The 57,671-nt window shown below is 40.5% G+C and carries 45 protein-coding genes and 2 tRNA genes (1 of these 47 cut by a window edge); 23 read left to right on the top strand and 24 right to left on the bottom strand.

Going from position 1 to position 57,671, the window contains the following annotated elements:
* Positions 1 to 298: 298 nt before the first annotated feature.
* A complete protein-coding gene (locus tag EZJ28_RS03140; protein ID WP_131394810.1) occupies positions 299 to 673 on the top strand; it encodes a group III truncated hemoglobin in 375 nt (124 codons plus the stop codon).
* Between the two features lie 9 nt (positions 674 to 682).
* Entirely contained in the window at positions 683 to 1,183 is a 501-nt protein-coding gene (locus EZJ28_RS03135) for a RidA family protein (protein WP_131394808.1), read from the top strand.
* 39 nt (positions 1,184 to 1,222) lie between these two features.
* On the opposite strand, the gene EZJ28_RS03130 is transcribed toward EZJ28_RS03135, so the two are convergent.
* The 7 genes from EZJ28_RS03130 to EZJ28_RS03100 all read right to left on the bottom strand — a co-directional run bounded on the left by EZJ28_RS03130 (position 1,223) and on the right by EZJ28_RS03100 (position 6,897).
* Complete coding sequence (locus EZJ28_RS03130) at positions 1,223 to 2,716, bottom strand: sulfatase (RefSeq protein ID WP_131394806.1); 1,494 nt, start codon at positions 2,714 to 2,716, stop codon at positions 1,223 to 1,225.
* A 286-nt stretch (positions 2,717 to 3,002) separates the two neighbouring features.
* Positions 3,003 to 3,076 (bottom strand) — tRNA-Arg (locus EZJ28_RS03125).
* A gap of 88 nt (positions 3,077 to 3,164) precedes the next feature.
* The gene (locus EZJ28_RS03120; protein WP_131394804.1) at positions 3,165 to 3,440 is read right to left on the bottom strand and encodes an ATP-dependent Clp protease adaptor ClpS; all 276 of its coding nucleotides are present in this window, start codon (positions 3,438 to 3,440) and stop codon (positions 3,165 to 3,167) included.
* A 54-nt stretch (positions 3,441 to 3,494) separates the two neighbouring features.
* On the bottom strand, positions 3,495 to 4,328 hold the full coding sequence (gene prmA / locus EZJ28_RS03115; RefSeq protein WP_131394802.1) for a 50S ribosomal protein L11 methyltransferase: 834 nt from the start codon (positions 4,326 to 4,328) through the stop codon (positions 3,495 to 3,497).
* 1 nt (position 4,329) lies between these two features.
* The gene (gene tpiA, locus EZJ28_RS03110; protein ID WP_131394800.1) at positions 4,330 to 5,082 is read right to left on the bottom strand and encodes a triose-phosphate isomerase; all 753 of its coding nucleotides are present in this window, start codon (positions 5,080 to 5,082) and stop codon (positions 4,330 to 4,332) included.
* Between the two features lie 145 nt (positions 5,083 to 5,227).
* The gene (locus EZJ28_RS03105; protein WP_131394798.1) at positions 5,228 to 6,322 is read right to left on the bottom strand and encodes a BT_3928 family protein; all 1,095 of its coding nucleotides are present in this window, start codon (positions 6,320 to 6,322) and stop codon (positions 5,228 to 5,230) included.
* 17 nt (positions 6,323 to 6,339) lie between these two features.
* Positions 6,340 to 6,897 carry a DUF1599 domain-containing protein gene (locus EZJ28_RS03100; protein WP_131394796.1) on the bottom strand — a complete coding sequence of 186 codons (558 nt, stop codon included), beginning with the start codon at positions 6,895 to 6,897 and terminating at the stop codon, positions 6,340 to 6,342.
* Positions 6,898 to 6,984: 87 nt separating this feature from the next.
* Here EZJ28_RS03100 and folP point away from each other — a divergent pair, with 87 nt between their 5' ends.
* Together folP and cdaA are read left to right on the top strand one after the other, a co-directional pair.
* Positions 6,985 to 7,809, top strand: a complete 825-nt coding sequence (folP, locus tag EZJ28_RS03095) for a dihydropteroate synthase (protein ID WP_131394794.1) — start codon at positions 6,985 to 6,987, stop codon at positions 7,807 to 7,809.
* Between the two features lie 37 nt (positions 7,810 to 7,846).
* Positions 7,847 to 8,620: a diadenylate cyclase CdaA gene (gene cdaA, locus EZJ28_RS03090; protein ID WP_131394792.1), complete on the top strand. Its 774-nt coding sequence runs from the start codon at positions 7,847 to 7,849 to the stop codon at positions 8,618 to 8,620.
* Between the two features lies 1 nt (position 8,621).
* On the opposite strand, the gene EZJ28_RS03085 is transcribed toward cdaA, so the two are convergent.
* Both EZJ28_RS03085 and truA read right to left on the bottom strand, forming a co-directional pair.
* Positions 8,622 to 10,388, bottom strand: coding sequence for an ABC transporter ATP-binding protein (locus EZJ28_RS03085; protein WP_131394790.1), 1,767 nt, complete (start codon positions 10,386 to 10,388; stop codon positions 8,622 to 8,624).
* On the bottom strand, positions 10,389 to 11,135 hold the full coding sequence (truA, locus tag EZJ28_RS03080) for a tRNA pseudouridine(38-40) synthase TruA (RefSeq protein ID WP_131394788.1): 747 nt from the start codon (positions 11,133 to 11,135) through the stop codon (positions 10,389 to 10,391).
* A gap of 108 nt (positions 11,136 to 11,243) precedes the next feature.
* Between truA and EZJ28_RS03075 the strand changes: the two genes are divergently transcribed.
* A complete protein-coding gene (locus tag EZJ28_RS03075; protein ID WP_131394786.1) occupies positions 11,244 to 11,732 on the top strand; it encodes a metallophosphoesterase in 489 nt (162 codons plus the stop codon).
* 88 nt (positions 11,733 to 11,820) lie between these two features.
* Here the strand turns inward: EZJ28_RS03075 and EZJ28_RS03070 are convergent, their stop codons facing one another.
* Positions 11,821 to 12,231, bottom strand: a complete 411-nt coding sequence (locus tag EZJ28_RS03070) for a DUF4293 domain-containing protein (protein WP_131394784.1) — start codon at positions 12,229 to 12,231, stop codon at positions 11,821 to 11,823.
* 195 nt (positions 12,232 to 12,426) lie between these two features.
* Between EZJ28_RS03070 and rho the strand changes: the two genes are divergently transcribed.
* Positions 12,427 to 14,040 (top strand): transcription termination factor Rho, encoded by a 1,614-nt coding sequence (gene rho, locus EZJ28_RS03065; protein WP_131394782.1) that lies wholly within the window; start codon positions 12,427 to 12,429, stop codon positions 14,038 to 14,040.
* Between the two features lie 177 nt (positions 14,041 to 14,217).
* Here the strand turns inward: rho and EZJ28_RS03060 are convergent.
* Positions 14,218 to 14,290 (bottom strand) — tRNA-Gly (locus tag EZJ28_RS03060).
* 223 nt (positions 14,291 to 14,513) lie between these two features.
* On the opposite strand from EZJ28_RS03060, the gene EZJ28_RS03055 reads away from it, so the two are divergent.
* Genes EZJ28_RS03055 through EZJ28_RS03045 form a run of 3 tightly spaced genes read left to right on the top strand, consistent with a single transcriptional unit; the run spans position 14,514 to position 17,012 of the window.
* Entirely contained in the window at positions 14,514 to 15,068 is a 555-nt protein-coding gene (locus EZJ28_RS03055) for a ClpP family protease (protein ID WP_131394780.1), read from the top strand.
* Positions 15,068 to 15,352, top strand: a complete 285-nt coding sequence (locus tag EZJ28_RS03050) for a GNAT family N-acetyltransferase (protein ID WP_131394778.1) — start codon at positions 15,068 to 15,070, stop codon at positions 15,350 to 15,352. The genes EZJ28_RS03055 and EZJ28_RS03050 overlap by 1 nt, the downstream gene beginning before the upstream one ends.
* A gap of 34 nt (positions 15,353 to 15,386) precedes the next feature.
* Complete coding sequence (locus tag EZJ28_RS03045) at positions 15,387 to 17,012, top strand: murein L,D-transpeptidase (RefSeq protein WP_131394776.1); 1,626 nt, start codon at positions 15,387 to 15,389, stop codon at positions 17,010 to 17,012.
* Here the strand turns inward: EZJ28_RS03045 and EZJ28_RS03040 are convergent, their stop codons facing one another.
* Positions 17,013 to 17,750: a murein L,D-transpeptidase catalytic domain family protein gene (locus tag EZJ28_RS03040; RefSeq protein WP_131394774.1), complete on the bottom strand. Its 738-nt coding sequence runs from the start codon at positions 17,748 to 17,750 to the stop codon at positions 17,013 to 17,015.
* Positions 17,751 to 17,978: 228 nt separating this feature from the next.
* Between EZJ28_RS03040 and EZJ28_RS03035 the strand changes: the two genes are divergently transcribed.
* From EZJ28_RS03035 to EZJ28_RS03005, 7 genes are all read left to right on the top strand, one after another.
* The gene (locus tag EZJ28_RS03035; RefSeq protein WP_131394772.1) at positions 17,979 to 18,749 is read left to right on the top strand and encodes a M48 family metalloprotease; all 771 of its coding nucleotides are present in this window, start codon (positions 17,979 to 17,981) and stop codon (positions 18,747 to 18,749) included.
* Positions 18,750 to 18,831: 82 nt separating this feature from the next.
* Complete coding sequence (gpmI, locus tag EZJ28_RS03030) at positions 18,832 to 20,349, top strand: 2,3-bisphosphoglycerate-independent phosphoglycerate mutase (RefSeq protein ID WP_131394770.1); 1,518 nt, start codon at positions 18,832 to 18,834, stop codon at positions 20,347 to 20,349.
* A 4-nt stretch (positions 20,350 to 20,353) separates the two neighbouring features.
* Entirely contained in the window at positions 20,354 to 20,911 is a 558-nt protein-coding gene (locus EZJ28_RS03025) for a thioredoxin family protein (protein ID WP_131394768.1), read from the top strand.
* 50 nt (positions 20,912 to 20,961) lie between these two features.
* The gene (locus tag EZJ28_RS03020; protein ID WP_131394766.1) at positions 20,962 to 21,366 is read left to right on the top strand and encodes a BT0820 family HAD-type phosphatase; all 405 of its coding nucleotides are present in this window, start codon (positions 20,962 to 20,964) and stop codon (positions 21,364 to 21,366) included.
* Positions 21,367 to 21,377: 11 nt separating this feature from the next.
* The gene (gene map, locus EZJ28_RS03015; protein ID WP_131394764.1) at positions 21,378 to 22,193 is read left to right on the top strand and encodes a type I methionyl aminopeptidase; all 816 of its coding nucleotides are present in this window, start codon (positions 21,378 to 21,380) and stop codon (positions 22,191 to 22,193) included.
* Positions 22,186 to 22,749: an HNH endonuclease gene (locus EZJ28_RS03010; protein WP_131394762.1), complete on the top strand. Its 564-nt coding sequence runs from the start codon at positions 22,186 to 22,188 to the stop codon at positions 22,747 to 22,749. Before map ends, EZJ28_RS03010 begins: the two co-directional genes overlap by 8 nt.
* A gap of 1 nt (position 22,750) precedes the next feature.
* On the top strand, positions 22,751 to 23,518 hold the full coding sequence (locus tag EZJ28_RS03005; RefSeq protein ID WP_131394760.1) for a class I SAM-dependent methyltransferase: 768 nt from the start codon (positions 22,751 to 22,753) through the stop codon (positions 23,516 to 23,518).
* 1 nt (position 23,519) lies between these two features.
* Here EZJ28_RS03005 and EZJ28_RS03000 read toward each other — a convergent pair whose 3' ends face one another.
* The 8 genes from EZJ28_RS03000 to EZJ28_RS02965 all read right to left on the bottom strand — a co-directional run bounded on the left by EZJ28_RS03000 (position 23,520) and on the right by EZJ28_RS02965 (position 31,046).
* Positions 23,520 to 24,530, bottom strand: coding sequence for an FAD:protein FMN transferase (locus EZJ28_RS03000; protein ID WP_131394758.1), 1,011 nt, complete (start codon positions 24,528 to 24,530; stop codon positions 23,520 to 23,522).
* Positions 24,531 to 24,532: 2 nt separating this feature from the next.
* On the bottom strand, positions 24,533 to 24,889 hold the full coding sequence (locus EZJ28_RS02995) for a Na(+)-translocating NADH-quinone reductase subunit F (protein WP_131394757.1): 357 nt from the start codon (positions 24,887 to 24,889) through the stop codon (positions 24,533 to 24,535).
* 176 nt (positions 24,890 to 25,065) lie between these two features.
* Positions 25,066 to 26,352 carry an NADH:ubiquinone reductase (Na(+)-transporting) subunit F gene (gene nqrF, locus EZJ28_RS02990; protein WP_131394755.1) on the bottom strand — a complete coding sequence of 429 codons (1,287 nt, stop codon included), beginning with the start codon at positions 26,350 to 26,352 and terminating at the stop codon, positions 25,066 to 25,068.
* A gap of 15 nt (positions 26,353 to 26,367) precedes the next feature.
* Positions 26,368 to 26,982, bottom strand: a complete 615-nt coding sequence (gene nqrE, locus EZJ28_RS02985) for an NADH:ubiquinone reductase (Na(+)-transporting) subunit E (RefSeq protein ID WP_131394753.1) — start codon at positions 26,980 to 26,982, stop codon at positions 26,368 to 26,370.
* Between the two features lie 29 nt (positions 26,983 to 27,011).
* On the bottom strand, positions 27,012 to 27,758 hold the full coding sequence (locus EZJ28_RS02980) for an NADH:ubiquinone reductase (Na(+)-transporting) subunit D (RefSeq protein WP_131394751.1): 747 nt from the start codon (positions 27,756 to 27,758) through the stop codon (positions 27,012 to 27,014).
* Between the two features lie 2 nt (positions 27,759 to 27,760).
* A complete protein-coding gene (locus EZJ28_RS02975) occupies positions 27,761 to 28,504 on the bottom strand; it encodes a Na(+)-translocating NADH-quinone reductase subunit C (RefSeq protein WP_131394749.1) in 744 nt (247 codons plus the stop codon).
* 2 nt (positions 28,505 to 28,506) lie between these two features.
* Positions 28,507 to 29,688 (bottom strand): NADH:ubiquinone reductase (Na(+)-transporting) subunit B, encoded by a 1,182-nt coding sequence (locus EZJ28_RS02970; RefSeq protein ID WP_131394748.1) that lies wholly within the window; start codon positions 29,686 to 29,688, stop codon positions 28,507 to 28,509.
* 14 nt (positions 29,689 to 29,702) lie between these two features.
* Positions 29,703 to 31,046 (bottom strand): Na(+)-translocating NADH-quinone reductase subunit A, encoded by a 1,344-nt coding sequence (locus tag EZJ28_RS02965; protein WP_131394746.1) that lies wholly within the window; start codon positions 31,044 to 31,046, stop codon positions 29,703 to 29,705.
* 159 nt (positions 31,047 to 31,205) lie between these two features.
* Between EZJ28_RS02965 and EZJ28_RS02960 the strand changes: the two genes are divergently transcribed.
* Genes EZJ28_RS02960 through apaG form a run of 3 tightly spaced genes read left to right on the top strand, consistent with a single transcriptional unit; the run spans position 31,206 to position 33,951 of the window.
* Positions 31,206 to 32,459, top strand: a complete 1,254-nt coding sequence (locus EZJ28_RS02960; protein WP_131394744.1) for a DUF5103 domain-containing protein — start codon at positions 31,206 to 31,208, stop codon at positions 32,457 to 32,459.
* 36 nt (positions 32,460 to 32,495) lie between these two features.
* Positions 32,496 to 33,563 carry a DUF3667 domain-containing protein gene (locus EZJ28_RS02955; protein ID WP_242670054.1) on the top strand — a complete coding sequence of 356 codons (1,068 nt, stop codon included), beginning with the start codon at positions 32,496 to 32,498 and terminating at the stop codon, positions 33,561 to 33,563.
* Between the two features lies 1 nt (position 33,564).
* On the top strand, positions 33,565 to 33,951 hold the full coding sequence (apaG, locus tag EZJ28_RS02950; protein ID WP_131394740.1) for a Co2+/Mg2+ efflux protein ApaG: 387 nt from the start codon (positions 33,565 to 33,567) through the stop codon (positions 33,949 to 33,951).
* On the opposite strand, the gene EZJ28_RS02945 is transcribed toward apaG, so the two are convergent.
* Entirely contained in the window at positions 33,936 to 34,655 is a 720-nt protein-coding gene (locus tag EZJ28_RS02945) for an NRDE family protein (RefSeq protein WP_131394738.1), read from the bottom strand. The two genes, apaG and EZJ28_RS02945, sit on opposite strands and share 16 nt — an antisense overlap.
* Positions 34,656 to 34,793: 138 nt before the next feature.
* Between EZJ28_RS02945 and pruA the strand changes: the two genes are divergently transcribed.
* From pruA to EZJ28_RS02930, 3 genes are all read left to right on the top strand, one after another.
* A complete protein-coding gene (gene pruA / locus EZJ28_RS02940) occupies positions 34,794 to 36,437 on the top strand; it encodes an L-glutamate gamma-semialdehyde dehydrogenase (protein ID WP_131394736.1) in 1,644 nt (547 codons plus the stop codon).
* A 289-nt stretch (positions 36,438 to 36,726) separates the two neighbouring features.
* Positions 36,727 to 45,762, top strand: a complete 9,036-nt coding sequence (locus EZJ28_RS02935) for a LamG-like jellyroll fold domain-containing protein (RefSeq protein ID WP_131394734.1) — start codon at positions 36,727 to 36,729, stop codon at positions 45,760 to 45,762.
* A 158-nt stretch (positions 45,763 to 45,920) separates the two neighbouring features.
* Positions 45,921 to 54,125, top strand: coding sequence for a LamG-like jellyroll fold domain-containing protein (locus tag EZJ28_RS02930; RefSeq protein WP_131394731.1), 8,205 nt, complete (start codon positions 45,921 to 45,923; stop codon positions 54,123 to 54,125).
* A gap of 2 nt (positions 54,126 to 54,127) precedes the next feature.
* Here the strand turns inward: EZJ28_RS02930 and rsmG are convergent, their stop codons facing one another.
* Positions 54,128 to 54,757 carry a 16S rRNA (guanine(527)-N(7))-methyltransferase RsmG gene (rsmG, locus tag EZJ28_RS02925; RefSeq protein ID WP_131394729.1) on the bottom strand — a complete coding sequence of 210 codons (630 nt, stop codon included), beginning with the start codon at positions 54,755 to 54,757 and terminating at the stop codon, positions 54,128 to 54,130.
* A 161-nt stretch (positions 54,758 to 54,918) separates the two neighbouring features.
* On the opposite strand from rsmG, the gene EZJ28_RS02920 reads away from it, so the two are divergent.
* Positions 54,919 to 56,109, top strand: a complete 1,191-nt coding sequence (locus EZJ28_RS02920) for a pyridoxal phosphate-dependent aminotransferase (RefSeq protein WP_131394727.1) — start codon at positions 54,919 to 54,921, stop codon at positions 56,107 to 56,109.
* A 56-nt stretch (positions 56,110 to 56,165) separates the two neighbouring features.
* Here the strand turns inward: EZJ28_RS02920 and EZJ28_RS02915 are convergent, their stop codons facing one another.
* The gene (locus EZJ28_RS02915) at positions 56,166 to 57,662 is read right to left on the bottom strand and encodes a TrkH family potassium uptake protein (RefSeq protein ID WP_131394723.1); all 1,497 of its coding nucleotides are present in this window, start codon (positions 57,660 to 57,662) and stop codon (positions 56,166 to 56,168) included.
* Positions 57,662 to 57,671, bottom strand: the end of a protein-coding gene (gene trkA, locus EZJ28_RS02910) for a Trk system potassium transporter TrkA (protein ID WP_131394721.1). The gene runs 1,340 nt beyond the window's last position; the window shows 10 of its 1,350 coding nt (coding positions 1,341-1,350); the start codon falls outside the window, past its right edge; the stop codon is at positions 57,662 to 57,664. Before trkA ends, EZJ28_RS02915 begins: the two co-directional genes overlap by 1 nt.

Below are 57,671 nucleotides of genomic sequence, written 5' to 3'. Positions count from 1 at the left end.
TTTGATTCAAATATATAAGAGACCTTTAGCTCAGAGGTAATTAAGATTCAAACCGCTAGAAGTTTGCTCCAAAGGGTATTAAAATGATTTAAGGATTCCTGGATTTAACCAGTGAAAGTGAGATATTGTGATAATCCTGCATGAACCTTAGCATATTTGATGCTTCTATTAACGCCTCAATTAATACGCCTGCACTCCGTAATCCCAGACTTTTATGCTAATTCATTACGGTCAGAATGATATGAAAACCTACATTAATAATCCAGGAAAAATTAAATTTGCTAAAAACATTTAAAGTTTGAAAGATATTCAGAATAGAAAGGACATCGAATTACTTGTAGATGAGTTCTATAAACTAGTCATTAAGGATGAAAAAATTGGCCATTTTTTCACCCGAGTAGTAAAATTAGACTGGGACCACCATATCCCGGTAATGTATGATTTCTGGGAATCCAGTCTTTTAGGAAAAATGAAGTACAAAGGAAATCCTATGATCAAACATATTGAGCTAAGCAAGAAGGAAACGCTGAAGGAAGAACATTTTAACAGGTGGCTTAATTTATGGGAGAAGACCATCAGAAAACATTTTGAAGGTAAAAAGGCAGAAACAGCCATACAACGAGGCCGACAGATAGCTGAACTCATGAAATTCAAAATTGAAAGATATACTTAAACCCATAGCATGAAAAATCACTTACTCATTATCTTATCACTATTCTTTTCCTTTACGTTATGTGCTCAGACTCCGGAAGATAAAATCGAAGAACTTGGGTTCGTTCTGCCTGAAGTGACCGCACCTTCGGCCAACTTTGTTAAATGGAGGAAAGTGGGTAACCTGCTCTTCCTGGCTGGAGACGGAAGTGAAATGAAAGGGAAACTGGGTAAAGACCTTACCGTAGAAGACGGCTATGCCGCAGCACGCCAGACGGGTGTGGATATTCTTTCAACATTGAAAGCCGCCTGTGGCGACCTCAGCAAAATAAAGCAATTTGTAAAAGTACGTGGAATGGTTAATTCTGCTCCGGATTTTTATGACCAGCCCAAAGTAATAAATGGGTTTTCAGATTTGATGGTGGAGGTTTTCGGCGAAAAAGGAAAGCACGCCAGGGCCGCGGTTGGGCACTGTTCCCTGCCTTCAAACATCGCTGTGGAGATTGAAGTGGTAGTGGAATTAGAGGAATAAAAATACTACACGCCAGATGTTAGACTTATTTTTAGATTCTTAATCTTTTGTCTTACCTGGCTCTCTATTCTCTGATCCTGTGGTTTCGGTCATCCTATCACCTAATTTTTTACGAACCTCCTCACCTCGTTGAAGCAATTCTTCTGCAATTTCAGGATATTCTTCAATTACATTTTTGGTCTCATAAAGATCATTCTCCAAATTATACAATTCAGGAGTTTCAAGTGTTTGATGACTATAAGGTCCTGGAAAGCCATCCATTCCGGGTTCAACATCTTTATAAGACCGGTAGGTATGCGGAAAATAAAGTTTCCAGTTATCTTTTCTGATAAAAATCAGACTTCCCCCATAATACCCCCAGAACTCATGACGCAGGTTTACATCCTTTCCCTCCATTACAGGTAGCATGGCTATCCCGTCAATCTTCCGATCGGGTAGGTTTCCATCAATGATTTCAGTAATTGTAGGGAGAATATCCACATTTAACATCAGTGCATCGCTCTCCTGTCCTGGTGGAATACCGGCCGGCCATTTCATTAAAGCAGGCACCCTTGTTCCACCTTCCCACATATTTCCTTTTCCCTCTCTTAAGCCTCCGGTTGTTCCAGCATGGTTACCATAATTTAACCACGGCCCGTTATCACTGGTAAAGACCACGAGCGTATTTTGCTCAATTCCGTTCTCCTTCAAAGCCTTCATAACCTCACCAACAGACCAGTCCAGTTCCATCATTACATCTCCATACATTCCCTGTTCGCTTTTACCTTTAAATTTATCTGAAACACCAAGGGGGACATGAGGCATCGAATGAGCCAGGTATAGAAAAAATGGTTTTTCCTTGTTTTTGTTAATGAATTTTACCGCACGCTCGGTATACATTGTTGTGATCTTATCCTGATCTTCCAGATCCTGGATTTCCATTATTTTCTCATTCCCCTCAATTACGGGCAATTCCTGAATACTTAGCTTCCAAAGTAACCCCTTATTTTTGGTAGAGTCCGGCCTACTTCCATCATAATGTATAGGCCACATATCATTTGAATAAGGGATACCGAAATATTCATCAAAACCCTGTGCCAAAGGCATCATTTCTTTGGCATCACCCAAATGCCATTTTCCTACCATCCCCGTCACATAACCCTGTTCTTTGGCTATTTCAGCGATTGTTTTTTCATCCGGATTAAGGCCTTCCCTGGAATTTGGAAAATAAGCCCCACGAACACTTACCCTATCCGGGTAACTTCCGGTTAATAAGGCAGCTCTGGAAGCACTGCAAACCGCTGTGGTTGCATGAAAATTGGTGAATCTAATACCTTCCGAAGCCATCCTGTCAAGATTTGGAGTTTCCCAGCCTTTGGCTCCATACACACCAACATCTCCGTAACCCATATCGTCAACATATATAAGGACAATGTTTGGATTTCGTTTTTCTGAACTGTGTTTCGTCTGACTTGGGTTTCCTTTACAGGAGAATATCAGACCAATAAAAATCACAAAACAAACTGGAGAAATAAGGGTAGACTTACCTATCATGATGTTTAAAAAAATTAAGGTTTATTAAAAATTAGGCGAAAAATATTACCAAACTTTTATTAAATATAAGCATCTTTTGTAGTTATAGGCGAACCCGTATAATTTGGTTAGGAGTAAAAAATGTATTTTCTATAGAATGGGGCTCTTTATAGATTTCAAGGAAATAGGATAAATAAAAATCAAATTCTGCTGCCTGACTGTTTCTAAACTCCCTACATTTAACTCATTAGAAAAACAAAACCCCTTGATTTCTCAAGGGGTTTAAGCATGTATGCGATTTTTAAAGTGACCTCGGCAGGATTCAAACCTGCAACCTTCTGAGCCGTAATCAGATGCGCTATTCAGTTGCGCCACGAGGCCTTTTCATTGCTGCTCTGCAATCTTGCAAAGCGGGTGCAAATATATCGTTTATTTTAAAAACTGAAAATGTTTAAAAAGATTTTTTTGACTAAATGATCTCCGCACTTAACCCGGCATCCAGTAATTTTGAACATCGAGGCTTAAGATCTTCATAAGGTCCGGTCTTTACAGTACATTTGCCCTTGTAATGAACCAGGATTGAACATTGCTCGGCCTGCTCAGGAGTGTGGTCACAGGCGTAGATAAGGGTTTCTATTACATGATCAAAAGTATTGTAATCATCATTATACAATACGATCTCATTTTGCTTCTTCTTTTTGGTCTTTACTTCAAGCTTCTCTAATAATTCTTCTTTCGTGCTCATCTTCAAAATTTTCTCATGCAACATTGGTCAAAGATACAAATTATGATAAAAATCTCAGCGTGAAAACTTTGCAGCTATCCAATCGTTCCTTTCAAAATTTTCCACAAAATACAAGCCAAGTTCTTTACACGCCTTTTCGATCACTGGAAGATCTCCACTGTAAAAGCCACTTAGAAATAAGCTACCATCCGGGTTAAGACTTTTTTCATATACCGGCAGGTCCTCTAAAAGAATGTTCCGATTAATATTGGCCAGAATCATATCATAACTTCTACCTTCAAGTAACTCTGCCCCACCTTCTTCAACATTTATATGTTCACAATCATTTTTTGTAATATTTTCAAGCGTATTAACATAGCACCAGTTATCGATATCTATTGCATCAATTTTTGATGCCCCTTTCATGGCCGTGAGAATTGCAAGAACACCTGTACCGCAGCCCATATCCAGAACCGATTTACCTTCCCAATCGTTCTTCAAAATGTGCTGGATCATCATATGAGTGGTGGCATGATGCCCTGTTCCAAAAGACATCTTTGGTTCTATTACTATATCGAATTCGGCATCGGTCTTTGGATGAAAAGGAGCTCTTACACTGCAATGTTCATCAACCAGAATGGGAGTGAAATTCTTTTCCCATTCTTCATTCCAGTTAACACGCTCAATTTCCTTAAAATCATAATTGATGGTAAATTCTTCAGACTGGAGAATATGAACATTTGCCAGCAGGTCTTCTTCATACTCCTCTACCGGAATATAAGCGGTTATACCATCATCGTTCTCCACAAAACTTTCAAATCCCAGATAGCCCAATTCAGCGACAAGGATTTCAGAAGCCGGCTGTACCGGCTCTATTTTGAACTGAAACTCCAGGTAATTCCCACCCATTTTAGAATGAATTTACGATCTCTACAAAATCCACTGCATTAAGGCTCGCACCTCCAATAAGTCCGCCATCCACATCTTCTTTTGCGAAGATCTCTCTGGCATTATTCGGTTTTACACTCCCACCGTATAGGATAGATGTATTTTCGGCTACCTCAGCGCCTACATTCTTTTCCAATAGCTGTCTTATATGTTTATGCATTTCCTGAGCCTGCTCCGGACTCGCTGTTTCTCCTGTACCTATAGCCCAAACCGGTTCATAGGCCAGAATAATATTATTCCATGCGCTTTTAGGAAGCTGAAAAAGGCTTTCTTTTAACTGGGTTTCAACCAGATCAAAATGCTGATCCTTCTTCCTGTCTTCAAGCTCCTCTCCAAAACAAAAGATCACCGTCATCTCATTATCTATAGCTGCCTTCACTTTCTTCTCAAGCACCTCATTGGTCTCATTGAAATAAGCGCGGCGTTCGCTATGCCCCAGGATTACCGTAGTAACACCAACACTTTTAAGCATAGAAGCTGAAACCTCCCCGGTAAAAGCACCCTTCTCACTTTCGTGCATATTCTGGGCAGCTACAATTATTGGGGTTTCCCTCAACGCCTGAAAGGTTGGGTAAAGATTTGTAAAAGATGGTGCCACCATTACTGTAGCCTCAGGATCTTTCACCATTTGCAGCTTTAAATGGCTAATTAGCTCTTCAGTTTCGGCAAGATCGTTATTCATTTTCCAGTTTCCGGCTACGATGTTTTTTCTCATAATATCAATTTTGGTTGTAAGTTCTCAGGCCAAAAAATTTCTTTCCGGCCATCACTACAAATATAAGTAAAGGAGTGTTGAATGTGTCTTAAACCAGAGCCAAAGCTTCAGATTTTAGGAATTTTCAAAGACTGGTCTTATTTTTTTACAATTCGATATCGTCTGCGTCAAACCAGTGCTTTTTCTGTGTAATTGTACCCTGTTCCAGCGTTAAAAACCCCGGGTTTGACCGCACGATCGTCTTCAAAGCGGTTTCATCGGTTTGATAGAAATCAAAGTTAAGATCATACTTCTTCTTCAAGGTGTTCTGAAGTTGCTCTCCCGATGCTGTAAGACCGATAACGCGATAACCCTTTTTAAGTGCTTCCTCGCTAAGTGATTTTACAGCTTTATATCCGTCATGCTCGGTAGATCTTATGTTATAAGCCACTATCATAAAAACTTTGTCTTCAGCTAAAATCTCCTGGGTGATATCTCCTTCCTCAGTCTCTATCACAAAATCATGGATGGGAGGCACATAACCTTCTTCCACTTGCGTGGTCTCCACTCCGATGAATTCACCTTCCACCTGCGGATAAGCTCCATTATTCACAATGATCTTCTCTTCCCCATTGTGGTTGAACTTCCATTCATATTCAAAAACAGCCTCAGGAGCATCCTCCGGCACACTCATTTTCTCAGCGATATTATTTCCGATCTTATAAGGTCTGAAATCGAACACCGGCAAGTGCATCAATACATGATAACAAAATGCGAAACAGGCTATAAATGAAACAAAGATCACCCATTTATGATATTTAGGATTGAAGATCGGATTGATAAGTTTCTGATTAAAAAAGAGGATAAGAATCAGGACAAAAAGTATCACGTCCTTATAGAAAGATTCCCAGGGCGTTAATGGTATCGCGTCACCGAAACACCCGCAATCCGTAACTTTATTATAGTAAGCGGAATAAAAGGTGAGAAACGTAAAGAAAATGATCATGAGCAGCAGACTCCAGCTCGTGAACTTCCTGGCATAACCTATTAAAAGCATGATCCCCAGCACAAGTTCAAAGATCACGATCACAATGGCAATTATAAGCGCGAAAGGAATCAGAAAGGGAATATTCAGAACCGGTTCGCTAAAATATTCCTGAAGTTTATAAGAAAATCCAACCGGATCATTCAGCTTAATGAATCCTGAAAAAATAAAAAGAACTCCTACCAGAATCCTGGCAATACTTACAATCGCTTTCATGCTTTATTATGAATTAATTAGGTGGCTGTCTTCTCTTCAGCCTCCATAAAATGTATCATCGCGAAGACCGAATAATTTATCATATCCTGGTAATTGGCATCAATCCCTTCACTCACCAGGGTTTTACCTTTATTATCCTCTATCTGTTTTACCCGTAACAATTTCTGAATGATGAGATCTGTTAAAGAACTAATACGCATATCACGCCAGGCCTCACCATAATCATGATTCTTGTTCATCATTAGCTCCTTGGTCTCCGAAATATTTTCGTCATACAGGGCAATTGCTTCTTCAGGGTTAAGGTCCGGCTGATCTGCAATACCTCTTTTCAACTGTATAAGAGCCATCACCGAATAGTTGATGATCCCTATAAATTCTGATTTCTCGTCTTCCTCAATTTTGCGGACCTCACTTTCCTGAAGCTGGCGTATACGCTGGGCCTTTATAAAGATCTGATCGGTAAGGGACGGCAGCCTTAAAATTCTCCAGGCGCAGCCGTAATCTTTCATTTTATTTAGAAACAAACTGCGGCAAACATCAATCACCGCGTCGTATTGTTTTGAGGTATCCTGCATGAAGTAGTTCTAATTTGCGTAAATTTCGGGCAAATATTTCAGATAGTCAAAGTTATTTCTGTGCCTGTCTAAAACCCGAAAATCAATATGTTCATCAATTGCAAAGGAAATCTTATCGATCTCTCCACACCCAAAGTCATGGGGATAATCAATATAACACCCGATTCCTTTTTTAGCGGAAGCCGTTCAACTTCGGAAAAGGAAATTCTTCAAAATGCTGAAAGCATGCTGAATGAAGGAGCTGATTTTCTCGATCTTGGCGCCTACAGTTCCAGGCCGGGAGCTGATGATATTCCGGTTGAAGAAGAATTGAACCGAATGCTTCCCGCAGTGGAACTTATCCTGAAAAATTTTCCCGACGCACTACTGTCCATTGACACGTTTCGTTCTGAAGTTGCTGCAAAAAGTATTGATTCCGGGGCTGCCATGATCAATGACATTTCAGCCGGAAAACTCGATGAAAATATGCTGTCTGTAATTGCCAAATATCAGGTTCCATATATTATGATGCACATGAAAGGCACGCCGCAAAACATGCAGAGTCTTAATCAGTATGAAGATCTGGTAGCCGAAATTCTTCTGTATTTTTCCGAACGGATAAAAGCAGCACGGGATATTGGGATCAACGATATAATTATCGATCCGGGATTCGGGTTTGCAAAAAATATTGAACAGAATTATGAGCTTTTTTCAAAACTGGAACTTTTAAAAACCATTGAATTGCCCCTGTTGATTGGCATTTCAAGAAAAAGCATGATCTGGAAAAAACTTGGAATATCGGCAAATGAAGCCTTGAATGGAACTACGGCCTTAAATGCCATAGCGCTGATGAAAGGCGCAAAAATATTAAGGGTGCATGATGTAAAAGAGGCAGTAGAATGCATCAAAATAACAGCTGAATTGACAAACTAATTTTAGATTTTCTATTTTTACATAAAACCCCAGCAATTTGGACATCATAGATCTTCGAATTCTCGATATCCTCGACATTGTTTTCGTAGCCCTGCTTTTATACTATGTGTATAAACTGGTGCGCGGTACGGCAGCCGTAAACATCTTCATTGGTATCGTTGTTATTTACCTGGCCTGGCTGCTTACCAGACTTCTCCAAATGGAATTATTAAGCAGCGTTCTTGGTGAATTTATCGGGGTTGGAGTATTCGCTCTTATCGTGGTCTTCCAGCAGGAGATCAGAAAATTCCTTTTGATGATCGGGTCTACCAATTTCACCCAGAAAGGAAGATTCTTCAAAAGTTTTAAGTTCAATCGGGATGATTTCGATTCTAAAACCAATGTGGAAGCCATAGTGAATGCGTGTGAAAGTATGGGAAAAACCTACACCGGTGCGCTAATGGTGATCCAAAAAAGCAGCAAGCTGGATTTCGTCAAGAATACCGGAGATAAAATGAAGATAGAACTTAACCAGCCTATTATCGAATCCATATTCTTTAAGAATAGCCCCCTTCACGATGGTGCCATGATCATTGAAGAAAATAAGATTACAGCTACAAGGGTTATTCTGCCTGTATCCAATGACAGGTCGATTCCGCTAAGATTTGGTCTCCGCCATCGGGCCGCCGTTGGTATCACTGAAAAGACAGATGCCCTGGCTTTAGTGGTAAGTGAAGAAACCGGTCAGACCTCTTATGTAAAGGACGGACAGTTTATCATGTTTGAAAGCATGGAAGAGTTAAAAGAAAAACTCAGAGAAGATGTTTCCTAAATTATAAAGCTTCCTCAGCCTTGAACTGGACTTCGTATAACTTTCTGTAATATCCTTCAGGCTTTTTAAGAAGTTCCTTGTGACTTCCAATCTCTACGATCTTTCCCTGATCCATTACGATTATCTTATCGGCTTTTTTAATGGTAGCCAGGCGGTGAGCTATCACAATTGAAGTACGCCCTTCTGTAATCTTATCGGTAGCTTCCTGAATTAGCTGCTCGCTGTATGAATCTACCGATGAAGTGGCTTCATCCAGAACAAGTATACTCGGATTGCTAACATACGCCCTAAGAAATGAAATGAGCTGTCTTTGCCCTGAAGATAACATGGCTCCTCTTTCCTTAACATTATAATGATAGCCATTAGGCAGCGTATTGATAAACTCATGGATCCCGATCTGCTTAGCTGCTTTTATAACATCCTCTTCGGAAATATCGGGTTTATCAAGATTGATATTGTTCAGGATCGTATCGGCAAAGAGAAAGACATTTTGCAGCACTACCGCGATCTGACTTCTTAAAGAGCTCAATTTCATCTCCTTAATATCGATCCCGTCCACCAGAATAGAACCACTGTTGATCTCATAAAATCGGCTAAGCAGATTGATAATGGTTGATTTACCTGCACCTGTGGCTCCAACGATCGCAATGGTCTCTCCCGGATTCACTTTAAATGACACTCCCTTAAGCACCTCTTCATCTTCCACATAGCTAAAGTGTACGTCTCTGAATTCAATTTCTCCATTAAGTTTATCCACTTCAAGGGTTCCCCGGTCTTCAATACTAGCTTTGGTATCCAGGATACCAAATACCCTATTGGCCGCCACCATTCCCATTTGCAGGGTATTGAATTTATCAGCGATCTGGCGCAATGGTCTGAACAGCATCTGTGCGAGTTCGGTAAAAGCGATAATAACCCCCAAAGTAAGTTCTTCTCCCGCCACAACGCGGAGTCCTCCAAACCATACTATAAGACCTATGGTTATGGAAGATGACATTTCAGCGATAGGAAAGAATATGGAGTTATACCATACTGTCTTCACCCATGCCTTTCGGTGTTTATCATTTATTTCCTGGAAATTGGCATATTCGGTCTTCTCCCGGGTAAAAAGCTGAACGATCTTCATTCCGGTTATACGCTCCTGAACAAAGGTATTGAGATCGGCCACCTGGGTTCTTACCTCTTCAAAAGCCAGTTTCATTTTTTTCTGAAAAACCCTGGTCGCATACAGAATAAAAGGAAGAACAGTTAATACCAGAAGTGTAAGCTCCCAGCTTTTATAGAACATCACCCCAAGAACCGCCAGCATTTTGAGCAGATCACTTATGATCATAAAAAGTCCCTGGCTAAAGATACTGGCAATGGTTTCGATATCGCTCACTGCCCGGGTAACAAGTCGGCCTACAGCAGATTTGTCATAATATTTCATCTTAAAGCCAAGCATATGCTTAAAAAGCTTTACCCGAATATCACGAACCACCTCCTGCCCCAGCCAGTTAGCGTAATAGATAAAGCAGAACTGAAAGAGAACTTCCAGCATCAGAACGCCAATCATCAGGCTTACATAATAGACAAGGCTGTTATAATCTGCAGGCATCAGTGCTTCATCTATAGCCTGTTGAAGAAGTATGGGCCTTAAAACGGCAAAAAGAGAGACCAGTATTGCAGCGACTCCCACGAAATAGAAAATTCGCTTATAAGGATTGGTATATTTAAGCAATCGCTTAAACAGATCCATATCGAACGCATTTCCGGTTTTTGAAGCCATTTAGTCTATTCTTATGTTAGCGGGATACTCGATCCTGGTTAAATATAGGCCATGGGCCGGCACAGATGCTCCTGCCTCTCCTCTGTCCTCACTTTGGATGATCTCATGCATTTGCGAAACAGGAAACTTATGCTGGCCAATAGCGATAAGGGTTCCCACGATCGCTCTCACCATATTTCTTAGAAATCTGTCGGCCGTGATATGAAAAACCAACTCATTACCTTCCTTTTTCCATTCAGCATCATCAATCCTACAATTATAGGTCTTTACATCGGTACGGCTTCTAGAAAAACACTTAAAGTTAGTATAAGCTTTCAATATTTGAGCAGCTTCATTCATTCGATCTACATCAATTTTATGCTTCAGCAGCCATGCCAGATCCTTTTTAAAAGCATCTTTTTCCTGAACAATGTGATACTCATAACTACGGGACACAGCATCGAACCTCGCATGAGCCTCATCATTCACTTTAAAGATACAGGCTATTGCAATATCTTTGGGAAGCATTGAATTCAGCTTATACTTTAACAACCCGGTGTCTATGTCTTCGTTATGATCAAAATGCGCAAACATTTGCTTTGCATGTACACCGGCATCGGTTCTCCCAGCACCTACTATTGCAATATCTGACCGTAAAACCATGCCTAATTTCTCTTCAAGAACCTCCTGAACGCTAATCGAATCCGGCTGATTCTGCCAGCCGTGATAAGCTTTTCCAAAATATGAGAGTTCTATAAAATACCTCAAGCCCGCTTTATTTTTATATTAGCGAAATGCAAAGATAAGGCAATTATAACAAGGAAAAAGGCTTTAGATACGATCCTGTGTTAAGTGAAATTAAAATAAACCCGAGATTTGAAAAAGATACTTTTATTAAGTGATACTCACGGACATATAGACGATCGGATACTTCATTATGCCGGTGAAGCTGATGAGATATGGCACGCCGGTGATATTGGAAGCCTTAGTGTTACTGATAAGCTGAAGGCTTTAAAACCTTTAAGAGGAGTCTATGGAAATATCGATAATGCCACCATCAGAAAGGAATTCCCTTTGAACAACAGATTTCTGTGCGAAGAAGTTGATGTCTGGATCACACATATTGGTGGTTACCCTGGAAGGTATTCGCCAGCCGTTAAGGAAGATATAAGAAAAAATCCACCTAAGATCTTTATTTCCGGGCATTCCCATATCTTAAAGGTTATGAACGACAAAAACCTTAATCTGCTACATATGAATCCCGGGGCAGCAGGCAAGCAGGGATTTCATAAAAAACGAACTATGCTTAGATTTAAAATAGACGGAAAGGAAATTAAGGACCTTGAAGTCATTGAACTGGGATAAAATTATTTGGTAAGATTACATTTATAATAAAAAAACCCGAAGCAAAACTTCGGGTTTTTCACGCACTAATACTACTAAGATGATAGGCTTATCGTAATCGATCTACAGATTTTACGAGATCTTCGTCCCTTTTGATGGCCTTATTGGCCAGAACAAGAAAAACGATAGAAACAACTGGAATGAACATCCCAATACCCTTCTCCGAAATATCCATTTCTCCAGGTAAAGTTAGAGACCAATAAACAAACACTCCTAGTAAAAAAAGGTTCAATATTATATTTAGTCGCCCCAGTACGAACTGGAGTTTTCTATTCTTAAACATAAAAATGCTCACTAAAGAGATCGCAGCAGAAGCGAGAAACATTCCGAACGCTATAAGTTGGTCCTGAGCATAAACCGGCTCTCCCGCAGAATTCTCCCAAAGCGAAAATACAAATATTAATCCTGCACTCGTTATGATACTTAAAAGCAAGTAAACTGTTTGTATTCTTTGAAGCATAGTTTTTACTGTTGCGGCACAAAAATAACAGATTCTTTTTAGATTTCCTGCGTAAAAGTTTAAAATAAAGTTGTATTATTGCAAGAACATTTCGTAACCCATTCAATGTTGGTTACTTAAGTCTCCAAAACTTTTTATTCTTCTTCGAGAAGTTTTAAAATCAACCCAAACGAAAAAAATTATTGTAACGAATTCATGTTTGAAATTTCAGAACTAAAAGCTAAAAAGCTTCCTGAACTTAAGGAAATTGCTGAAACGCTTAACGTCCCCAAGTACAAGACTTTAAAAAAATTAGATTTGGTGTATCAGATTCTGGACTACCAGGCATCAAATCCTAAAAAAGTGAAAGAAGTACTTACCGAAGATAAAGAGGAACAGACTCAGGAAAAGCCTCAAAAGCCGCCAAAAGCTAAAATAGGCAGCGATAAAAGACCTTCTAAATCGTCTAATCCTTCCAAATCCTCACAAGCAAAGCCTTCAGGAAAAGACACCTCTCATCCTGCGCACAAGGAAGACAACAGGCCTTCAGGCAAAAGTAGCCGTGACAGAAATCAGTCAGGTAAAAAAGATAATCGCGGGCGTAGCGACAACAGAAATGAAAATCGTAGCGACAATCGCAATGACAACCGCAGCGACAAAAAAAATAACGGAAACCGTGATAACAGAAATCGTTACAGGGAACCCGATTATGAATTCGACGCCATTATAGAAAGCGAAGGAGTACTGGACATCATGCAGGACAATTATGGTTTCCTGAGAAGTTCAGACTATAACTACCTTACCTCTCCAGATGACATCTATGTTTCACAGTCGCAAATCAGATTATTTGGGCTTAAGACAGGTGATACCGTTCAGGGGCAGATAAGACCACCAAAAGAAGGAGAAAAATATTTCCCGCTTATCAAGATCAATAAGATCAATGGGCTGGATCCTCAGGTAGTAAGAGACCGCGTTTCTTTTGAGCACCTTACTCCATTATTTCCTAAAGAGAAATTCAATATTGCCGAGAAGCAAAGCTCAATTTCAACAAGAGTTATGGACCTCTTCGCTCCTATTGGAAAAGGGCAGCGTGGAATGATCGTGTCTCAGCCTAAGACAGGAAAGACAATGTTGCTTAAGGATATTGCAAACGCGATTGCGGCAAATCATCCTGAAGTATACCAGATCGTTCTTCTTATAGATGAAAGACCAGAAGAGGTAACCGATATGCAGCGAAATGTAAAAGGCGAAGTGGTAGCTTCAACCTTCGACAAAGAAGCTCATGAGCATGTTCGTGTTGCCAACATTGTACTTGAAAAAGCAAAAAGACTGGTTGAGTGTGGCCATGATGTGGTAATCCTTCTTGATTCGATTACACGTCTTGCCCGCGCCTATAATACAGTTCAACCTGCCAGTGGTAAGGTACTGAGTGGTGGTGTTGATGCCAACGCACTTCATAAACCTAAAAGATTCTTTGGTGCTGCTCGTAATATCGAGAACGGTGGTTCTTTATCTATCATAGCGACCGCACTTACAGAGACTGGTTCCAAAATGGACGAAGTTATCTTTGAAGAATTCAAAGGAACAGGTAACATGGAACTTCAGTTAGACAGAAGAATATCCAACAGAAGAATCTTCCCTGCTATTGACCTTGTTTCGTCGAGCACACGTAGAGATGATCTTCTTTTAGATGATAATACAATTCAACGCATGTGGGTGCTTAGAAAATATCTTGCTGATATGAATCCTGTAGAAGCTATGGAATTCATTAATGATAAGATTAAAAGTACTCGAAACAATGAAGAGTTCCTAATCTCCATGAACGGTTAGATATACTGTTAAACCCTACTTTAGCAGCCGGAATGTTTAAAAAACTTCCGGCTTTTTTATTTCCAGAACCCAGGAATATTATCCTGAAAATCAGAACCTGTCTTCAGGAAGTCGGAGCCCTGCACGATCAAAATTTCAAACATAAAAAAAGACCTCATTTTGCAATGAAGTCTTTAGAGCGGGAGACCGGGTTCGAACCGGCGACATTCAGCTTGGAAGGCTGACGCTCTACCAACTGAGCTACTCCCGCCTGTGCCTGCAAATATAATCTGAAACTTTTTCAAAATCCAAAAAAATTTCGAGCTTTTTTAAAATTAAATCTACCCCTAAATTAAACCCAGGAGCCTCAGCTTTTAAGGATGATCTTATCATTTAAAATCTTGTTAAATGCCGGCAATTCCATTCCGTTTTCTAACAAAATAGTCCTATTTTTAGCTACGACTTCTAAAACTAAAAAAGTATAAATGGACTTCATGAAAAATAAAACCGGTAAGATTCAGGATTTAATAGACAATAAATTATTAGAGAAAAGAAAGATTTATATGTGGGGTGAGGTTAATGACAAAACAGCAAAATATGTTATAGACCGCCTTGAATATCTGGATCTGGAAGGAGATGATGAGATTCAGCTTTTTATAAATAGCCCGGGAGGTTATGTTACAGATGGATTCGCTATTTATGACACAATTATGAGTATGGAATCACCTGTATCTACCATTTGTACGGGACTGGCAGCTTCCATGGGGTCTATTTTACTTTCTGCAGGAAAAAAAGGAAGAAGGTTCATTCAGCCTCACGCCAAAGTGATGATACACCAACCAAGTGGCGGAGCAAGAGGTCAGGCTTCAAATATTGAGATCGCGGCCAATGAGATCCTGAAAACGAAACACCTGAGCGCAAAGATTCTGGCTGAGAATTGCGGTCAAAGCGTAGAAAAAGTACTTAAGGATTTTAATCGAGATTACTGGATGGATGCTGAGGAGTCAATGGATTATGGAATCGTAGATGGAATTTTTAAGAAAGGATAATGAAAATAAAACATAAAGAGAACAATCGCCGTGGAATGTTCTATATAGAAAGCGAAAAAGGACTGATCGCAGAACTCACTTATTATAAGAACGCTAACAATGTTCTCACCATAGACCACACCGAGGTTAAAAGAGAACTTGAGAATCAAGGTATAGGTTCCAGCCTCATAGAAAAGAGTGTGGAATTTGCCAGGGAACACAATCTAAAAATAGAGCCCCTATGTCCTTTTGCAGAGGTTAAATTTGATGAAAATGAATCTTACCAGGACGTAAGAGCTTCTTAGTGAGGTTTTTCAATCAAGTATCAATATTTCTACTATGAAAGCCTCCTATCTGTACCTTATTATAATCCTGCTTCTTTATTCCGGATGTAAAGATAAAACTGATACGCCGGGCATTGAGGAAAGGAACGATGTGGAAGAAATAAGCTATCTCACCAAAGCTGGTAGAGTTGAGGATTTTTTAGAGGAGTTGGAGGGGGAAACTCAACTTTATAATATCCAGGCAGTTTCAGAATTTTATGAAGACAAAGATTACGAACCCATTTGGAATAGCAGGAAATTAAGAGAGGATTTCTACAGGACAATAGAGAACATTGAGGATGAAGGCCTGTTCTTTGAAGACTACCATGGAGATAAATTAAAAACACTATTGAGTTCTCTCGATTCAAATTCGCGGGACGAAAACACTCTTCTTGAAATTCTTTTAACCGATTCATTTTTACGGGTTTCGGGAGACCTCGCCACAGGAAAGCTTAACCCTACTCAATTGTATACGATATGGGGTACACCTCTTAATGAGATCGACTCAAAAGCCTTACTTAATAAGGCGATCACTCAGGAAGATATTACACAGGCTATAGATTCGGTCACACCACAGCACATTGTATACAAAGGTCTAAAAAAAGCATTGAAGCAGTTTAAAAGAACCGGGATACAAGAAGATTCGGCTACTCAAATTCCATCGGGACGGCTTATCAGACCCGGAGAATCCGATGAAAGAATTAAAGTGGTTACCCAGCGTTTAAAGGAATTAGGATATTACAATAAAGTTCCCGATTCATTAAACACAAACTACAATAAGGAGCTTCAGGAGGCCGTCAAAAATTTTCAAATGGACCACGGGATACAGGTAGACGCCTTACTGGGAAAAACAACTGTAAACAATCTTAATCTTACCAAAAGGGACAGATATCATCAGATCCTTGTAAATCTTGAGCGATGGCGCTGGTATCCCAGGGATCTGGGATCACATTATATTATCGTAAATATTCCTGATTACAGATTGAGCGTGGTAAAAAATGGTGACACCATCAGATCTCACAGGACTATGGTTGGTACTGAAGTAAGAAAAACACCGATCTTCTCGGACGAGATAGGTTATATTGTATACAATCCAACATGGACCATCCCTCCTACCATCAAGAAGAATGATGTGATCCCCGGTGTAAAAAAAGACCCTAACTATTTAAGAAAAAAAGGTCTTCGGGTACTGGATTCAAGAGGCAATAGTGTAGACCCATCCACTGTGGACTGGTCTTCTTCTGAAGCGCTTGGATATACCTACCGTCAGCAGCCGGGCGCCTCAAATCCGCTGGGAGTGGTCAAGATCATTTATCCCAATGAATATATGATCTACCTGCATGACACACCTTCAAAAGATCTTTTTGAGAAAAATGCGCGTGCTCAGAGCTCGGGTTGCGTGAGAGTGGAAAATGCACTGGACCTGGCCCGCTACCTCCTAAGCGATCAGGATAAATATGATGACGAGCATATTGATAAAATCCTGAGATCAGGAAGAACCACAGAGATCCCAGTCACTCAGGAAGTCAAGGTCCACCACTTTTACTGGACAGCTGTAAATGAAAAAGATACCACCAGATTTATTGATGATATCTATAATCTTGATAAAGATCTTTGGGAAAAGCTTAAGCCGGCAGGCTAATTAGCTATTTACATATTTTGAAACAGCCTGATAATTCTTATCATTCTTGTGGATATATACTACCGATCTTCCTTTGATCTTATTTATAAGGTTTTTTGCAAGCTTATTTGGAACTGCCGGACAACCATAACTCCTTCCAAGTCTCCCAACTCTGTTGATGAATTCCGGTTCTGCATAATCGGCTCCATGTATCACTACATAACGCTTACGTGCATTAGAATTAAAGTTCTTCTCCATCCCGTCGATAAAAAGAGATAGGCCGTTCTTCCCGTAGTAGGTTTCACCGGTTACATAAAACCCCAGAGAGCTTTGATGAGAATTCACTTTGTTCGAGAATTTGTTCGCGAATTCCCCACCTGTATTCTTTCCATGAGCCACAAAGGTATTGAATATCACCTCCTGGGTATCCATATTAAGAATCCACATTCTCTTTTGTTTCGATGAGAGATCAAAATCTATAATAGTAAGTAAAGGATTTGAAACCTTCCCGGCTTCATTAAGTTTAGAATAACCGTTCATTGCTTTCTCAAAAACCGTAAGCTTAGGCATCGTTGCGCTGTTCAGGGTAAAAGTCTGATACAGATCGGCTACTTTCTCTTTAAAAGTCTTTTTAGTTGTGGTTTCAACAGAGATCTCTGCTGTGACCTCGGAATTGTTGGAATACTTGATTTCATCGGTACTGCTAAATGCGAATGAGAAAATTAACACTCCAATAACAGTAAGGATTCGGTACTTCATATATTTCAGCTTTTTCTAATTTTTTGTTAATAAAAACCAAAAGTCCTGCCAACATACAAAATTTCAGTAAAAATTTCGAAAATTCCGGTATTTTAACAATTAAGACTTTTATAACGCTTATTATAAGCTACCTAACTGGAAATTTGGTATATTCATACAACGCATTAAGTCATATGATATTTTAATTTTCGAAGATTATAAGTGTTAAAATTTTAAGCTGATTATCAAATGAGATTTGGGAAAAATTTGTTAAGACTGGGAATAGGCGCAGTTATAGTGATCTTTGGGATCGTGAAATTTTGTTCTTCAGCTGAAGAAAATCCTTATACCGGCGAAACTCAATATGTAGATCTTTCTGCAGAAGAAGAGATTGCCCTGGGGGCTCAAAGCACCCCCATTATGCTGGAAGAATACGGCGGATTGCATCCCGATACCAGGGCTCAGAGGAATGTGAGAGCTGTCGGCCAGCGACTGGTAGAGAACAGCATTGCCTCCAGCGCCCCGTACGAGTTCAAATTCTACCTGCTGGCAGATCCAAATACGATCAATGCATTTGCACTACCCGGCGGTCCTGTTTTTATAACCTATGCGCTTTACTCAAGACTTCAGAATGAAGAACAACTGGCAGGCGTTTTGGCTCACGAGATAGGGCATGTGATTGGTCGGCATTCAGCAGAAAGAATAGCCCAGCAGGGTTTCACCAACACTGTACTTACAGGAGTTGCCGTGGGTTCAGATAGTTATGAAGCAACACAGGCAGCCGCGGTTTTTGCAAATCTCGTGAATATGAAATACGGCCGTGGCGATGAACTTGAAAGTGACAACCTGGGAGTAAAGATCATGATAGATTCAGGTTACGAACCTGAGGCTTTAATTGGAGTAATGGAAATCCTCAAGGATGCTGCCGGTACCAATCGTGTTCCGGAATTTCAAAGTACTCATCCCGACCCTGAGAACCGCATCGAAAAGATTAGGGAAGCAATAGAAGAATACAGGTAGTTTTAATAAAATATTATCGCATCCAGCTCAGGCATTGCGACGAAATGTTTTTATCTTTAACGCCCAAAATTATTTTAGCTAAATGAAAAAGAAAGTCCTTTTAATGATATTGGATGGCTGGGGAATTACTCAAAATGAAGAGGTTTCAGCCATTGCCAAGGCCAATACACCTTTCATGGATTCCCTTCCGGGAAAATTTCCACATGCCACCTTAAGAACTGACGGGATGAACGTTGGTCTTCCTGAAGGCCAGATGGGTAACAGTGAAGTTGGTCACATGAATCTGGGAGCAGGCCGTGTGGTATATCAGGACCTGGTGAAGATAAACATGGCGGTGGAAAAAGATACACTAAAAGACGAACCCGTACTTGAAGAAGCTTTCAATTATGCGGTTAAAAATAATAAACCCGTCCATTTTATGGGACTTGTAAGTGACGGGGGAGTACATTCTCATATAAATCACCTGAAAGGCCTGTTATCTGCGGCTGAAAAATTAGGAGTTAAGGAAAAGTACGTACATGCCTTTACTGACGGGCGTGACGTAGACCCGCATTCGGGCAAAGGTTTTATTGAAGAACTACAGGTACACCTGGGAAAGACCAATTCCAAACTTGCATCAATTATTGGAAGATATTATTCCATGGATCGGGACAAAAGATGGGAACGCGTGAAGCAGGCCTACGACCTTATTGTTCATGGAAAAGGAAAGAAAACAACCGATCCTCTGACTGCGATCCAGGAAAGCTATGATGATAACGTAAGCGATGAATTCATTAAGCCAATAGTACTGACTGATGATAATGGAGAACCTGTGGCTAAATTAAGCGAAAAAGATGTGGTGATCTATTTCAATTTCAGAACAGACAGGGGAAGACAGCTTACCCAGGCTCTATCACAGGATGATTTCCCGGAATACGAAATGAAGAAGCTGCCATTATACTATGTGACCATGACCAAGTATGATGACACTTTCCAGAACATAAATATCATCTTCAAGAAGTCTAATATTAAAGCTACACTGGGTGAAGTACTGGAGTATGAAGGAAAGAAACAGATACGCATCGCCGAAACCGAAAAATATCCTCATGTCACCTTTTTCTTTTCAGGCGGACGGGAAGAACCATTCAAAGGTGAAAAGAGGATCATGTGTAATTCACCAAAAGTGGCTACGTATGATCTTCAACCAGAAATGAGCGCTGCGGAGATCAAAGACAAGATAATTCCTGAAATAGAAAAGGAGTCGGCCGATTTCATCTGCCTTAATTTCGCAAACCCGGACATGGTAGGCCATACAGGGGATTTCGATGCTGCTGTAAAAGCCTGCGAAACCGTTGATGCCTACGCAAAAGAAGTTGGCGAAACAGCCTTTGAAAAAGGATATGCGGTTATTATTATTGCAGACCACGGAAACAGTGAGGTGATGAAAAACCCTGATGGAAGTCCCAATACGGCTCACACTACCAATCCTGTACCACTTATTTTAATGGACAGTGATATAAAGAGCATCAGGGATGGGAAATTAGGAAATATTGCCCCTACAGTTTTAAAACTTATGGGAATAGCGCAACCAGATCTTATGACCGAAGACCCGTTAATCTAAATTTATGAAGAAGAAGTTTTTAATCCTGCTGGCTGTGATGGCCATTAGCTGTGGAAATACAATTAACAAAAACCTGAACGAAGAGGAAATGGTGGAAATCGAAACAGACGACTTCCAAAAAGACATTCTTCTAGGAGAATTTAAAAAGGAAGATCTTCAGCAAAAGCCTTTTTCCACCTGGTTTGAACCGGAATATGAAGAATTCCAGCCTCAGGAAAAGGCAATGAAAGACATTCATGAAAATATTGGGGATTATGAGATTAAGTTGCTGATGGGTACCTGGTGTGGAGATAGCAGAAGAGAGGTTCCTAAATTCCTCAAATTGCTGGATAAGTCAAATTACGATTATGATAAACTTGAAATGGTAGCGGTAGATCATAACAAATCTACTCCTTCTCAGATTGAAAAGGAACTGGACGTGCATCATGTGCCAACCATTATTTTCTATAAAGATGGCGTTGAAGTGAACCGGTTTGTTGAGTATCCACAGGAGGAAAGCATTGAAGAAGACATCGCTAAAATAGTGAGCGGAAAAGAATATAAAGACTCTTACGCTGAATAAGTTATGGTAAGCTTAAGATTAAATTAGAAAATATTGATTAATTTCGTATTATGCCTACTTCTCTTACGATAGCAGTTGATTTTGACGGGACTATAGTAGAGAACAGATTCCCCGAAATTGGCAAACCTATACTTTTTGCCTTCGAATCCTTAAAAAAATTACAGGATGAAGGGCACCGTCTTATCTTATGGACCTACCGTCATGGTGAACGGCTAAATGAAGCCGTGGAGTTCTGTAAAAAAAATGGACTGGAATTCTATGCGGTAAATAAAAGCTATCCGGAAGAAGAGTATGACGATACGATTAGCAGAAAAATCCTTGCAGATATATTTATTGATGACCGTAATCTTGGCGGTTTAAAAGGCTGGGGAGAGATATACCAGAGTTTAACGAATAATAAACCGGGAATGAATAATAAGAAGAAAAAGAGGTCCGGTTTGTTTGGAAGATTTTAGATAAAAAGAATATGATTATACCAAAATCCAGAGAAGAAATAGAATTAATACGCGAAAGCGCACTAATTGTTTCCAAAACACTTGGAATGCTGGCTCCCGAGATAAAACCGGGCGTAACTACTCTGGAACTTGATAAACTGGCCGAAGAATTCATTCGAGACCATGGTGCCGAACCTGGCTTTTTAGGACTTTACGATTTCCCCAACTCACTTTGTATGAGTCCTAATGCACAGGTGGTACATGGTATCCCTAATAACACCCCGTTAAAGGAAGGAGATATCATTTCCATTGACTGTGGTGCCAAAAAGAATGGTTTCTACGGCGATCACGCCTATACCTTTGAAGTGGGCGAGGTAGACCCGGAAGTAAAAAAACTTCTTGAAGTTACCAAAGAATCTCTTTATATTGGGATTCGAGAGTTCAAAGCAGGAAACCGTGTTGGTGATGTGGGCTATGCCATACAGAAATACACAGAAGACCATGGGTATGGTGTGGTTAGAGAGCTTGTAGGCCACGGCCTTGGTCGAACCATGCACGAGGATCCTGAAATGCCTAACTACGGGAGACGTGGTAGAGGCAAAAAATTTGTCGAAGGGATGGTTGTTGCCATAGAACCCATGATCAACATGGGGACAAAGCGCATAAAGCAATTACCCGACGGCTGGACAATACTAACCGCCGATAATAAGCCAAGTGCTCATTTTGAGCACAATGTGGCTCTTGTAGACGGCAAACCCGAATTACTATCTACATTTAAGTACATTTATGAATCATTAAAAATTAAAACCAAAGAAGAAGACGAATTTAGAGCAAAAGTTTATGATTAAAAGTTACAGACAGGAAATCTGGAAGACCCTACACAAAGATTCCTGGGAAGACCGCTTTATCTACAAAGTCTCAAATTTCGGAAGGATGATCAGTTATCTGAAAAACCCGGAAGGAGACTTGATGAAAGGCGGAAAAGTAGGTGGATATTTAAACTTCGCGGTTAAATTGAAGAATGGAAAACACAAAACGTATTACATTCATCGTGTCATCGCAGAGATGTTTTTAGAGAAGAAAGAAGGCGATCAGTACGTAATTCACAAAAACTTCGTGAAAAACGACAATCGCGTATCTAATTTGGCATGGGCCACCAAAGACGAATGGGTCCAACATCAGTACAACAGTCCTAAAGTAAAGGAGAACAAAAGGAAAAGAAAACTTAGAAAAGTTACTTCATATTCCAAGTTAACCTATGCTCAGGCCGTGATCCTAAAGAAAAAACTTTTAGATCCCGACAGAAAAACCCGTATCAGAGTGCTCGCCAAACAGTTTGGCGTCTCCGAGATGCAATTATACCGCATCAAATCGGGTGAAAACTGGGGAGATATCGAAGTCTAGAATGAGCAATCTTTTTAAACTGGCCTTAAATAGCATACCCAGGCCATTTCTTATTAGAATTAGTTACCTGGTAAGGCCGTTTTTAAAGATTTATCTTAAAGGCAACCGATATACCGATCCTATTGACGGAAGCGGTTTCAGGAAGTTTTTACCTTATGGTTACGGAGAACAGAGGGAAAATGTACTTTCCCCTTCTACCCTTTCCCTGGAAAGGCATAGACTCCTATGGCTTTATCTGAAAAATGAAACCGCTTTTTTCAATAGCGATCTAAAGGTTCTGCACTTTGCGCCCGAACAGGCTTTTTATAAGCGTTTCCGGAAACTTAAAAACCTTCACTATACCACCACAGATCTTAATTCCCCCCTTGCCGATGTAAAGGCTGATATCTGTGATCTCCCTTTTGAAACAGAGAGTTTTGATTTTATTTTATGCAATCACGTTCTGGAACATATACCTGATGATCGAAAGGCCATGAAAGAACTCTACCGTATTTTAAAACCGGGAGGAACGGCAATATTGCAGATTCCTCAGGACCTTACCAGGGAAAATACATTCCAGGATGATTCCATTACAGATCCTAAAGAACGTGCCAGGATCTTTGGACAGTATGACCACGTTAGGGTCTACGGAAGAGACTATTTTGATAAATTAAGACAGATAGGCTTCGAGGTAGAAGAAGTTGATTATACCTCGAAATTAAGCAAGGAAGAGATTGATCATTACCGGCTGGCAAAAGGAGAGATTATTCCCGTATGCCGAAAAAAGTAATTTATTCTACCAGCTGATTTTCGAAACCCGGGGTGGAATATACATTCACTTCTCCTCCATCATCCGAATAAAGCATATAAACATCCACACCATTCAAATCTTCAAGTACCTCTTTGGCTCTTTCCAAACCAAGCGCCATAAACGCAGTAGCATATCCGTCGGCCAGCATACAATTTTCAGCAAGTACCGAAACGCTCAGCAAATTATTCTTCTCAGCCTTCCCACTAATTGGATTTATCGTATGCACATATCTCTGCCCTGTCGTGGAATCAACCCTGAATTTTCTGTAATTGCCCGATGTGGCCATAGCGCTATTTTCAAGTTTCAATTTCGCATATAACCTTCGGCTACCTCCCGCCTGCATAGGATCATCAATCCCAACAATCCACTCTGAATCACTGTTCAGTTTTCTACCCTTCGCTCTCAATTCACCGCCAAGTTCTATAAGGTAATTCTCAATATTGTAGGCTTCCAGGTATTCAGCTATAACATCAATAGCATAGCCTTTGGCAATAGCATTAAAATCGAGATAAATAGCCGGATTTTCCTTTGAGAGAGTTCCATCCTCGCTAAGGTTCAGCTTATCGAAGCCAACAAGTCCATTAAGAGAATCCAGACGAATACTATCAAGTTTCTTTAAGGCCTTGCCTGGGCCAAAACCATAGGCATTTACAAGAACGCCAACGGTAGGATCAAAAAAGCCATTACTCTCCCGGTATATCCTTTCTGATGCTCTGAAGACCTTTTTAAAGTGTTCATCAACCTTGACAGTTGAATCACCTCTGTTGATCCGGGAAATATCAGATTTGGTACTGTAGGTGCTCATAGAAGTATTGATCTCATCTATGATACTATCCATGGCATTTTCAAAGTGGAGGTCTTCTTGAGAGAAAAATTGAACCGCATAGGTAGTTCCCAAGGCTTCGCCCTGAAATTGCTGTGCCGTTCTATTCTCATCTGAACAGGAAAAGTTCAGTGAGATCAATATGAATAAAATTCCAATTCTTCTCATAATTAAATTTCTTTCCAGCCGGAGTAGTTCACCACATAATCTTCATCACTGGTGATAGGTTTTTCATAATCACCAGAGTTTGCCAGTCCCACAGCGGCATAAAAAGTACGGGCATTAAATTTATCGGCGTGTTCCTTTATCTCTTTAAAGAAAACTGGATCAAAGGCTGAAGGATCATCCGGATATTCAATAGCTCGAACAATCACAAAATGAAGCTTTCCGGCCTTTAGGGCCACAAACTGAGGATTCTTTTTCAGCTCTGAATTCACACCAAGAAATTCGAATCCATTCTCCTCAAGATCCTTTCCTACGATATTCATCGCCAGATTGTGTAATTCCTGTCTACTTAATTTAGGCATGTGGCAAAGATAAAAATAAGCTAATTAAATCTCCTTTCGTCAAACTGAACTTGTTTCAGCTTCCGGGATATCTAATTGAGATCCCGAAACAACTTCGATAGTTATCTAAACAGATGACGCATCAATCCGTTTAAATCATAATAAAAAAAATCCCGCCGAAGCGGGATCCTATTCTTTTATCCTCCGAAGTCATCGAAGCGAATATTCTCTGGGGGGATTCCAAAATCCTCTCCCATTTTCTGAACGGCTTTGTTCATCAATGGAGGTCCACAGAAATATAGTTCGATCTCTTCCGGCTCTTCATGATGCGACAGGTAATTGTCTATCACTACCTGGTGAATGAATCCTACGAATCCATCTCCTTCATCATCAAGACTTGATTTCACTTTCCAGTTATCTTCTTCCATTGGCTCAGAAAGGGCCAGGTAGAATTTAAAGTTAGGGAAGTCTCTTTCCAGAGCTCTGAAGTGCTCAGTATAGAACAATTCACGCTTAGAACGACCACCATACCAGTATGTAACTTTTCTATCGGTCTTCAGTGTTCTGAATAAATGGTAAAGGTGAGACCTCATCGGCGCCATTCCAGCACCACCTCCTACGTATAACATTTCTGCATCACTTTCATTGATGAAGAATTCACCATAAGGTCCAGAAATAGTAACCTTATCACCTTTCTTTAAACTGAAGATATAAGATGAAGCCACACCAGGGTTAACGTTCATCCAGGTATCCTTTGCCCTATCCCATGGCGGAGTAGCAATACGTACGTTAAGCATGATCTCACGCCCTTCAGCAGGGTAGGACGCCATAGAGTAAGCACGCTCCACTGTCTCAGGGTTCTTCATTACAAGTGGCCATAATTTGAATTTATCCCACTCCGCTTGGAACTTATCAGGAGTTTCGTGCTCTTCAGGGTGTGCAGTGATATCCATATCTTCAAATTTCACCTCACACTTAGGAACTTCAATCTGAATATATCCACCCGCTTTGTAGTCCATATCTTCAGGAATCTCAACAACAAATTCCTTAATGAACGACGCCTCGTTATAATTTCTGACTACAGTAGCTTCCCATTTCTTAATACCAAATACCTCTTCAGGGATCTGGATCTTCATGTCCTGCTTCACCTTCACCTGGCAACCAAGTCTCCAACCGTCAGCGATCTCTTTTCTGGTAAAGTGAGGCTCTTCAGTGGGAAGAATTGCACCCCCACCTTCTTTTACGATACACTTACACTGGATACAGGTTCCACCTCCACCACAAGCAGATGGAAGGAAAAGCTTATTATCTCCAAGAGTTGAAAGTAAGGTTCCTCCAGAACCTACTTCAAGATCTTTTTCATTGTTTACATTAATAGTTACCGGACCAGATGGTGCCAGCTTTGCCTTGGCTCCAAGTAAAACGGATACCAATAACAAAATTAGAACTAAGAATACTACTACACTCGCTATAATAACTGTCATAATCTTTCTTTTCGATTATAATTTAATTCCCATGAAACTCATAAAACCAAGGGCCATCAATCCGGTAATGATAAAGGTTATACCAAGACCTTTTAGTGGCGCAGGGACATTTGAGTATGCAATTTTTTCTCTAATAGCTGCAATCCCGAGGATAGCAAGGAACCATCCAATTCCACTACCAAGACCATAAGTAACTGCTTCAGAGATTCCAATAAAATTCTTTTGCTGCATGAATAATGACCCTCCCAGAATCGCACAGTTCACAGCGATAAGCGGCAGGAAAATACCTAGCGCTCCATATAGGGCAGGTGCAAATTTTTCAACGATCATCTCTACAAGCTGTACCATGGATGCGATTACCGCAATGAACATGATAAAACTTAAGAAACTTAAATCGATATCGGCATATTCGGCACCCAGCCAGCTCAAAGCACCAGGGCGGAGCAAATAAGTATCAAGCAGGTAGTTAATAGGTACGGTTATCGCTAATACAAAGATTACCGCAGCACCTAAACCAACAGCTGTTTTTACAGTTTTTGATACCGCCAGGTAGGAACACATTCCCAGGAAGTAGGCGAATACCATATTTTCTATGAAAATACTTCTTACAAAAAGGTTAACTAAATCCATTCTTTATATACTTTTTAGCCTTTAAGCTGTTAGTTTTCTTCTATCAGTTTACGGTTTCTTGCACGCTGCACCCAGATGATCACACCTACCACAATAAGTGCCATTGGAGAAAGGAGCATCAAACCGTTATTTTCATATCCCAGAGCATACAGCCCGGTAGAATCGGCCAAAGTAGCTCCTTTATGACCTAGAACTTCAAATCCGAATAACTTTCCTGAACCAAGAAGCTCTCTGATAAAGGCAACAATGATAAGGATCAACCCATATCCTGCAGCATTCCCAATTCCATCAAGAAATGATTTCCAAACTCCATTACCTAAGGCAAAAGCTTCAAGACGGCCCATCACGATACAGTTGGTAATGATAAGACCAATAAATACTGCAAGCTGTTTACTCACATCATATGCATAAGCCTTTAGGACCTGGTCTACAAGAATTACCATTGAAGCCACAACCACCAGCTGCACAATGATCCTGATACGGCTGGGAATCATATTTCTTAAAAGGGAGATAATGACATTACTAAAAGCCATTACCGCCATTACCGCGATCGCCATTACCACTGCCGGTTCCAGCTGAACCGTAATCGCAAGGGCTGAACAAATACCTAGCACCTGTACGGTAATAGGGTTATTGTCATCCAAAGGATCACTTAATAATTTTCTATTCGCTCTTGATAAGAAGCTCTCCTTTTCTTCAGAATCTGAAAGAAAAAGGATCATCTCCTGTTTCTTTTCTTCCTCTTTTGCAGAGTTATATTTTTTCTCTTTAGCCATAATTATTTTATTGCTACTTTAATATCTCCTTGTTTCCTGAAATATGGCAGATATCTCTTAAGCCTCTCTGAGATCATATCAGAAACACCATCACCTGTAATGGTTGCGCCTGAGATTGCATCTACCTTATTATCATCCTTATCTGAAGGATCTATATCTCCTTTTACAACAGAAACACCTACCAGATTACCATTTTCATCAAAGATCTTTTCATTTTCAAAAGATTCCTTGAACCATTCTTTAGTGATTTCCGCACCAAGTCCCGGGGTTTCCCCGACATGATCAAAAGTTGCTCCCTTAACTGTGTTGATATCGTCCTTAATGGAAATGTATCCAAAGATGGCATTCCATAGTCCGTTACCTCTTAGAGGAACAACATAGTATTTCTCACCTTCAACATCGGCGATATACAGCGGAAATATCTGCTCTTCAACAGGCTTTTTAAGTTCCTTTGCAAGGTCCACCTCGAATGCATTTGCCGACTCATCTACTTCCCCATTACTGTCCAGGGCAAGTTCCTCTACAATATATTTGTCATACTGTTCCTGAGCACCTTCTCTGGATGTTTCAATCCCTACAGTAGCCAGAATGTTCTGCATCTTCTCTCTTCTCACATTCTCCTGCTGGGTAGGCTTAAGGGAAGTAGCCGCAAAAGCAAGTACCGATGCCACAACCACTACCATGACCACGGCAAACATGAATGTATAACCGTTGCTGTTTGTCTTATTTACTGATTTTTCTTCCATAACTAAACTGCTGTTTCTACCTGAGTATTAGCTTTTTCAAGTCTTTTCTTTCTTCTTTTGATATTCGCCTGAATGACATAATGATCAATAGTAGGAGCAAATACGTTCATCAACAATATCGCTAACATCACTCCTTCGGGATATGCCGGGTTGAATACGCGTATCATAATAGAGAAGAATCCAATAAGGAATCCGTAGATCCATTTTCCTCTGGTGGTCTGCGCCGCAGACACAGGATCTGTGGCCATGAACACAATACCGAATGCAAGACCTCCCACTAATAAATGCAAATACCAAGGGAAATTTGTAAGTTCATTTCCTGACACACCTAGAGATGGCAGGGCATTAAAGATAAGACCCATTACGGCCGCACCTATAAAGGAACTTACGATAATTCTCCAGCTTCCCACTTTAGTAAGAATCAATAAGAGGGCTCCGGCAAGAATACATAGTACCGATGTTTCTGAGATCGAGCCGGGGATAAACCCGTAGAACATATCCATTGCTGAATAGCCCACCTCACTTCCGGAAGCAAGTTTTCCAAGGATCGTTTCTCCCGATATAGCGTCAACTTCAGAAGCTTCACTAACCCATACCTTGTTACCCGACATATAAGTTGGGTAGGCAAAGAAAGCAAAAGCCCGTGCGGTAAGTGCCGGGTTAAGAATATTCATTCCGGTTCCCCCGAAAGCCTCTTTTCCGATAAGCACTGCAAAAACAACAGATAATGCCACCATCCAAAGCGGTATATCTATTGGCATGATCATAGGGATAAGAAGTCCTGTTACCAGATAACCTTCATTCACCTCATGCCCTCTGAATATCGCAAATGCGAATTCTAATCCAAGACCTACTACATAAGACACTACGATCATAGGTATGATCTTAAGTGCTCCATGACCTAACGCATCCCAGAAAGTGAAAGACTCTCCAAGTTGAGTGTAGTATTGATATCCACCGTTCCACATTCCGAAGATAAGGGCGGGAACAAGAGCGAGCACCACCGTGATCATTGTCCTTTTCAGGTCTACGGCATCTCGAATATGTGCACCTTTTTGAGTTGTATGATTAGGAGTAAATAGGAAAGTATCCAGAGCATTAAAGGCCGGAGCGAACTTTTCATATTTTCTTCCTTTTTGAAAAGGTTGCTTTATTTTATCTAATCTTTGTCTAATCCATTCCATAGTTCTTCAGCTTTTTAACCTACTTCGGTGATCATTAAATCCAAACCTAATCTAATAACTTCCTGAACTTCAAGTTTAGAAGTATTCACGTATTCAACTAACGCGAAATCCTCAGGTGCCACTTCATAGATTCCAAGGTTTTCCATTTTTTCGATATCTCCAGCCATACACGCTTTAATAAGCTGCATTGGATAGACATCCATTGGAAGAACTTCTTCCATTTCTCCTGTTACCACCAGTGCACGCTCTTCACCGTTAAGGTTTGTGGTGGGCGTGTACTTTTTCTTCGGGAATAACCAGGACAGGGAAGTTCTGGAATTTGAATGTATATTGTTATAGGTAAAAGGCAACCAACCGAACAATCTGTAGTTGTCACCTTCCGGAATCATGGTCACTTCATTATCATGGAAACAGATGTGCTGCCCGTTGGAAAGTTTAGTTCCGGTTAGAACATCACCTGAAATGATACGAACGCTATCTGAAACCTCACCGATAAAATCGGCTACATTGGCTCCTATTATCGCCTGGAAGTATTTACGGTTACTGGCTTCACTTCCAGTAACAGCTATGGTTCGCTCTGCCCTGAATTCACCAGTAAGAAAAACGTTACCTATAATGGCAACGTCCTCTACTCCAACCGTCCAAACACGCTCTCCCCTGTTTATAGGGTCGATCTTATGGATCTGAACCCCCACATTTCCTGCGGGATGAGGCCCCTTTACATGATGAAGCTCTACTCCTTGAATATTCTTCAAATATTCAGCAGAGCTATCATCTACACAAAGATGAACGGTTCCGGGCGTTAGTTTCTTTAAAGCATTGATCCCTTCCTGAAAAGCCTCCAGTTTATCTTTGATGATAAAACCTTTATCGGCTGCAAGAGGTGCGGTGGTAGCGGCAGAGATGAAAATAGCTTTTGGAGTATCGGCCGGATCGGCAACGATATCATAAGGGCGCTGGTAAATAAATGCCCCGCAACCACTTTCAAGAATTCTTTCCTTTACATCTTTGGCTTCAGCTTTCGCTGCATCCATCTTACCGAAATCGCGGTAAACATTTTCTGGATCTGCCTCGATAATAACCTCAAGAATTCTTCTTTTATCTCCTCGTTTAATTTCTTTTAGAACACCGCTTACCGGTGTGGTGAAGCGAATTTGATCTGTATATTTTGAATAGAAAATTTCATCACCGGCAAGGAGCTTCGCCCCTTCTTTTACAACCATTTTCGGTACTACAGTGTGAAAATCCGGCGGTTTGATCGAGTAAGTTTTTGATCTTGGAGCCTTGACCAGCTCTTTTTCCGCCTCCCCTTCTAATCGCAGAGTCAATCCTCTTTTAATTCGAATGTCTTTTGACATAGGATGGAGTGTATGTTAAAATTTTTAGTTTAAAGTCGTGCAAATTTATGAATTTTCACTTCATTTATCCCAACAAATATTAGAATTTTCAAAGGGCGACTGTTAAAATAAATTCAGGAAAAAACCAGATTTCTTCTAACTTTGTTCATTATTCATTATATGAGAGCGATTATATTTTTCCTGGTTCTCGGGTTGACCTCCAGTACCTGCTTTGCACAGCAAACCAACGAAACCCCTGCACCAAACTTTATAAGAACGGTTATCTTTAAAGGTGATATCCCTGAAGTTTCGGGCAATCCAATCATAAGACTTGGAGGCAGGCTAAGCTTGAGCTTTGATGATATTATTGGGGATGAAGCCGATTATTACTATACCATCGAGCATTTCAATTTTGACTGGACTCCCAGCCAGCTTACCAAAAATGAATATCTGGATGGTTTTGACGACGTTAGAATTACTCAATATACCAATGCCTATAACACCTTACAGCCTTACACCCATTATGAGCTTAACATTCCGAATAACAATGTACGGGCACTGAAAGTTTCAGGTAACTATCTTTTAAAGGTTTTTAATTCCAACCGTGAACTGGTCTTTTCCAGAAAATTTATGGTGTATGAACCCATAGCACGGGTAAGTGCCGAAATAAAACGCTCCAGGGATCTTAAATTTATCAACGAGAAACAGGTAGTCAATTTTAGTGTGGATTCCCCCGATCTTCTTCTTAAAAACCCGGAACAGAATGTGATGGTAAGTGTTATTCAGAATCATAATCTTAAACTGGCGGTTAACAACCTGAAACCACAGTATACCATTGCCAACGAACTTATCTATAGATATGACACGGAATCCTCATTTTGGGGTGGCAACGAATTCCTGCAATTCGACAATAAGGACCTAAGAGCGACAAGCGCTGATATTGCTGCCATAGAAATGGAAGAGCTTTATCATCATTTTCTGTTCACAGATTTCACACGAAGCGGTGAGCCCTATACTTATAATCCGGATATAAACGGAGGCTTTGTGGTAAGGAATATTCAGGCTCAGAATTCTGATATTGAAGCTGAATATGTATGGATGCATTTCCGCCTCAAGAATTATGATCCAATAGGAAATGCGGAGATACATCTTTATGGCGGCTTTAATAATTTTGAACTTGACAAGAGCACCTTATTAAAATATAATGAGGAAACAGGATATTACGAAACAGCGCGTTTATTCAAACAGGGGTTCTATAATTACAAGTACGTATTACTTAATCAAGACGGCAGTCTTGATGAAGGATTTATAAGCGGAAATTTTGACGAAACCGAAAACACATATACCATTCTGGTCTATTATCATAATCCCGGAGCTCGTTACGATCGGATCATAGGTGCAGGGTCGGCCAGTTCCAGAACTATTAGTAATTAATCTTTTCCGAAATAAATGAAAATTAAGCGGTCACTAATGAAATACAGGGGAGACGAATGCCTGAATTGCGGACACCCCTTAGAGCTTACTGACAGGTTCTGTGCAAGATGCGGGCAAATGAACAGCACCAAGAAATTAAGCTTCAATGATTTCTTTAGCGAGTTCTTTTCGGGAGTTTTTGCATATGATTCCAGATTTCAGCGAACGCTTCGGGTATTGCTTTTCAAACCGGGAAAAATTTCAAAAGACTACATAAGCGGAAGGCGAATGTTTTATGCCAATCCTTTTAGATTTTACCTAAGCACCTCCATCGTGTTTTTCCTTATTTTTGGTTTCTCATTCGATTTTGGCGAGGATTTCGAATCTTTAAACGCCAGCAATCGGGATACTAATCCTGGAGTGATAATCCCGCAACCTCCCCAGGCAGGCCTTGATTCCATCAACAAGATTATCACAGACCGGCAAATAGGACTTGATAGTATCAAATTAGACACTAATCCTAAAAGCTATAAAGATAAATACGTATCCCAGCAGGAGATAGATACTATGAGCAATCTGAGTGCTCTGGTCAAAAAAAGCGAACTTTATTATGCTTTTTATGATGAGACCGAGATTAGAAGTTCCCGTATTGCAATGGATAGTCTGCAACATGCTCAAACGGGTTATAACCACTGGTTATATAAGAAGGCGGTAGACGTAGGCACGTTCAGGCAGAATCCAAGGCTTTTTGTAGATTATTTCGTTAGTAAGCTACCTTTCATCATTTTCTTCTATCTCCCGGTTTTCGCTCTTTTTATCTGGCTCTTATACCTGCGACGTCCATTTAATTATATGGAACACCTGATTTTCGCATTCCATATTCAAACAATGTTCTTCGTTCTTTACGGTCTTGCTTTGCTTATAGATATGATCGTTAACAGCAACTGGGTTATGACCACGGCTAATTTTGTATTCCTATTCTATCTTTATAAAGGGATGCGGAATTTTTATGGCCAGGGACGTGTTAAAACCATTCTAAAGTTTCTCCTATTAAACCTGATATTTTTTATTTTAGCGATTATAGCTGCAATACTTTCTTTGCTGGCGTCCTTTTCTATATACTAATATGGTTCAACAGGTTACAAGAGGCATTAAGATTTCGGTGGAAACCCATTTTGAAGGTATGTTCTACAAGAACTACAGGATGCATTTTGCATTTGGTTACAGGATAACCATAGAAAACCAGAGTAATGACTGGGTGCAATTGAAATCCAGATTCTGGAAGATCAAGGATTGCCTTAATGATACCGAAATTGTTTCGGGAGAAGGAGTGATTGGAAAAAAACCAGTCCTCAAACCCGGAGAAAGCCACACTTATAGAAACGGCTGTCTCTTAACCGGGCCCTTTGGTGCGATGAAAGGCCATTATAATATGATTAATTTCACCACCAGCAAGAACTTCAAGGTGAAAATCCCGTCTTTTAAGCTTAGTGCCCCTTATGCTCTGAACTGAATATAATCTTCAGTAACTTCGTTATTTATAAGGTTCTTATACCAGAACTTTAATTTCTCGCGAGTATTGAATACCTGAGTGATACTTTGAGTTTTAAGGAAACCTCTGTCTATTATAAGGTCAGACTCCTTATTCCCTTCACCCGCATTCTGATGAAACTCCAGTAATGTCTTAGCGGAAAATCCCTCTGAATGTTTTAAGTCTTCAAACCATTTTTTTCTTCTGCTTTTCATTTCTTCAGTATACAGAGGTGAAGATGACCAGATATGCTCCTTTAAAGGTAGCTTGATAAGTTTTCTTTCCGTGCCATCCCAGATAAGCTCAGTGAACATAAGTCCATTGTGCCAGTCCACAACGATCATTGTAAAAGGCTCAATCCCGGAAAGCTCATAATCTCTAAGAAGTTTCTTGAGTTTTTTTCCAACAAGAAAATCCTTAACAACTACTCCCCTGCTCTTTCTGTAATCACTTTCTCTAATATGTGGCTTTTCAGCACCATTCATTAAACAAACACATCTCAGATTTTCGCTTACCCCTATCCAGGTACCCCCTGCCTTTTTATCCTTCGGAAAAAATAATTTTCTACCTCTATAAGTATGCATTTGAGGGGACAGGGAAACTCTGCTTACGGCCTCATCACGGTTAGAGGTTAAAACAAAGCCATTCAACGAGTCAGGATGAGGCACCAGGGTAATTGTACACATGAATAAAAGTCAAAATTTTAAGGAAAATTACGAAAAAAGTTAAGCTTTCGTGAAGACCTTGACGTAGTTATTCAGAACCACTTAATTTTTTTACCTTTAGCAGAATTAAAATAAATCGAAAAAAGCAAATATTATATTATGGGAAAAGGATTTTTTCATGTTCCCGTAGCCGTTAACGAACCAGTTAAAAGTTACGCACCGGGAACTCCCGAAAGAGAAGAAGTTTTACTTACTTACAAAGACCTTTGGAACGCCAAGACCGAAGTTCCACTATACATCGGTTCTGAGGAAATCAAAACTGGAGATACCAAAACGATTAATCCACCTCACGATCATCAACACCAGGTAGGAACTTACCACCTGGCCAAAAAGAGGCACGTAGAAAAAGCTATTGAAGTAGCATTAGAAGCCAGAAAGAAATGGGCGAAGCTCGAATGGGAACAACGTGCAGCTGTTTTCCTTAAAGCAGCTGACCTGATTTCGGGTCCATACCGGCAAAAGATGAATGCCGCGACCATGATTGGTCAATCCAAAAACATTTACCAGGCTGAGATCGATTCGGCTGCAGAAATTTGCGACTTTTTGCGATTCAATGTAGAGTTCATGAGTGAACTATATAATGAGCAGCCAATTTCTTCAGACGGAAACTGGAATCGTGTGGAATACAGACCACTTGAAGGGTTTGTATATGCCATTACACCTTTCAACTTTACGGCTATCGCTGGAAACCTGCCTTCAAGCGCAGCTCTTATGGGGAATGTTACCGTATGGAAACCTAGTGACAGCCAGATGCTATCTGCCCAGGTGTTGATGGAAGTATTCAAAGAAGCTGGTGTTCCTGATGGAGTTATCAATATGGTTAACGGAGATCCCGAAATGATCACTAATACCGTTCTCGCCAGTCCAGATTTTGCCGGAATTCATTTTACTGGAAGTACTGATGTATTCAAAGGTATTTGGGAAAAGATAGGTAAGAATATTAGAAAATATAAATCCTATCCTAGAATTGTAGGAGAAACCGGTGGTAAGGACTTTATCCTGGCGCACCCAACTGCTAATCCAAAGCAAGTGGCTACGGCTATTTCCCGTGGTGCATTTGAATATCAGGGACAAAAGTGTAGTGCTGCTTCAAGGGTTTATCTACCAAAAAGCCTTTGGCCTCAGATCAAAGATTTTGTTGTAGAGGATGTTAAGTCCTTCAAAATGGGGTCGCCAGAAGATATGAGCAACTTCATTAATGCAGTAATCCACGAAGGCGCTTTTGACAAGCTTGCAAGTTATATTGACAAGGCCAAAAAAGATAAAAATGCAGAGATCATAGTTGGTGGAAATTATGACAAATCCAAAGGTTACTTTATAGAGCCTACGGTAATTCTAACTACAGATCCTCATTATACGACCATGGAAACCGAACTTTTCGGACCAGTGGTTACCATCTATGTTTATGATGATAATAACTTTGATGAGCAGAAGTGGGCAGATATTTGTGAAACAATAGACACTACAAGTATGTATGCCCTTACTGGCGCAATTTTATCTGGTGACCGTTATGCTGCCGCCCAGGCCACAGATCTGCTTCAGAATGCTGCGGGTAACTTCTATATTAATGACAAGCCTACGGGAGCTGTGGTTGGCCAGCAACCTTTTGGGGGAGCGAGAGCCAGCGGAACCAATGATAAAGCCGGTTCCAAAATGAATCTTATGAGATGGATCTCAGTAAGACTGATCAAGGAAACATTTGTACCTGCCACAGATTACAGGTACCCCTTTATGGGAGAATAAGCTCCGAAAGGTCTGATATTAAAAAACCGCTGGAAATCCGGCGGTTTTTTTATTATATACTAATAATCAGCCAAATAATTTCTCATATCGAATTTTCCTACATTTTCACCGAGTAATCACGTTTTTCAGCGAAAAATTAGTGTTTATTCGGTTTTTTCATTTAAATTTATCTGCTAATTCACTACTCCCCAACCTTTTAGATGACTTAGCTCAAGTTATTGCCCCACGATTTTTTTAGCCCCAATTCATTACCCCTACACAACTATTGTTTTATTTAAACCTGGCAACTATGGGGAAAAAATTACTTTTAAAAGTAGTCTACATATTTTTTATTCTGATAAGCTTTTCTTCTTTTAAAGCTTACAGCCAGTGTACGACAAATCCAACCGTAAGCATTCAACCTAACGGCTCGACCACTATATGTTCTTTTGAAGATATCACTTTCTACGTTTCAGCATTTACCCCTGGGAGTTCCAGTTCTTATACCTATACCTGGCAAAGATATTCAGGAGGTAGCTGGTCCGATATTACATCGGGATCAGGTTATCCGATAACTACCGGTTCAAGCGGTACCACAATCACATTAGATGGGGAAACCCAAATATCTAATGGGGACAGAATAAGAATTAAAGTGGTAGCGACCTGTGATAGTGGTGATATTACAATATACAGCGATTATCATACCGTTACCGTAAATAATGAAAGAAATCCGCAGGTTAATATATCTGCATCCGAAACTAATATTTGTTTTGGTGAAACTATAGATTTTTCGGCCGCTCCAATAGAAGGGGGTACTTCACCTTCCTACGAATGGTTTGTAGACGGAAACTCTGTGGGCAACAACTCCTCTACCTTTTCCGCTTCCAACCTGAGTAGCGGAAATCATAGTATTAATGTGAAAATGACTTCCAATGCTCCTTGTGCGGCACCTCCAACGGTTACCAGTAACACGATTGACATCACGGTAAACCCATTGATCACACCTCAGGTAAGCATAATATCCGATCATAATGATATTTGTGAAGGAGAAGAAGTAACTTTTAATGCCACTCCTGTTGATGGAGGAAATAACCCACAATATCAATGGTATGTGGGAGGCAATCCGGTTGGAAGCAATTCTGCGACATTTAAGACCAGCACGCTAGGTGTGGGTTCTCAGAATGTTTATGTAGAAATGACTTCAAATATTGCCTGTGTGGATGATTCTTCAAATCCGGTTCAAAGTAACTCAATAGATGTTCAGGTTAATCCATTACAGATACCCTCAGTAAGTATTTCCACTACTGATACGGATAATACTATTTGTGATGGAGCTTCCATAACTTTTAATGCAACACCTGGTAATGAAGGTGACAATCCTCAATATAACTGGAAAGTCAATGGTTCGGCTGTTTCAACTACTACCACTCCAACATTTTCCACTTCCGGCTTAAGTGATGGGGATATAGTAAGCGTTGAATTGGTATCAGATATTGAATGCGTGGATCCGGCACTTAACCCGGCTGAAAGCACAGGCATAGAGATCACTGTAAATCCTATTCTAATTCCGGCTATTACGATCTCAACCGATAACAACTTAATTTGTTCAGGCTCGGTGGTAAATTTCACTTCTAATTTAACCGACGGTGGTTCTAATCCGGAATACCAATGGTACGTGAATGGATCTCCTGCAGGAACCAGCAGCTCCTTCAGTCCTAATGACCTTCCGGTTGGCACAAACGTGCAGGTTTATTTGGAGGTCACAAATAATGATGAATGTATAGCAGCTGGAAAAAATGTTATCACCAGTTCAATCATTGAAGTAGAAGTTATATCCGGAATTGCCGCCCAACCAGGAATTATAACAGGCCCAACTGCCATTTGTCCTGTTGCCGATAACCTGAATTTCTCTATTGCTGAAGTTACAGGTGCCACTTCCTATGAATGGGAGTTACCAACGGGATGGATATTCAAAGAGGGAGGTGATAATGATGGTACCGCTGTAACTGTAAAAGCCACAAATAATTCTGTACGAGGAAGTAATTTTATCAAAGTTCGAACCAGCAATATTTGCGGAACAAGTGACTGGCAACAACTCCAAGTGGATGTAGAAGATTTTGTAGAAGTACAGGCCGGAGAAGATCAAACCGTTTGCCAGGATATTACAAGTATAGACCTGACCGGTACGGCTAGTTTTGGAAATGGAAATGCCGGTAAATTAAATCCTAGATGGGAACCTGTAACGGCTGGTGGTACTCTTAATAACCCAACCGATCTTGCGAATGCCACTTATACACCAGGAGGAGCCGATGGACCTGCTAGTCCCGTTACACTTAGAATTATAACTGATGCGCCCAAAGGAGCCTGCCAGGCCGGTGCAGATGAAATGACTATCTATTTTTATGAGGATGCGTCGGTGAGTTCTATCTCTTCTGCATTTTCAGTTTGTCAGTCTGGAGAGATCAATCTTTCAGGAACAATTGGAGGAAGCGCAGAAACCGCTACCTGGACGGCTAACCCTTCCACAGCAGGTACGTTTAACGATGCTAATTCTCTCACACCGCTATTTACTCCCGATGCTTCATTCATCGGAGATATAACGTTCACGCTTACCGCGAGCGGCCCCTGCTCACCGGATGCTACAGATACCGTAGTGGTAACTGTCGATGAAGCTTCTTCGGTGAATGCAGGAGAAGACTTTTCAATCTGTTCAACAGAAGCGGCCGCTCTCAGCGGAAGTTTTACCGGGGCGAGCGGAACTGGTATTCAATGGACAACAAATGGAGATGGAAGCTTTTCAAGCAGCACATCTTCAACTTCAACTTATACGCCAGGAACCAATGATATTGCAAACGGCTCAGTAACACTAACCATAACTACTACAGGTTCACCAACGACCTGTGGTGAGATTTCAGACGAAGTTGTAGTCACTGTTTTTAAACAACCAACAGTAGAAATTAATCCTAATACTGCTGCTATTTGTCAGGATGAGACTTATGATATTACAGCAACTTTAACCGGAGATTATGATACAGGCACATGGGCTACAACAGGAGATGGTACATTTAGCAATGCGAGCTCAGCTACCAGTACTTATACTCCCGGAAGCACTGATATTTCTAATGGAAATGTAGATTTAACCTATACTGTTCAACCAAATAATACTAATTGTGCAGAAGCTTACGCTACTTTAACTCTTACTCTTGAACCTCTGCCAGTTATTGAAGAATGGAGCGACCAGGTAATATGTTCTAATTCAACTTTAACACTCAACGGAGCAAATATAACTGGCGGTGCGAGCCAGGGGCAGTGGGAGATCGTTTCAGGTGGAGGAAGTCTTAGCTCTACTACAATGTCGGTAAATTATAAAGATGTGGTCTACACCCCACCTTCCAATCAGGCCGCAAATATCGTTCTACGCCTAACCACGGAAGATCCTGCCGGAAATTGTCCTTCAGTCTCTTATGATCTCAACGTTTCTGTAAATAAAGAACCGCTAATTACCACACAACCTTCAAATGTTGGGGTATGTTCTACAGAACCTTCAGAATTATCAGTGGTGGCTTCAGGAGATAATTTAAACTACCAGTGGTATAAAGAAGGAGCTCCAGTAGGTCCAAACTCCCCTACCTTATCCTTCAGTAATACCACCTCATCTAATGCAGGTAGTTATTATGTAGAAGTATCCGGAGCCGATTCCTGTTCCCTCGTTACTTCCGAAACCGTTACAATAAACGTGGACGAAAATATTGTGATAACCGCACCAGCCAGGGATGTAAGCGTGTGTGGGGATGGTCTATCTGAAGCTATCTTTGACTTTATCGCCCATGCGAACGGTGCAGAACTCAGCTTCGCCTGGTTAAAGGATGGGAACCCACTCGATATCAATTCAGATCCAGATCTTACTTTTGATCCACCTACCAGGGATGGAAATGGGGTTTACGAAGGCTCGCTTGTAATCTCAAATATTGGGAATGACGATGCTTATAATGGAAATTATCAGGTTCAAATAACTGGCCCTGATGGATTCAGTTGTTCAACTGCTACTTCAAACACATTCTATTTAAGGATTAATCAATTCCCGGACGACCCACAAGTTGAAGATATCACTTATTGCCAGTTTGATACACCTGAACCATTGAGCGTAATAAGCGGAACCAATCTAAAATGGTATGCTTCCGAAACAGGAGATGACCTATTCACAGATACTTCTGGTTATCCAATTAACCCTACACCATCTACAGACGACTTTGGTGAAACCACCTACTGGGTCACCCAGACTCCGGATGTGTGCGAAAGCAATCGCGTTCCTGTAAAAGTTATAGTCAAAGAAAAACCGGCAGTTCCAGAAACTGAGGCAAGCGTTAGTTTATGCCATAATTCAACTGCCGAACCACTGAGCGCCACTCCAGTTAGCGACGCTACCTTAAACTGGTATGATGCGGATTCGAATTTCATTGGAAATACGGCTCCTACTCCGGATACCCAAACTGTCACTTCATCGCCAATTATTTATTATGTAAGTCAAACTCTGCCAAATGAGTGTGAAAGCGATCTTGTAGAAATTAGTGTAACGGTAAATGCTCTTCCGGAAGTAACCGCTTCAAATGACGATGAAATTATTTGCGAAGGAAATTCTACAACTTTGCGAGCCGGAGGTGCCACGTCTTACATCTGGATGGAAGGTGAAACAGAAATTGGAACGAGTGCCGATATTAGTGTTTCTCCCACTATTAATACAACTTATACTGTAATAGGAACAGATAGTAACGGTTGTGTAAATTCAGCAGAAATTGAAGTACAAGTAGATCCTCCTTCAGAAGGAGGTCTGCTATCCGGGCCATCTTCAATTTGTATTGACGGATCAGGCTCTATTACATTATCAGATTATATAGGTGAAATTCAAAGATGGGAACAATCTGTAGACAATGGTGCCTCCTGGACCACTATAGATGAAACTTCAGAAATCCTTACTATTGAGAATTATACGGTTGCATCGACTTATAGAGCTGTTGTAAAAAGCGGGGTTTGTAATGAAGCAAATTCAGAAGAAATTTCTATTGGTGTTGATCCACTACCTGAGGGTGGAGAGTTAAACTGGGTAGGTGTAGGAAGAATTTTTAGTATATGTGAAGTGCAAGATCCTGGTTATGCTGTAGATATACAGCTTACCGGAATTACAGGAAGCATAGAAAAATGGGAATACAGAGCAAGCAATCAGACCACCTGGACCACTATTATTGAAAATGGAGAAACCTTCCAGGGAGATGTTTTATCTGCCGGTAAAATAGAAAGTCTAATTGGAGACAGAAGCACAGTTTTTCGAGTTGAGATAACTAGTGGGGCATGTCCTGATCCGGTATATTCAGAAACTGCCATACTATCTATAATCTCTTCTGAAATTCTTCCGGAACCCGTTACCGTTGATCCCGATGTCATCTGTTTTGGAGATGAAGTAAGATTAACTGCCGAATCAGGGTATACAAGCGGAAGCACAATATCTGAAGATGGATTATTTGATAACGCCGGTATTACCAACAACGGCTGGCGAGTAACCCTGGAAGGAGACGTAGTTGGATTTGATACTGACGCTAACAATACCAGGCCAGACAGGTGGAAAAGAGCTACGGATCACCCTCTGACAACAGCCGAACTAACCTCTCCTTATAATTATCAAGATGTTTTTTGGGCAACCGGGATCCAGGATGGAAATAAGGGATTTGGAGTGGTTTCTAGTGGAAATAATTCTACCATTGAGACGCCTGTATTTGGTATTGATGATATGGATGCAGCCCTTCTAACATTTGACCAGGCATATAATTTGACTCCAGGTGCTTATATAAGTGTGGAAATATCTACAGATGGCGGTGCTACATATGAGCAAACACCGCTATATGTTAGAGGTGTTCCTGCTGATTCAGAAGAAGGAATTACAAGTGGTAATTTTGCTGATTTTGCCCTAGGTACAGTAGAGGATCGACCAGAAAATAAAATTGAACTTGATCTGGGCCCTTATTTAGGTGAAACTAATTTGAGAATAAGGTTTAATTACCAGGGCAGCCAAATAGGAGATGTATGGGCTATCGATAATATTGATTTTGCCGATGGGCCACAAGGCGCTTCTCAGGTGTGGACAGATTATACAGATCCTGACAACCCGGTAATAATTGGTACAAGTAATACCGAAACATGGATCCCCACATTAATAGGATGGAATACATTTGAATTTAAGACCACTCTAGTATATAATTCTAATGGAGAATCATGCCCTGTAACGGAGCATGCCAAATCTGTAAAAGTTTTTGCCTTTGATGAATATACTGTAACTACAACCGCTGAGGAAGGCGAATGTGGTTCTAATTCCATAATTCTTTCGGCTTCGGTTATCGGAGCCTTCCAGGGTGAAATAACTTCTTATCCCACTCTTGATGGCTATACCGGCCAATGGGAAATCACAGGTCCGGCAGACTATACCTTCTCAGAAAGTCATTTGACTAATGAGAATGATAACCTGGCAGCCATAAACGATCCTAATGCTGTCTTTATACCAGATACTTTCGGATCTTATACTTTCAAATGGACCCTCACACCAACTGCGGTTGACGAAAACGACTTACTAATTGAGAATACCGGTTGTCCACCGGTAATGAATGAAGTTCCTATACTTATAGAAGAATGTTTTGCCCTTGATTTTGATGGAGTAGATGATTATGTAGACGCAGGTACTAATTATACCGGATTCTATAGCCTTGAAGCCTGGGTGAGACCGGAAAGCGGAAACGGAACGATTATCTCTAAAAGGGATCAGCATAATGGTGGTGATGGATATGAACTCGAACTAAATAATGGTAAACCTGTATTCAGATGGAATGGTGGGGTTCTAACATCCTCTCAGGCCATTGATATAAATGACAGGTGGTATCATATTGCTGTAAGTTTTAATGGTACTTCAGCCACCCTCTATATAGACGGAATAAAAGTCGTAGACAGAACCACCGGTTCTGCCGCAACTAACAGCACAGCTCCTTTGCTTATAGGAGCTAGCGGAGATATCAATACCGGTATTCCCACTAATTATTTCTCTGGCTGGATCGAAGAGGTGAGAATCTGGAACACAGAGATCACTCAGGAACAAATCCAGTTTATGATGAACCAGCATCTGCAGAATGAAGCTAATATGGGAATGGAAATTCCTATGCCTGTTCCTGGTGGACTGGCATATTCAGATCTTGCAGGATATTATAGATTAATTTCTTCGGACCCCGATCCAGCCAATTTGGAAACATTTGATGCTTCTCTTATGCCTGCCAATGGATTAACGCCAGACCTGGCTTTAAATTCCGTTCCGGCGACATTGAACAATATGACAACGAACCAGCAGAATACTGCTCCTTTACCATATTTATCTGGAGTCGACGGCCCATGGACCAGTGTCAGTACCTGGTTAAGACCAACAGTATGGGATATCCCAAATGCAAATGGGGTAAATGGTGATCCTATTGAGTGGAATATTGTGAGGACCTTCCATGATATCACCTCACAGGCAAAAGATATTACGGTTCTTGGTTTAAAGTCGGAGACGGTGGGTAAAGAATTAACTATTGCAAATCCGGCTGGCCCCATGGATGAAACTAATGCCGGGCAATTTATCAGAGTTACACATTATTTATGGCTCGACGGAAATATGGATCTGGTGGGAGAATCTCAATTATTGCAGGACGAAGGCAGTATACTTGAGGAAAACAGTAACGGCTGGTTGGAAAGAGATCAACAGGGAAGACTTAGTAGTTTCAATTACAATTATTGGAGTAGTCCTGTTAGTGTACAGGGTTCAGCCAATAATTCCGGATACGTTTTAAATTCCGTATTACTTGACGGCACAATTTCTGGAAATCCGCAGTCAATTAATTTTAACTTATGGGAATTTGCAGCTGATGGAGCAAAAACCAATCCTATTACAATAAGCTCTTACTGGATCTGGGACTTCAGAGGTGGAGAAGCCGATATTTACGGTGACTGGACACACTTGGGAGAAGATGGAACAGCATATACCGGTTCAGGTTATTCAATGAAAGGAACCGATGGAACAGTAGGGTTGGGTCTATTCCAGAACTATGTGTTTAGAGGCAAACCTCATAATGGCACAATTAATTTATCTATTGGTGCCAATCAAAACTATCTTGTTGGAAACCCTTATCCATCTTCTATTGATGCATATGAATTCATCAAAGACAACCTGAAAGATGTTTCAGGTGGAAGAAATACTCAAAATGTCTTTAATGGAGTGATCTACCTATGGGATCATTTTGCAAATCAGACCCATCTTTTAGAAGAATATATAGGAGGTTATGCTACCTACACACTTGCAGGAGGAGTAAAAGCTATTTCTGTTGATGAGAGGATAAATGCAACGATGGATGAAAGCTCTAAAATACCCCAAAGATATATTCCTGTGGCTCAGGGCTTCTTTTTAAATAGCACTACAGATGAGGCAATGACCAATGTAGGAATCACTATTGATGGAGGAAGTATCTCTTTTAAAAATAGTCAGCGAGTTTACAAAAGAGAAAATAATGGTGATCCTTCCATTTTCTTAATTCATGAAGACAGGTTCAAATCCAGCCAGACTTCTTCAACACGATCTTCAGAAGACGATAGAGCTAAAATCAGATTAAAATTCCAGTCACCTGCCGGATATCACCGGCAGATACTTGTGACCCGGGATCCAAATACCTCTAATAATTTTGACCTGGGATATGATGCTCCACTTATTGAGAATAATGCTGAAGATATGTACTGGTTGGTGAACAATAGTCCTTATGTTATTCAGGCAGTTCCGGATTTCGAAAAGGACCAGGTACTTCCACTGGCAATTAAAACTCAGGCTGAAGGGCAGTTCACCGTTAAGATAGATAGTACCGAGAACTGGCCTGCAGACAAACAAATTTATTTAAAGGATAAAAAACTGGATTCAATTCATGACATCTTGGATGAAGCCTATGTGGGAACTTCTGATACTGGAGAAATAAAGGACAGGTTCGAACTTGTATTCTTTAAAGCAGCTCTAGATCCTGACATTGCGGATCCAGGCACACTACCTGTGATTGACGGGGTGGGAATCAGTTATAGCAATAACAGAAAAGAAATAATGATTGCTAACGAAAGTATGCTGGATGTCTCCAAAGTAATGATCTTTGATATGAACGGGAAATTAGTTCAGGAATTTGACGAATTCCCATCTCAAAGAGAGATATTGCTTGGAATGCGCCCGGTTAGAGCCGGAGTATACATAATCAAAGTATTCAGCGAGAATGCAGTAAGCAATAAAAAGATCATAGTCAATTAGTACTGAAAGATTTTTCTTACTTATATAAACAGATAATCGTTAAATAAAGCTATTAAACTGAATTAAAGCCAGTTATTGTAAAATTTTTAGTCTTTTTTATACCGTTTATCGATTTTATGTGTATTTTTACCGATGAAAATCAAATTCATTGGTAGCCTATGAATAAAATTACCTCATCGGTGAGAACCGGGGGACTAATATTTCTTCTTCTTGTTTTCACGCTTAGCTTTATAGTAGCTTCTACAAACAATTCAGTTGCAGATCTCACAGTATCTTCTGATGAGTTCACGCATGTTTCATGCTTTGGAGAGAATGATGGGGCAATTAATGTGACTGTTAGCGGAGGTAATTCAAATTATACATATTCATGGTCTGGACCATCTTTCACATCCTCTAATGAGGATATAAGCGGTTTATATTCCGGCACATATACTTTACAGGTTTCAGACACTGATGGAAATTCAGGATCCATCACTATTGAAATTACTCAACCGGACGAATTACAAATTTCAGGCTCCTCTTCTACCGATGTCTTATGTAATGGTGAGAGTAACGGCGCAATTACAGCTGGGACCGTAACGGGAGGTAATTCAGGATATGAATTCAGCATCAACGGGACTACCTGGCAGACTTCAAAAACTTTCAGCGGACTTACAGCAAATACTTATACTATAAGAGTACGGGATAACAAGGGATGTGAAGCATCAGAAAATGTTATCGTGAGCGAACCAGATGGTCTAAGCCTTTCAGGCTCTTCTTCTACTGATGTCTTGTGTAATGGCGAGAGCAACGGTACAATTACAGCTGGGACCGTAACGGGAGGTAATTCAGGATATGAATTCAGCATCAACGGGACTACCTGGCAGACTTCAAAAACTTTCAGCGGACTTACAGCAAATACTTATACTATAAGAGTACGGGATAACAAGGGATGTGAAGCATCAGAAAATGTTATCGTGAGCGAACCAGATGGTCTAAGCCTTTCAGGCTCTTCTTCTACTGATGTCTTGTGTAATGGCGAGAGCAACGGTACAATTACAGCTGGGACCGTAACGGGAGGTAATTCAGGATATGAATTCAGCATCAACGGGACTACCTGGCAGACTTCAAAAACTTTCAGCGGACTTACAGCAAATACTTATACTGTAAGAGTACGGGATAACAAGGGATGTGAAGCATCAGAAATTGTTATCGTTAGCGAACCAGATGTTCTAAGCCTTTCAGGCTCTTCTTCTACTGATGTCTTGTGTAATGGCGAGAGCAACGGTACAATTACAGCTGGGACCGTAACGGGAGGTAATTCAGGATATGAATTCAGCATCAACGGGACTACCTGGCAGACCTCAAAAACTTTCAGCGGACTTACAGCAAATACTTATACTATAAGAGTACGGGATAACAAGGGATGTGAAGCATCAGAAAATGTTATCGTTAGCGAACCAGATATTCTAAGCCTTTCAGGCTCTTCTTCTACTGATGTCTTGTGTAATGGCGAGAGTAACGGTATAATTACAGCTGGGACCGTAACGGGAGGTAATTCAGGATATGAATTCAGCATCAACGGGACTACCTGGCAAACCTCAAAAACTTTCAGCGGACTTACGGCAAATACTTATACAGTGAGAGTTCGTGACAATGAGGGATGCGAAGCATCAGAAAATATTATCGTAAATGAACCAGATGTTCTAAGCCTTTCAGGCTCTTCCAAAACAGATGTAACCTGCTACGGTGAAAATAACGGAACAATTACCGCCGGAACCATCAGTGGTGGGAATTCTGGTTTCCAATACAGTATCAATGGAACTACCTGGCAGACATCTAATACCTTCAGCGGTCTGACTCCGGGAAACTACACTCTCCGTGTTCGGGATAATAATGGATGTGAAACCTCCGAGATCCTTACTATTACGCAACCAGATGAATTAAAAATCAATAACACAGATTATTCAAAACCTACCTGTAAAGGCAGTAAAGATGGGTCCATTATTTCTATAGATGTTACTGGTGGGACTTCTGGTTATCAATACAAGCTAAATAATGGCTCCTATCAAAATGGAAAGAACTTTAACGGTCTTGGCGCAGGTGATCATACCATCTATGTAAAGGATGCAAATAATTGTGTTGCAACTAAAACTATTACAATTACAGAACCGGAAGCTCTTGCATTAACCGGCTCTTCATTTGTGGAACCTAATTGTAATGGACTTTCGGATGGCGAGATAATAGCCGGGACCGCTACGGGAGGCACCGCTCCCTACGAATACAAGATAAATGGACGTAACTATCAGTCTGGACAGACTTTCACTGGCTTTTCTTCGGGAAGCTATACCGTAACGGTCAAAGATGCGAGTGGTTGCACGGCCTCGGAAAGTGTTACCATAACAGAACCGGATCCTTTGGAAATTGCGAACACTTCATTTGTGGAGCCTAATTGTTTTGGTGAAAATACCGGAACTATTACTGCTGGAGATATAAGCGGAGGGACCTCCCCTTATCAGTATAAAATAACCGGGAGGAATTATCAAACATCTAAAACTTTCGAAAATATTGCTGCAGGAACTTATACCATTACAGTACTTGATAACAATTCCTGCGAAAGCACTGAAACCATTACAGTTACTCAACCTGAAGTTTTAGCAATTTCAGGCTCCACCTATACTCCTGTCTCTTGTAACGGAGAAGCAGATGGAACTGTTACTGCAGGGACCGTATCGGGAGGAAATACAGGATTTGAGTATAGCATTGACGGGGGAACTTTTTCATCGACAAATACATTTTCAGGCCTTTCCGCAGGTAATCATACTATTACCGTAAGGGACAATAAAGGCTGTGAAGCTACCGAAATAATTACTGTTACCCAGCCAGAGGTATTAAGTCTTTCAGGCTCCACTACCACTCCCGTTTCATGTAACGGGGAGGCCGATGGAACCGTAAGCGTTGGTACGGTTTCAGGAGGCAACTCTAATTTTGAATATAGCATCAATGATGGAAATTTTACAACTGCGACTACATTTACCGGTCTTTCCGCAGGTAATCACACGATTACAGTAAGAGACAATAAAGGCTGTGAAGCTACCGAAATAATTACCGTAACCCAGCCTGATGAATTAAGTCTTTCAGGTTCCACTACCACTCCTGTTTCATGTAATGGAGGCTCAGATGGTACTGCTACGGTCGGCAGCGTTTCAGGAGGAAATACATCATTTGAATATAGTATTGACGGCGGAGCATTCTCAACTTCCAAAACATTTACCGGATTAATTGCCGGTGATCATGTTATAACTGTTCGCGACAATAAGGGTTGTGAAGCTACGGAAACCATTACCGTCACTGAACCCGAACCTTTGACCGCCACACAACCAACTTTCACTCCAGTTAGTTGCAATGGAGGTAATGACGGAACGATCACCGCCGGGACTCCTTCAGGAGGAAATGGCAATTATTCTTATGCACTGGGTAATAGTACTTTTAGTTCATCGAATACTTTCACTAATCTGACCGCGGGTACCTATACCCTGAAGATCAGAGACGCTAAAAACTGTGAATTCATCCAAACCATCGAGGTTACAGAGCCTGAAGCCTTAAGTATGACCGAGCCGACCAGTACTGAAGCTACGTGCTTTGGAGGTAACGATGGAACTATTACAGTTGGTAACATGTCTGGAGGTAATGGCAATTACCAGTATTCCCTGGATAATACTAATTTTACTACCTCCACCACCTTTACCGGACTTTCCGCAGGAAATTATACAATTTTCGTTAAGGATGAGAAGAATTGTGCGTTACAGAAATCTGTTTCCGTAAGCCAGCCAATTGAATTAAGCGCTTCAATAAGTAAGACGAATGTTAGCTGTTATGACGGCAACGATGGAACTATAAGCCTGAGCCAGGTAACAGGAGGGCACGGGAACTACGAATTTAGTGTAGATGGAACGTCATGGCAATCAGAAACTACACTTCAAAACTTAAGCAGTGGCACGTATACAGTTTATATAAGAGATGCGGATTACACCGATTGTGAAGTGGTATTGAACAGTTCTGTGGAAATCACCCAACCAGCCGCTCCACTAACGGCTGAGGTAAGCACAACCCGAACCACCAGTTATGGTTCTTCCACGGGAACTGCTACAGCCAATGCAACAGGAGGAACTCCCGGATATACTTACGAATGGAGAAATACTGAAAGCAGTACTGTACTCCAAGTAACAAAAACAGCAACCAATTTAGCTGCGGGTGATTATGAATTAACTGTGACTGACGCGAAAGGCTGTAGTTATACTACTGCATTCTCAATAGTTGAAATTATTGATGCAACTATTATTCCTACATCCATATGTACAAGCGAAGAAGAAGATGCTATAAGGACTTCATATTTTGAAGTCGAAAATCTAACTGCAATAGGAGGAATAGGGCCCTATACCTATTCCTGGGATTTTGGAGATAATGCCACTCCTTCCAGTGCCACAGGAGCTGGATCTCATGAAGTAAATTATTCTGAAGTTGGTAATAAGGTTATCACTTTAACAGTAACCGATTCTGAAAACTTTAGTCAAACATTTTCTTATACTCAATTCGTAGGACAATGCTACCGTCCAAATTGTGTGTCAAATGACTTTATTGCAACCAACTACTATGTTGGAGATGTTGAAGGTAATAAGATCACCTCCTCTAATTGTGATACATCAGACCAAAAATATATTTATATTATGCTGGGCAACCAGTCTACGAGATACTCTCTATATGCTGAGTTAACTTACACCATAACTAATTTAGAGACCGGGGAGATAACCACTTATATTGAAAATGGTTGTTTTTATGAAAGGCAGGCGATTCCAGAACCGGCTAGGACAATACCAATTGAATATAATTGTGGTGATATTGTTACTTTACAAAATATTTATCTAACCTTTTCAAATAACGCCCAACAATTTAATTGCGGCCAGGGCCAACCAAAGCCAAAATGTTATTCTTCCAGTAATCAGGAATATGTAGAATCCCCTCTTTTTGCCAAAGCTGTCCCTAATGAACTGCTATGCCATGGTGACAATGTAGGTACAATTAATGTAACGGCATCCGGTGGAATGAGTCCTTATCAGTATAGTATTACTAGTCAAAGCACAGGTTATCAATCCGGGAATGTTTTTAACAACTTAAATGCCGGAGATTATACAGTATGGGTTAAAGACTATAATGGAGAAATCTATGAAATTCCCTCCGTTACAATTAATCAGCCCTCTCATCCACTTACTTTAGAAACATCTGTAATTAATCCGGTTTGTTTTGGAGAATTAGGAGAAGCTTCTGTATCTGCTTCGGGCGGTACTCCTTTTGAATCGGGAGAGCCTTATCAGTATCTCTGGAATGACGCTTCCGAACAAACTACTTCCACTGCTACCGGTCTGTCAGCAGGTGAATATACCATTACTGTAATTGACGCAAATGGCTGTCAGGCTATTAAAACAGTCACTCTTACACAGCCTGAAGAACTTACTGTAGCTGAAACTGGTGAAGACCAAATCTTTGGTTGTGGTTTTAATACTACTAATCTTGAAGCTAACACTCCAGTAACCGGATCCGGGGAATGGACCATCGTATCTGGCACCGGAGGTACTATCACAGAGCCTTCAAATCCAAATTCTGAATTCACTGGAACCAATGGCTCCTATACTTTAAGATGGACCATATCACATCCGGATGGAACCTGTGCCTCAACAAGCGAAATGACGGTTACTTTTGCCGCTGATTGTAGTACTTTGGATTTTGATGGCGTGGATGATCATGTGTTGATGGGCGATAACTACCCACTCTCCTCCGGCTCCTTCTCCATTGAGGTCTGGGTTAAACCAAAATCGGTTTCCGGAGTGCGCACTGTTTTATCAAAAAGAGATTATTCCAATATTAATAATGGCGGCTTTGACCTTATCATCAACAACGGAGCTCCTACTTTTAGATGGGGAAGCAATTCTGTTTCTACTTCCAGCAAAGTTTCAACTGACAGATGGTATCATCTGGCCGTTATCTATAAAAATTCAAGCATTGAACTGTATGTAGACGGCATTAGGGTTGGAAACAGCTCAGCTTCGAATCCTGCGTCAACATCTGCTCCATTCCTACTCGGTGGCATCTATGACTCAACAAATCCTGATGTGCCTAGGAACTATTTTCATGGCTGGATGGAAGAACTAAGGATCTGGAATGTGGCACTTTCGGTTAACCAGTTACGATTCATGATGAACCAGAGAATTGTTAGTAATGGAGGAAAAACGAAGGGAGAAGTTTTACCAATGGATGTCCCAGAATTCCTTTCATGGAGTAACCTTAAGGGTTATTACAGATTAATGGCTAACGAAATTTCCAATGGTGAGACACCTGATATTGCAAATAATAAAGTGAACGGGATTCTTAGAAATATTCAAACTTCTCAGGAAAACACTGCCCCGCTACCCTATATTTCTAATCAGAACGGATCCTGGAGAAATACCAACACCTGGTTAAGGCCCACTGTATGGGATGTTCCAAATGGCATAGGGATTAATGGCGAGTACATTAACTGGAATATCGCGAGAATTTCTCACGATATTAATTCTACCGCGCAAGATATTTATATGTTGGGGCTGTTATCTGAATCGGGTGAATTAACAATGGATGGAAACGTTTCCAGTGAGACAGGACACGCTCTTACCATAACTCACTATTTAGATTTGGACGGGATAATCGACCTTGAAGGAGAATCACAGCTCGTGCAGACAGAGGGCAGTATACTTGATGAAAACAGTATTGGATATCTGGATCGCGATCAACAGGGAACCGCAAACAGTTTCAATTACAATTACTGGTCATCTCCTGTTAGCATTCAGGGAGCAGCTAATAATTACGGATATCAAATTGCCAGTATTCTTAAGGATGGAACTAATCCTACTTCTCCGGCTCCCCTATCTTTTGATTACTGGTACGAATATGCTGATTATAATTATTCCGGAGGAAAACGAATTAGCACCTATTGGTTATGGACATTTAGAGGTGCAGCAGATGAATATGTTGAATGGCACCAGATAAGTGAAACCGATCCGCTACTAGCCGGTGAAGGTTACACAATGAAAGGAACTTCCGGAAGTGCTTCTATCGATACACCACAAAATTATGTTTTTCGTGGAAAGCCAAATAACGGGAATATCCTATTGAGCATTTCAGCAGGAGAAAACAGATTGGTTGGTAATCCGTATCCTTCGGCAATAGATGCAGAAGAATTCATTAGAGATAATCTAAAAGATGTGAACGGGGGAAGAAACTCAAGTAATATTTTTAACGGAGCTGTGTATTTCTGGGATCATTTCGGACCACAAAATTCCCATTATCTTGAGGAATATGTTGGAGGCTATGGAGTTTTTAATCTATCTGGTGGGATCCCTGCCGTTTCCACAGATGAGAGAATTGATGCCACGGGGCAGACAAGTACAAATACTCCTGGCCGATATATACCGGTAGCCCAAGGCTTTTTTGTAAATGCGGTACTAGATGATGGAATAGGAAACTATTCGGTTTCTGGTGGAGACATAATTTTTAAAAACAGCCAGAGAGCATTTGTTAAGGAAAGCACTAATGATTCTCAATTCCTATCCCAAATAAATCCAACTAAATCTCAGGTGAAACAGGCCAAGTACACCAAGGACAGCAGGTACAAAATAAGACTGCATTTTGCTTCACCGAAAGGTTACCATAGGGAAATACTGGTCACAGCAGATGCAAATACCTCCAACGATTTTGATCTTGGTTATGATGCGCCGCTTATAGAAGATAACGCCGAGGACATGTACTGGCTTATTAATGACTCTGAGTTTGTAATCCAGGCAGTTCCAAACTTTAATTATGACCAGGTACTTCCAATAGGAATGAAAATTAGTAAGGAAGGGAAATTTTCAATCGACATCAAAGAGCTGGAAAATTTCTCTGACGTCAATATTTACCTCCATGATAAGAAAGAAGATACTTATCATAATCTATTAAAAGGAACTTTTGAAGCTGAAGCCTCTCCAGGTTATATAAACGACAGGTATGAAATAGTATTTAAAAAACCTACCACTGAAGAGAAAGAAGAAATACCTTCTACTACTGATGCACCGGAAATATATGTAGATTATCTGCGGAATACGAAGGAGGTTATTCTTACCAATCCGGATCTAATAGAAATTGAACATGTAGAACTCTTCAGTATGAATGGTCAGATTATCAGGAGTTTTGAAAATATTCCAACCAGAAAAACAATAAGTCTGGAGATGGACAGGCCATTAAGCTCAGCCATCTATATAGTAAAAGTACATTCAAGAGACAGAAGCCTATCCAAAAAAATAATAATTAAGGAATAAAACTACGATCTGTATTTTAAAGGAAGGTAAACGACCTTTTTAGTCTCGAAGAATTCCTCTTCAAAATAATTGGAAAGCTCAAAGATTTCCGCAGTGCGATAATCTTTGAGCTCTTCGCTTAGATCACCACCCTTGAGATAGAGTATCCCATTCCTTCTATCGTGTCTTTGTTCTTTGGCTATCTTACCCTTTACCCATCTCACAAAGGTTGGCATAACAGCCACAGCTCTACTGACTATAAAATCGTACTGACCATCCAGCTCTTCAACTCTATTATTGAAAGATTTTACATTTTTGAGTCCAAGGCCTTCAGTCACCTCATTGACCACCTTTATCTTTTTTCCAATAGAATCTACTAAATGGAATTCACAATCCGGATACATTATTGCCAGAGGAATCCCAGGAAATCCACCACCGGTACCTACATCCAAAATCTTAGAGCCTGCTTTAAATTCCTGTACTTTCGCAATACCTAAAGAATGAAGTACATGCCTCAGATAGAGTTCATCAATATCTTTACGAGATACCACATTGATCTTGAGGTTCCAATCCTTATATAATTCTTCCAGCTTTTTGAACCTGGATTTTTGCTCTTCTGTTAAATTCGAAAAATATTTCTCTATTAATTCCAAATTGCTCAATAATTTGCCTCAAAAATAGGTATTTTTTATCGTTATTTTTTCTGAAAAAAGACCAATGAAATTTATAAAATTTTAACTTTGAAGCTGCTTTTCCTTGTGGTAAAGCATGCGCAAGAAACTGCTGCAAATCAATATTTAAACTATTTAAAATCATGCAGGAAAAATTATCCAATCGCATCAAATCAATGGCAACTTCGCAAACGCTAGCTATGGCAGCGAAAGCACGTGAACTTAAGGAAGAAGGAAAAGACATTATCGGGCTTAGCCTTGGAGAACCCGATTTTAATACTCCCGACTTCATAAAAGAGGCTGCCATTAAGGCAATTAATGATAATTACAATTCCTACACTCCGGTTGATGGTTATGTAGAACTAAAAGATGCTATCATCAATAAATTCAAAAGAGACAATAAGTTAACTTATGACAGATCTCAGATAGTTGTTTCTACAGGAGCTAAGCAATCCCTTGCGAATGTAGCAATGGTCATACTTAATCCGGGTGACGAAGTACTACTTCCCTGCCCTTACTGGGTTAGTTATGCTGAAATCGTAAAACTAGCTGAGGGTATTCCTGTAGAAATCCCCACTAGCGTAGAAACTAATTTCAAAATAACTCCGGCGCAGCTGGAGGCTGCCATTACTCCAAAAACTAGAATGATATGGTACAGTTCTCCATGTAATCCTAGCGGAATGGTCTATAGCAGGGAAGAATTAAGAGCTTTGGCAGATGTTCTGAAAAAATACCCGGATATAATAGTGGTAAGTGATGAAATATATGAGCATATTAACTTTGTGGGTGGTCATGCTTCCATGGCAGAGTTTGAAGATATGTATGACCGCACTGTAACAGTGAATGGTGTATCTAAAGCCTTTGCTATGACGGGATGGAGAATAGGTTATATAGGAGCTCCTTCATACATTGCAAGAGCCTGTAATAAAATGCAGGGGCAGATAACCAGTGGAGCTAATTGTATAGCTCAACGTGCTGTTATTACAGCTTTGGAAGCACCTGTGAGCAAGATCAGTCATATGATTGATACATTTAAGAGCCGAAGAAAACTGATAATCGATCTCTTAAACGGAATTGATGGCTTTGTAACTCCCGAGCCGGAAGGAGCTTTTTATGTTTTCCCTAATGTATCCGCTTTCTTCGGAAAGACATTAAGAGGACATGAGATTCTTAATGCCACTGATTTTAGCCTGTTCCTTTTGGAAGAAGCAAACGTAGCTACTGTGACCGGAGATGCATTTGGTAATCCTGAATGTATCAGGATCTCCTATGCTGCCAGTGAATCGCAGATTGAAGAAGCTTTAAAAAGAATCAAGCAGGCGGTAATGGAATAAAATATTTTTTCTGATGATTCAGACTTATAGAACCGGCTGTTAACAGGCCGGTTTTTTTATCGGTTCCTCCAGAAAAATGGGGTTAGAATAATTAACACCGTAAACAGTTCCAGCCTTCCTATAAGCATCAGAAAACTACACCACCACTTACCAAAATCGGGTAACATATCAAAATTATTTACCGGACTCAGGCCTCCGAAGGCCGGACCTATATTACCCAGAGATGAGGCAGCTCCACCAATGGCTGTTTCGAAATCCAGCCCAAGCCCGGCAAGAACTACAGCACCGATAATAAAAGCCAGCATGTATAGGATAAAGAATCCAAGAATATTGAAAACGATCTCTTTGCTAATGGATTTTCCATTGAAACGCACCGGAAGAATAGCATTGGGATGTAGTGTACGCTTGAATTCTATAAGTCCGTTTTTTATCATAATGAGATGGCGCATAACTTTAACACCACCCGCCGTTGAACCCGCAGACCCTCCAAGAAAAAACAATCCAAAGAATAGAATAGTGAGGAATGGTGTCCACATCGTATAATCAGCGGTCACGAAACCGGTGGTTGTAATTATCGCCAGGACCTGAAATAACCCATGCCTGAAAGCACTTTCCCCTTCTCCCAGCACCATAGGATGATCTATCGAGGAGATACTTACATCTGCCTGAAAATAGATTACTAAAGCAGTTATCATCGTAAAACCTACTATAAACCAGAAATACCATTTAAATTCATCGTCGTGGAGTACTTTACTAAACTTTCCTTTAAAAGCGAAATAACTTAGTACAAAGTTACTACCGGCCAGGAGCATAAAAACAATGATAATATACTGGATCGCCGGATTATCATTCCAAAAAGCAATACTGGCATTCTTAGTAGAAAAACCTCCTGTAGAGAGCGTGCTAAAGGCATGATTTATCGCATCGAAAAAGCTCATCCCGGCGGTCCATAATAATACAGTTTCGGCAAGGGTATAGGAAACATATATTAACCATAATCTTTTCGCTGTATCGGTAATCCGCGGTTTCAGTTTATCTGCACTGGGGCCGGGCGATTCAGCACTAAACAACTGCATCCCTCCTATCCCCAGAAGTGGGAGAATTGCAATCGCCAAGACAATGATACCCATTCCTCCTATCCAGTGGGTGAGACTTCGCCAGAATAATATCCCTTTCGGGATCGCTTCTATATCATTTAAAATGGAAGCTCCGGTTGTGGTATAACCGGACATGGTTTCGAAAAAAGCGTTAGTGAACCTGGGAATAGATTCACTTATCACATAAGGAAGCGCACCACTAAGAGCCATAAATATCCAACCGAATGTTACGATTATATAGCCCTCTCTGATCTTTACCTCCTTACTATGGCCTCGTGTTGTAAACATTAACAAAGTTCCCACAAAAAGAGTTATAAGAGCTGCCGTAGATATTTCAAGAGTAACACCGTCCTGATAAAACCAGCTCACGAGTGTGGCTAATAACATGAACCCGCCGTTACAAAGCAGCAATAAGCCCATGACATGAAGAATTATTTGATAATTCAGCCTTGGCATTACAAGAAG

The sequence above is a fragment of the Gramella sp. KN1008 genome (genome assembly GCF_004332155.1).
Taxonomy (GTDB): Bacteria; Bacteroidota; Bacteroidia; order Flavobacteriales; family Flavobacteriaceae; genus Christiangramia.
This window is presented reverse-complemented; position numbering and strand designations above follow the sequence as displayed.

Excerpts from the sequence above, each read along its gene's own strand:
- EZJ28_RS03135 (WP_131394808.1), top strand. The coding sequence starts at position 683 with ATGAAAAATCACTTACTCATTATCTTATCACTATTCTTTTCCTTTACG.
- EZJ28_RS03130 (WP_131394806.1), bottom strand. The coding sequence starts at position 2,716 with ATGATAGGTAAGTCTACCCTTATTTCTCCAGTTTGTTTTGTGATTTTT.
- EZJ28_RS03120 (WP_131394804.1), bottom strand. The coding sequence starts at position 3,440 with ATGAGCACGAAAGAAGAATTATTAGAGAAGCTTGAAGTAAAGACCAAA.
- prmA (WP_131394802.1), bottom strand. The coding sequence starts at position 4,328 with ATGGGTGGGAATTACCTGGAGTTTCAGTTCAAAATAGAGCCGGTACAG.
- tpiA (WP_131394800.1), bottom strand. The coding sequence starts at position 5,082 with ATGAGAAAAAACATCGTAGCCGGAAACTGGAAAATGAATAACGATCTT.
- EZJ28_RS03105 (WP_131394798.1), bottom strand. The coding sequence starts at position 6,322 with ATGAAAGCGATTGTAAGTATTGCCAGGATTCTGGTAGGAGTTCTTTTT.
- EZJ28_RS03100 (WP_131394796.1), bottom strand. The coding sequence starts at position 6,897 with ATGCAGGATACCTCAAAACAATACGACGCGGTGATTGATGTTTGCCGC.
- folP (WP_131394794.1), top strand. The coding sequence starts at position 6,985 with ATGTTCATCAATTGCAAAGGAAATCTTATCGATCTCTCCACACCCAAA.
- EZJ28_RS03085 (WP_131394790.1), bottom strand. The coding sequence starts at position 10,388 with ATGGCTTCAAAAACCGGAAATGCGTTCGATATGGATCTGTTTAAGCGA.
- EZJ28_RS03070 (WP_131394784.1), bottom strand. The coding sequence starts at position 12,231 with ATGCTTCAAAGAATACAAACAGTTTACTTGCTTTTAAGTATCATAACG.
- rho (WP_131394782.1), top strand. The coding sequence starts at position 12,427 with ATGTTTGAAATTTCAGAACTAAAAGCTAAAAAGCTTCCTGAACTTAAG.
- EZJ28_RS03055 (WP_131394780.1), top strand. The coding sequence starts at position 14,514 with ATGAAAAATAAAACCGGTAAGATTCAGGATTTAATAGACAATAAATTA.
- EZJ28_RS03050 (WP_131394778.1), top strand. The coding sequence starts at position 15,068 with ATGAAAATAAAACATAAAGAGAACAATCGCCGTGGAATGTTCTATATA.
- EZJ28_RS03045 (WP_131394776.1), top strand. The coding sequence starts at position 15,387 with ATGAAAGCCTCCTATCTGTACCTTATTATAATCCTGCTTCTTTATTCC.
- EZJ28_RS03040 (WP_131394774.1), bottom strand. The coding sequence starts at position 17,750 with ATGAAGTACCGAATCCTTACTGTTATTGGAGTGTTAATTTTCTCATTC.
- EZJ28_RS03035 (WP_131394772.1), top strand. The coding sequence starts at position 17,979 with ATGAGATTTGGGAAAAATTTGTTAAGACTGGGAATAGGCGCAGTTATA.
- gpmI (WP_131394770.1), top strand. The coding sequence starts at position 18,832 with ATGAAAAAGAAAGTCCTTTTAATGATATTGGATGGCTGGGGAATTACT.
- EZJ28_RS03025 (WP_131394768.1), top strand. The coding sequence starts at position 20,354 with ATGAAGAAGAAGTTTTTAATCCTGCTGGCTGTGATGGCCATTAGCTGT.
- EZJ28_RS03020 (WP_131394766.1), top strand. The coding sequence starts at position 20,962 with ATGCCTACTTCTCTTACGATAGCAGTTGATTTTGACGGGACTATAGTA.
- map (WP_131394764.1), top strand. The coding sequence starts at position 21,378 with ATGATTATACCAAAATCCAGAGAAGAAATAGAATTAATACGCGAAAGC.
- EZJ28_RS03010 (WP_131394762.1), top strand. The coding sequence starts at position 22,186 with ATGATTAAAAGTTACAGACAGGAAATCTGGAAGACCCTACACAAAGAT.
- EZJ28_RS03005 (WP_131394760.1), top strand. The coding sequence starts at position 22,751 with ATGAGCAATCTTTTTAAACTGGCCTTAAATAGCATACCCAGGCCATTT.
- EZJ28_RS03000 (WP_131394758.1), bottom strand. The coding sequence starts at position 24,530 with ATGAGAAGAATTGGAATTTTATTCATATTGATCTCACTGAACTTTTCC.
- EZJ28_RS02995 (WP_131394757.1), bottom strand. The coding sequence starts at position 24,889 with ATGCCTAAATTAAGTAGACAGGAATTACACAATCTGGCGATGAATATC.
- nqrF (WP_131394755.1), bottom strand. The coding sequence starts at position 26,352 with ATGACAGTTATTATAGCGAGTGTAGTAGTATTCTTAGTTCTAATTTTG.
- nqrE (WP_131394753.1), bottom strand. The coding sequence starts at position 26,982 with ATGGATTTAGTTAACCTTTTTGTAAGAAGTATTTTCATAGAAAATATG.
- EZJ28_RS02980 (WP_131394751.1), bottom strand. The coding sequence starts at position 27,758 with ATGGCTAAAGAGAAAAAATATAACTCTGCAAAAGAGGAAGAAAAGAAA.
- EZJ28_RS02975 (WP_131394749.1), bottom strand. The coding sequence starts at position 28,504 with ATGGAAGAAAAATCAGTAAATAAGACAAACAGCAACGGTTATACATTC.
- EZJ28_RS02970 (WP_131394748.1), bottom strand. The coding sequence starts at position 29,688 with ATGGAATGGATTAGACAAAGATTAGATAAAATAAAGCAACCTTTTCAA.
- EZJ28_RS02965 (WP_131394746.1), bottom strand. The coding sequence starts at position 31,046 with ATGTCAAAAGACATTCGAATTAAAAGAGGATTGACTCTGCGATTAGAA.
- EZJ28_RS02960 (WP_131394744.1), top strand. The coding sequence starts at position 31,206 with ATGAGAGCGATTATATTTTTCCTGGTTCTCGGGTTGACCTCCAGTACC.
- EZJ28_RS02955 (WP_242670054.1), top strand. The coding sequence starts at position 32,496 with ATGAAATACAGGGGAGACGAATGCCTGAATTGCGGACACCCCTTAGAG.
- apaG (WP_131394740.1), top strand. The coding sequence starts at position 33,565 with ATGGTTCAACAGGTTACAAGAGGCATTAAGATTTCGGTGGAAACCCAT.
- EZJ28_RS02945 (WP_131394738.1), bottom strand. The coding sequence starts at position 34,655 with ATGTGTACAATTACCCTGGTGCCTCATCCTGACTCGTTGAATGGCTTT.
- pruA (WP_131394736.1), top strand. The coding sequence starts at position 34,794 with ATGGGAAAAGGATTTTTTCATGTTCCCGTAGCCGTTAACGAACCAGTT.
- EZJ28_RS02935 (WP_131394734.1), top strand. The coding sequence starts at position 36,727 with ATGGGGAAAAAATTACTTTTAAAAGTAGTCTACATATTTTTTATTCTG.
- EZJ28_RS02930 (WP_131394731.1), top strand. The coding sequence starts at position 45,921 with ATGAATAAAATTACCTCATCGGTGAGAACCGGGGGACTAATATTTCTT.
- EZJ28_RS02920 (WP_131394727.1), top strand. The coding sequence starts at position 54,919 with ATGCAGGAAAAATTATCCAATCGCATCAAATCAATGGCAACTTCGCAA.
- EZJ28_RS02915 (WP_131394723.1), bottom strand. The coding sequence starts at position 57,662 with ATGCCAAGGCTGAATTATCAAATAATTCTTCATGTCATGGGCTTATTG.